This window comes from Streptomyces sp. NPDC052036, assembly GCF_040680495.1.
GTDB lineage: Bacteria > Actinomycetota > Actinomycetes > Streptomycetales > Streptomycetaceae > Streptomyces.
This window is the reverse complement of record NZ_JBFAWW010000043.1, coordinates 1-56,586: the sequence shown is the minus strand read 5'-3', so window position 1 is coordinate 56,586 and position 56,586 is coordinate 1. Positions and strand designations below refer to the sequence as shown.

Here is a 56,586-nt window from a genome sequence, read left to right as displayed (position 1 = left end):
GGATGGCAGGGCGGCCCGTCGGGCTCCCTCGGGCCGCAGTTCCACCTCGGCCACGGCCTCGGAAGCAAGGGCATGGCCGCCGACGCCCATGTCCAGGGCACCGAGGGCCAGAAGCCGTTCATGGCCGCGGGTGTGCACGCCCGCGTCGGGGTGCGGGCCACCCGCAAGCGCAAGAAGACCGTCCAGCGCTCGGGGACCGCCATCACCCGCGCCACCTACGGCGGCAACGAGCACGCGTTCCGCATGGACCCGGTGTTCGAGGTCACCTTCCAGCGCTGGAAGGGCAGCCGGCTCACCGAGACCACCCGCTACCTGCGGGTGCGTGATGCCCTGGAGACGCTCGTCCCCGAACGGCTGGTCCACGACCTGGCACTGGCCGAACTGGCCGGCCTGGCGCCGCGGCCGGCTGCGGGGCCGCCGAGCCACCACATCCACCCGGCGCTGCTGCCGGGCAGCGGCTACCCCGAACGGCTGCGCGCCGACAACGTCCTGCCCGCCATCACTGCGGAGCTGCGCGCCCGGGGAGTGCTGCGCACCGAGACCGAGCCCGACGCGGAGCGGGCCAACCTGCTGCTGCGCGAGCTGGAGAACTCCTTCTCCGGCGAGTCGCTGCGCAACCAGTACGCCCGGCTGACCGCCGAGTTCGGGGGAGTCGAGCGCTGGCTGCCGCTGCCGCGCGCGTTCGGCGCCACCACGTACCTGCGGGTCAAGGTCACCGCCCAGGTCCGGGAGGCCACGTCCGAGAGCCCGCGTCCGGACGTGCGGTTGACACTGCGCGTCCAGACCCAGGACCAGGACGGCGAGAAGCACACCCGCGGCGTCCACTACGGCGCCGATGTCGACGCCCACGTCCTGGGCGGCAAGGGCGACGGCGAGGGCGGCCTGGAGGGCGGCGCCGGGTACGAGGGCGCCGTGGAGCGCTCGGCCGAGGAGGCCGACCGGCGGCTGGAGATCTACCGGGCCAACCCGAGCGACGCGTCGCACGAGTTCGAGCACAGACTGGAGTTCACCGTCGAGATGGGGGTGAGCACCGAGCTGCCGGAAATACTGGAGATCCCGCTGCGCGGCGCCACGTCCCTCTTCCGGCGCGGCGCCGAACTGTTCGGGCGCGGCCGCGACGCGGCGGACTGGTGGTACGGCCACCGGCCGTTCGTCTGGTCGTCCGAGCGGCGGCTCGCCGGGGACGTGCGGATCCTCGTGTCCTCGCACCTGGTCGAGGACGGGCCGGGCCTCGACCCGGTGCCCGTCCCGGGCACCGGCGCCGCCTGGCACCGCCTCCCGATGCAGCCGGCCCTGGCGGCCGACCGGATCGGCGAGCCCCCGAACACGGCGTACGAGGTGCTGGCCGAGGCGCTGCACCCGTTCGCCGTCCCGGCGGCCGCCGCCGTGCACCGGTGGGCAGCGCTCGCCGCGGCGCCGTTCCGGCCGCCGGCCGACCTGTCGGTGGACGGGGCCTGGCGGGTGCCGGGCCTGGAGGACACCCTGGCCGGCGTCCGCTACCGGCACTTCGCTGGCGCCGCCATGCTGCTGCCCAACATCCTCGAACTGCTCACCCACACCTACCGGGTGCCGGTGGGAGACGACCACAAGGTCACCCGCGGGCTGGGCGGCGGAAAGCTGCCGGTCGGCGACCGGAGCGTGCTGGTCGGCGCGAACATCGTCCGCGCGGAGCGGGTCGGCCCGCGGAACGGCGCGCTGTTCAAGGCCCGGCACTACACCCAGGACGACAAGGAGGCCCTGGAGGAGGCCAAGAAGAGCGGCGGTTTCGTCTTCTCCATCGGCCCGCAGGCCGCGGGCGCCGACGGCGAGCGGGACATCTTCCTCGCCCTGTTGCCCGTCCAGTTCGGGTTCGAGGACGCCGCCGAGCAGTCCGGTCGGCTGGACGAGACGGAGGAGAACAACCGCCAGGGCACCAGCCGTTTCGGCTACTACGGCTTCGACCTGGAGCTGCAGTTCTCCGGACCGCGCGGCATCCTGCGGGTGAGCGCCCCCAGCGGCCTGTTCGGCATGCTGCCGCTGGAGAAGGAGCCCGACGCCACCGGGCGCTACCGGGCGGCCGGATCGCTGGAGGAGCTGCTGCCGGACGTCTTCGGCGCGGACATCGAGCGCGCCGCAGCCGCACGCCCCAGCCGACTCGCCGTCCCCGAACCGCGGCCGGCCGACCGTCCCGCCCCGCGGTTCGAGGACTCCCGCACCGCCCTGCCCACGTCGCCCGCCCCCGCGGTGCGCGCTCCCGTCACCGCGCCCGGGCGATCGGAGGGGGCGACCGCCCTTCCGGTATCCGGCGCCGAAGCCGGATCCCGCGCCGGGACGGTCGGGACGACCGAGGCGGTCGACGCGGCCGGATCCGGGCACCGGGAGGGCAACGCGCCGGAGCTGGTGGTACGGCGTGACGAGTCGTTCTCCTGGGACGACCTCTACGACCTCGACGACGCCGCCGAACCGGAGGGCCTCGACGGCGAGGAGCCGCGGCTGCCGCCCGAGAGCCGGGAGGACGCCGGGTCCGAGGCCGGGGATGACAGCTCCCTCACGACCTTCACGTCCATTTCGCCCCTGGCCCTCGGCAGCCTTGTCGTGGAGGGGCCGCTGCCTGCCTCCGCCGTCCCGACCGACACGGGCGACATCCGCCCGGCGCCGATCTGGTACACGGGTGGGCCGGTGTACCGGGCGGACAGCCGTGACCTGAGTGTCATCTTCGGCGAGGGGTTCCGTCCGCGCGGGAGCAACCTGGACCTGGAGGGGTACGTCCGGCTCGGAACCGGGGAGGGCACGCACCACGGCTTCGTGGGCGCCGCGCCCTCCAGCCAGGCCGCGGCCGACTCGCTCGGCGAGGGCTGGGTCGTCGAGATCGACGCCGCGGGCGGCATCGACGTGTCCGAGACCCTCGGCGCGTACGGCATCCCGTTCACAGAGGCGCAGGAGGTCGCCTACGCGGGCGGTGTCGCCTCCCGCCACCTCGTCGGCGCCTGGGCCATCGTGCCCGGTGGCACAGCCGGGAACACCCTCGGCGAGTGGCACCCCAACCCGAACTACCGCCCGAGCGGCCCGGCCGAAAGCGTGGCCGCCGGAACGGTGCGGATCACGGTCGGCGACCCGGAACTGGAGGCGGAGTACGGGATTGACCCGCTCGTCGTGTCCTTCGAGGACAACACGGTCGAACCGGGCAAGGAGGGGCACGACGAGCTGTACCCGTTCGCGAACAACCTGGCCATGGCCGTCCAGGACCGGCCGGAGGGCCGCGCGGCCCACTACGTGCACGACCTGCTGAAGAGCGTCGTAGACGCCGACACCGGCTTAGCCGCCGACGCGGTGTACCACATCACCGTGGACACCGCGGAGCCGGCCGCCGAGACCGGGACACGGCCCGCCGTGCTGGTGGACGCCCCCTTCGACGCCGAGTCCGATGCCTACTCCGACACCGGCACCGTCGTCCGCCTGCCTCGGGAGGACGCCGGCGAGGTGCCGGGGGAGCCGTGGGGCTTCGGGCCGCAACCGACCGCGGCCCGGGCGCCGTTCGTCGTCCCGCTGGCCGGCGACCTCGCGTCCGCGCTGTGGATCGGCGACCCGGAACCCGAGGCGCGGGCCGCGGCCGTCGCGGACCTCACCGGTGCGCACGCGGACGAGGGCGTGCTGACCCTGGCCCTGCGGCCCGGGGAGGACGGATTGCCCACGCACGAAGGGTTCCCGCTGCTGCCCGCCCAGATCGCCGAGCGGCTGGCGCTGGGATACGCGGACGGCACCTGGCATCCGTCGACCCCGCTGCGCTGGCGCGTCTACGGAGGGGAGGAGGGGCTTTCCGCCGGCTTCGTCTCCAAGGTGGTGGGGGACCTGTGGGACCTCGGGTTCCCCACCGCGCGGGCGGTGTCCACCGATCCGGCGTCCGGGCGGCAGCAGTGGTTCGGCGAACCGGACCACGCGGAGACGGCGGGGATCGAGCCGCCCGTCGCCGCGGCCGAGGGCGGCGACCAGGAGGTGGCCGCGCCGTCCGATGTGGAACTGCAATACCCGGCGCACGAGTTCTGGAACACGCCCTCCGGCTCGGCGGTGGGTGTGCCGCGCGGGATCGCGGAGGCGGTGAGGAGTGGTGTCGCCGGGCGGCTGGGCGATGAGTCCTGGTGGGCGTCGCGCGGTGGAGCGTTGCCGCAGCGGCGGGAGCACCGGTGGACGAACCCGGTGGCGCTGAGTAGGGACGCGCGGGGCGAGTTGGCGCCGACGACGGTGAACGCCGCCTTTGACGCGCGGCGGTTCCGGCACGGCGGGGAGACGTACACCGACCTGGAGGTACGGGTGGCGTTCCGCAACGCCGACTGGTTCGCCGGCCGGGCGGTGAACGACCTGTGGGAGCGGATGGGCTCGGGTGTCGAGGAGGTGTTCAATGCGCCCGGGCACCGTCTGCCCAACGGTGATCTGCTGCATGTGACACCGGTGCGGGTGCCGTTCGAGTCGCGGGCCGGGGCGCACTGGAAGGCGCGGTTGTTCGGCGAAGATTCGGGGGAGCGGGTCTCGCACCACCGGCTGCGGATCGACATGTCGGCGCTGACCGGTGCGCACGAGTTCGGCCACCAGTTGGGGTTGCCGGACGAGTCGCGCCGGTTGGACGAGCCGGACAGCGGTCAGTACGTGCCGGGCAGCCTGATGGGCGTCTTCACCAAGCCCGTCGACGCCGTGGCCGATGCCGAGCCGGAGCAGGAACTGGCCGGTGGCGGACTGTCTCGGGGCGGGCTGCGCGACCGGCACATGTGGCGGCTGGGGGGGATCATCGGAGATGTTCCGTTGACGGCCGGTCCGGTGGCGGTGCCGAGGGGCTCGACGGGAGTCCCCGCCAGCGGCATCGACCCCGCCGGGATCGCCTCCCGTTGGGTTGGCGGCGACCCGACGGCGCCCGAGGACTGGTACGGCGGGGACCCGATGGCCCCGGAGGAGGACCTTCGCGGGGGGGCGTCCGGTGGTGGGGTCGACCAGGCCGGCTCGGGCGAGTACGGCAACTCGGCCGTCGTGCTGGTGAAGTTGGCTGCCGCTGTGGCGGACAAGCGCGCTGCGGTGGTCGGACCCCCTCGGGACCCCGCCATTGTCGGCGAGTTCAACGAGGCCATCACGCAGGATCCGGCCATTGAGGGCGAGTTCTACGAGGCCATCACGGCATTCGGTCGGGCTTTGGCCGGTAGTGGGGACGGCGTTCATGGAGGTCCTGCCGGTGGGGAGGTTGCCCGCTATCTGAGCGCGGCCCTGACGTACTTCGTCGGCGAGGGGAACCTGGATGTTCCGTCGTACGTAACGGTGACTTTGGGCGACGGTGGGGAGGTGCGTCTGGGCGAGTGGCTGTCCGGTGGCCTCGACGCGGACCAGGTCTGGGTCAAGCCGGTCCTGGCGGCGCTGGATCCGGGGTGGGGGGTGGCCGGAACGCTGGCTGAAGGTGAGGCGGGTGCGGCCGTTTCCGCGGGGGGGCTGGTGACGTCGGGTGGTGAGGGCGGCCAAGTCGGCTCCGGTGAGGACAGTGATCTGGCGGCCGCGGTGCCAGAGCCGGCTGCTGCCTTCGGTGCGGACGTGGCAGCCGGTTCCCCAGGACAGCACGTGGCCGTCACCGGCGATGTCTCACAGAACGGCAGCGCGCGGATGGGCACCATCGGCGGGCAGGGCGGCTCTACGGAGGGGCTGGCGGAGAAGTTGGGGACGTGGGCGGAAGCGGTGGCCGGGGCCTACGGCGGGGACCGCTGGAGCGGGGAGGCCCGCGGTGCTTTTGAGCGGCTCGAGCGGGGGCTGGGCGGTGTCCTGGCCGGTCTTTCCGGCAATGTTCCCCGCTATCTGCGCGCGGCCCTGAAGTTCTACCTCGAGAACGGGCATGTGAACGCCCCACAGCGTAAACCAGTGGTCCTGGCCGACGGCCCCGTACAGCTGGGCGGGTGGCTGAGCGGCCTTCGCCGCGGCGAGGGTGCGGGTCGGGGCTTGGTGGAGCCGTTCCTGACGGCGCTGGGCTGGGGCGACGAGGAAGCGGTTCGGGCTGCGCGGGAGCGGCTGGCGGAGTGGTGGGGGTCGCTGGCGAAAGCGGTGGACGATGCCTACGTCCGGGACCCGAACAGTAACGAGACGCACCATGCTGTCGAGGCATTCAAGGGGGAACTGGGCATTGATCGGGGCCGCCGTACCAACCAGGTTGCTGGCCACCTGCGTGCATCTTTGGCGCACTACCTCGAGAACAACGGGGATGTGAACGCCCCAAAGCTTACGAAGCTGGGCGTGTGGCAGGCCGACCTTCGCAGCAGTCCCACCCCGCACCGGGACTTGGCGAGGCCGTCCATGACGGCGTTGCGCATGCGCCGGGAGAGGATCCGAGGTGTGGGCATGGGCAGGCCATGGCCGGATGCGCGCGTACTGCCTGGGGAGGGCGCGGGCCCGGCCGCTTCGGTGGAGCAGCCTGCGATGTTCGGCGGGGAGGGCGGCTCTACGGAGGGGCTGGCGGAGAGGTTGGGGACGTGGGCGGAAGCGGTGGCCGGGGCCTACGGCGGGGAGCGCTGGAGCGGGGAGGCCCGCGGTGCTTTTGAGCGGCTCGAGCGGGAGCTGGGCGGTGGCCTGGCCGGCCTTTCCGACACTGTTCCCGGCTATCTGCGCGCGGCCCTGAAGTTCTACCTCGAGAACGGGCATGTGAACGCCCCACAGCGTAAACCAGTGGTCCTGGCCGACGGCCCCGTACAGCTGGGCGACTGGCTGTACAACCTTCGCCGCGACCAGGGTGCGGGTCGGGGCTTGGTGGAGCCGTTCCTGACGGCGCTGGGCTGGGGCGACGAGGAAGCGGTTCGGGCTGCGCGGGAGCGGCTGGCGGAGTGGTGGGGGTCGCTGGCGAAAGCGGTGGCCGACGCCTACGTCCGGAACCCGAACAGTAACGAGACGCACCGTGCTGTCGAGGCATTCGCGGGGGATCTGGACATTGGCTGGGACGGCCCTTCCGGCCAGGTTGCTGGCCACCTGCGCGCGGCTTTGGCGCATTACCTCGAGAACGACGGGGATGTGAACGCCCCAGTGCGTACGAAGCTGGGCCATTGGCAGGACAACCTTCGCAGCAGACCCGGCCTGCACCGGGACTTGGCGTGGCGGTCCATGACGGCGCTGGGCATGCGCCGGGAGAAGTTCCGAGATCTGGACATGGGCATGCCATGGCCGGATGCGCGCGTACTGCCTGGGGAGGGCGCGGGCCCGGCCGCTTCCGTGGAGCAGCCTGCGATGTCCGGCGGGGAGGGCGGTGATGCTGACCCGGGTTACGTGATACATCCAGGGGCTGCAATGCCGGAGTCGGCTGGTGGCACTGGAGCGGACGAGGCGGGTGGCTATTTCGGGCCGTATGTGCCTGTGGGCGACGACTTCCCTGGTGAGGTGCGGCCGCTGGAGCCCATGGACGTGGACTCGCCCGGCGGAAACGGGATCGAGTCTGCGGAATTGCCGGGACCGGACACGGACAACCCGAGTGCGTACCTTGACATCCGGGACGACCTTGACATCTTTGACGACCTTGACGACCTGGCCTTCCTGCATGGCATGGGAGTTCTGGATGACACGGGAGTGGGGATTCATGGGGAAGGCGGCCAGCAATACCCTTCCCGTGAGGCTGACCTCGCGCTCCAGGGGGAAGACGCACGCCGTTCGCAACACGGTGACGCGATGTCCGGCGGGGAGGGCGGCGATGCTGACCCGGGTTACGTGATACATCCTGGGGCCTCAGCGCTGGAGTCGGCTGGTGGCACTGGAGCGGACGAGGCGGGTGGCTATTTCGGGCCGTACATGCCTGTGGGCGACGACTTCCCTGGTGAGGTGCGGTCCCTGGACGACGGCGTCTTCGACGGAGGCGTGGGCTCAGCGGTTCCGTTCGCTCCGTTCGCTCCGTTCTCTCAGAGCGAGGACTTGCTGGACTGGCTGTCCGGATCAGGTGGAGCGCAGGCCTCGGAGTTGGGTCTTGATCTGGATGCCGACTTGCCGGTTTTCGGTCAGGAGGTCCAGCCCGATCATGCGAGCGGGCCGTACGTCGTCGAGCAGGGCGTCGCACCGCCCGTTCCGGTGGACCGGACCGGCCTGGAATCCTTCGACGACACGACCGCGCACCAGCCCATGGACGTGGACGTGGACGTGGACCCGCCCAGTGGAAACGGGGGTGAATCTTTCGTCGAGCGTGCGGAATCGCCGGGACCGGACGCGGGCAACCCGGGATCGTACCTTGACATCTTGGACGACTTGGTCGACTTGGATGACCAGGAAGGCCAGGACTTCCTGTTCGGCACGACCGTGCACCAGTTCATGGAATGGGATCCATCCCACCAGGACCAGCAGGGACACTTCGCTGAGCCGGCGGCGCCCCTGATATTGGAAACAGACAACCCGGGATTCGGGGTGCAGGGACCCCCGGTCGACGCGGTACACGGGAATCGGTTGGTTTGGCGGGGCGTCCAGCAGGACCTTCCTCCCGGCAGCGACCGCGCACCCCACGACCTCACACCGGGCCCACAGAACGACAGTACGGGGATCGACGCCGTCGGCGGGGAGGGCGGCGCTACGGAGGAGCTGGCGGAGAGGTTGGGGACGTGGGCGGAAGCGGTGGCCGGGGCCTACGGCGGGGAGCGCTGGAGCGGGGAGGCCCGCGGTGCTTTTGAGCGGCTCGAGCGGGGGCTGGGCGGTGTCCTGGCCGGTCTTTCCGGCAATGTTCCCCGCTATCTGCGCGCGGCCCTGAAGTTCTACCTCGAGAACGGGCATGTGAACGCCCCACAGCGTAAACCAGTGGTCCTGGACGACGGCCCCGTACACCTGGGCCTGTGGCTGAGCGGCCTTCGCCGCGACGAGGGTGCGGGTCGGGGCTTGGTGGAGCCGTTCCTGACGGCGCTGGGATGGGGCGACGAGGAAGCGGTTCGGGCTGCGCGGGAGCGGCTGTCGGAGTGGTGGGGGTCGCTGGCGAAAGCGGTGGACGATGCCTACGTCCGGGACCCGAACAGTAACGAGACGCACCATGCTGTCGAGGCATTCAAGAGGGATCTGGGCATTGATCGGGGCCGCCGTACTAACCAGGTTGCTGGCCACCTGCGTGCATCTTTGGCGCACTACCTCGAGAACAACGGGAATGTGAACGCCCCAAAGCTTACGACGCTGGGCGTGTGGCAGGCCGACCTTCGCAGCAGTCCCACCCCGCGCCGGGACTTGGCGGGGCCGTCCATGACGGCGCTGCGCATGCGCTGGGAGAGGATCCGAGGTGTGGGTATGGGCATGCCATGGCCGGATGAGGGCGGCGATGCTGACCTCAGGTCTGTGAGAGAAGCCAGGCTTGTGAGAGATCCGGGAGCGCCGGAAGGGGACCTGACGCATCCCGAGTGGGACCTCACCCAGCCAGAGTGGGATCTGATAAAGCGCCCCCTTGAGGAGGCCGTTCCTAAGGTCGCTCCTGGAGACGTGCGACGCTATTTCAACGCGGTGATGTACCGCGCCCGGAATGGCCTTGCCATGAATGCCGCGGTGCCGCGTGACCCTGATCGGTACCACGCTATATCAGCGGGCACCAAGCAGTTCTACACGTGGGCGCGGGCAGGGGCGTTGCGCAAGGTGTGGATTATTGTTAGCGACAGCCCAGAGGTGCATCACGTAGTGCGGGATGCGGTGAAAGCGGTGTTCGGCGTGGCGGAGGATTACCTGGACAGAGAAGGTCTTAAATCCATCCCTTCCGTGACCAGGGGCGCCGCGCAACCGCCGGCACAAGGAAATTCGGACGGCGACGAGGCGCGATGACAGGGTCGCGCCGCCCATCCGACGCGCGCCGGCCGAGCGTGTCGGCCGGACCCACCACGCCTCACCTCCACCACTGCGACGGAGGCCGGCTGCACCCCGCAACGGCTGGAGGTGCTGGGCGGCGACCGGACGCGGCAACCCGAGCTGACCGAGTGGTCTGCCCCGGTGCCGCTCGTGCTCGTCGACTGCTTCTACGCGCCGGTCACCGGGACGCCCGTCCCGGAGCCGGTACCGCCCGCCGAGATCCGGTGGCTGCGTACCCGTTCCGAGTGGGAGTACCTGCGGTCGCTGGCCGGGCTCGGTGTCATCGTGCTCGCCGAGCGGTCCGGGATGCGTCCGTAAGGGGGGGTGAGCCGGCCGCCGCGTCGGGGGCGCCGGCGCGCCGCGGGTCCGGCGCACGGTCGCCTCACCGGGCGCCCGGCAGGGCCGGTCCGGAAACCCGGGTGCGAGCGGTGCGCTCCGGCGCGGCCGGTGGCCGGGGCGTTCAGGGGCGCACGTCCGTGAGTGGCCTGCCGGTGAGAACGGCCTTCACCACCTCCGTGCGCGAGCGCAGCCCGGTCCGCGCGAACAGCCGCGTCAGGCGGTTGGCGACGGCGTCCTCGCTGAGTCCCAGCACGGTCGCGATGTGACGGTTGGTGAGTCCCTCGGCGAGCAGGGTGGCCAGTATCTGCTCGTTCTCCGAGGTGGCCTGCTTGCGGCCGGGCACCGTCCTCCCCGCCTCACGCATCGCAGAACGGGATCAGCGGGCTGGGGGCCGAGGTGCCATAGCCACAAGTCCTTCTCCGTGCCGCAGCCGTGCGGCATCCGCTCGACCTGCACTTGTAGGACGGTGCCGCGCACGATGGGCAAGGGCTTGTCCACGGGCCAGTCGCTCCACCAGCTGGATCGGCGGGTCAGCTGCTGGTGCAGGTTGCGCCAAGCCCGGATGGTGACCCTCCCGTAGCGGTCGCTGTCGAGGTGGACCTCGAGTATGCATCACGGCCTTTGCCTGATCGACTGTCAACTCGTGGCGAGAAGACACGATCACGCAGAGGCCGCCCTGCTGTCATAAGAACCGCGGAATCTGTCCTGCCCACGGCCAGCGCCTGTGACCCGGAGTGACCGGGAACTCAAAATGCAAGGAAGCCGAACGTGTTGCGGGCGACGAGCTTGATCACGCGGTTGATGCCTTCGCTCTTGGCGTTGCGTGTTCCACATCGTGGCGAACTGTTCGTCGGTGAGGTCCTCGCGGTTGCGCAACAGGCGCCGCCTGGCATTCCGTTCCGGGTCACTGGCGCGTCCGCGTCGGCCGCGCATCCCGGCGGTGGTGCGGCGCCGGACCATGGACAGTATCTTGTCGGCGAGCTGGACGACGTGGAGGTGGTCGTCTACGACGGTGGCCTGCGGGAGACCGGTGCGGACGGCGGCGCGGTAGGCGGTCGACATGTCGATGGCCATGTACTCGGTGCTCTTTCTCCAGGTCAGCGGGGTGGCGGTGAACCAGGCGAACGCATCGGCGACGGTTCGGCCCTCGACCTGGCCGAGCAGGCCGCCGGTTCCGAGCGCGTCGGCGAACCCCGTATGCCACCGATCGCGCCTCAGCCTCCACTTGCCGGTGGCGGGGTCCCGTTCCCAGCGCGGCCGTCCGCGCCGGGTCTCGTCGATGCCCAGCACCCGGCCCTCGGGAAGCGGTGCCCCGGTGACCTCGGGTGCGACGGCGCGGAAGGCGTCCATCACGGTCGGCCAGGACAGGTGCAGATCCCGGGCGGCCTGGATGACGGTGGAGGCAGCGTCGCGAATGCGCCGCCCGGCAGCACCGCGCAGTCGCATGGTGATCCGTGCCCCGGCCGGTATCTGCGGGATCCGCTCGGTGAAGGACCGGCGCGGGCAGCCGGGCTCCCGGCACCACCAGCGACGCTTGTGCCGGCGGAACTCCAGCCCGCTCTCGCCGTACGGCAGTTCGCGGGGCCGGGTCAGGGCCGAGCCCTTCACCCTGGTGGCGAACACCCCACAGGCCGGGCACGCCTGGGCCCTCTCATCGGCGGTGGCCAGATGGACCCGGCGTGTCCCGTCCCCAAGCCGCTCGACCCGGACGAGGGACACCCCGTCGAGGTCGAGCAGCCACGTCGTATCGTTGAGCAAGCCCGTGGCTCCTGCATGATCGTTCTGCGTAGAGAACAGAGATGATCACGCAGGACCACGGGCACCTTGCGTCCAGGGCCAAGCCGCCCGACCCAGCACGAAGCGTGACGTCGCGTCAGTAAGCCGAACCAGCACACCGCTCAACTTTGAAGACCCCCCTTGCCTCCCGGGGTTCCGTTCCGTCAGGGGCTGATGCGTGCTGCGTTCTCAGCCCGTCCCGTCGCCGAGGGGCCCTTCGTCCCTGACCGGGTACACTGCCTCGACTATTTCCTCCGGGGTGTACTGGATGCCGTCCTGGTCCACGAGAACATGACCGGGATCGCGGTAGTAGGCCGACATCAGACGACCGTTCCACGGCGTGAGAACCCGCCCCATCGGATAAACCGCGCAGGAGCTGAAATCCAGATCTGCCTTTCGTGCCAGGCCGTCCGCCGCAGTGAATATCCTGTGCTCCGACACGTCCTCGACGACGATGAGCAAGCGTTTTTCGCCCGCTTGTTGAGCGGCGCCCAGGTCAAGGTATTCCACAGCGTAGGAAGTATTTGCCACCTCCCGTAGGCTCGTCGGCATTTTGGACTGGGCAACCACGCGCCAGAACGGATTCGTCCCAGTTAGACAATCGACGGCCTCCGCCGGCTCGATCCGACCTCCGTGAGCAATTTTCGAGTGGATCAGTGGCACCAGATCGGCCAAGAAGTCGCTGACATGGATATGCGGCGTGTGCACTTCATTGGCCGCCAAATACCTCCTCAGATATGCCTCGATGGCACCGCCCTGTAGCTCGTGCCGCCCGTCCACCAGGCCCATCCAGTGCTCCAGCGCCTCCCTGGTGAGTGTTCCCTGCGCGTACAGGTCGAAGAGTTGGAGGTAGTACTGCACGCGGGGCACCTGGACCACCATGTCGACGGGGATCCCGGTCGGCAGGACCGATGCCAGTGCGGCCGCCATGCGGGCGACCATGGTGCCCACCTGCACCTCGTACAGGTTCGGGCGGGGATCGCTGCGGATCTCGTGGATGACGTGACGCGGGTCGGGCCGCACATCGAGCACGGGCGCGTCGAGTCGGCTGCCGTTTTCGAGGTGGGCACGTACGGAGCGCGCACTGAACAGGCATGAACCGAGGACAAATGTCACGCGATCGTATTCGGAGACTTTCTTCAACAGCTTCTTGGTACGCCGCAGCAGGGCGAAGTCGGTCGTCCCGCCGACGTTGACCTGCGGCAGGAACACCACGGAGTCGTCGCCGCGTGTCTCACGGACAGCGACTCCCCCTGGGTTCAAGTCGGTCGTCTGCAAGAATTCGGCGAACCAGTGTATTCGGTCGCGGCCTCGCCTGAGGGCCCGGACGTCCTGCTTGGGCGGCGGGGTCAGGCCGTGCGCCGCGTTGGAACTTTTGACCGACTCGTCGAACTGAGGCAGGCTGACCACCGTGAGGTTCTCGGCTATTTCCAGGGGCCGGTCTCCTCGATCAGCATCCAGTTCCTGCCAGGAGAACCTTACCTCGCCCCCTTCCTCATGTGTAACCGAGGTTGCCTGCTCGTCAAATATCGCAAGCTTCAGCGGCATCTCATCGCCCTTCGCGATTCGGGTTCATATTCCAATTCGATAGCGAGGTTGCATGGCAGCGTATTCACGCTTTTCCAGCAGCCCTATTTCGCCCTTTTATCGATCATGAATGTCCTGCGATCAATTACCTGGTGAATTCGCGGTATAAGGGTTGTCCCGTGAATGATCTTCGAGTCGCTTCTGGCGTGCCTGATCGCGTCGGCCAGTTCCCCACGCCGCACCTCGCGCGCGGTGACGGGTCGATCCCGCCACTTGTAAAACCACGACTCCGACACACCCAGCACACGGCACGAGAGGTTGTGCGGAATGTTCTGCCCGGCCTTGCAGTCGCTGATCATCCTGGCCACCTGGACCGGGTCCGGGGCAGCTGCTTCACCCGGATAAGCACGGGCAGTTCCTCCCATCGTCGGTGGACAGCGCTGCGCCCCGCCGAGGTCGTGCTGGTGTCGGCGGGGCGCAGCGGGTGGTGCGGCTGGGGAATGCGGCGAGGCCATGGGCCGTGCGCGTGAAACCGGCTTGGTCGTTCCCGAAACGGCGGCGGGCGAAGCCGTCTCGGGGTCGGGTTCGGCCGCGGTTCGCGGGCAGTCGGTGATCGTCATGGGGGCCTCCGGAATGGGTCGTTCAGGGCGTGCGCGAAACGGCGGGGGCTGCTCCCGAAACGCGGCGGTGCGTTCCCGAAGCGGCGGTCGGTGCGGACTGTTGATCACGAAACCGGCACCGGCTCTACCCGCTCCGGGCGCACGAAAAGGCCGACGGCCCGGGGGATGGGCAGCCGGTCTCGCGAAGCATCACGGGGCGGGCGCGAAACTGGGTACATCTCCCGCCGGCGGGCGCGAAGTCAGCTCTCGGGGAACTGCGCGCCGTGCCGGTACCGGCCGATCAGCGGCCGGCGCCTTCGGCGAGCTACTCGGGCGAGCCGACACCGAACAGGTTCTGCGTGGCGAACAACTCGTTGAGCGCGGTCGCGGTGCGGACCGCGTGCTGCTCGAAGCGGCCCTCGCCCGCCCACTCCTCCGCGATGACGTGGAGGGCGGTGCGCCAGCTGCCGCTGTAGTCCTCCGGCCCGATCGGCGGGATGTCGCTGCCGAAGATCGCGAAAGCGGCGGCCTGGGCGGCGGCTTCCGTGCCGCGCTGGAGCGGGGTCATCGTCGTGGCCATGTGGCCTCCCTCGACTGTCGGTCCGGGCTGTCCGGCTCCCCTTCACCGCCCGTCCCGGCCGGCCGCGGTGCAGCGGTCGGTGCGGGCGGATTAGGCAGCCGCCAGAATGGATCAGGCGGAGCGGCGGCGGGCGGCGCGGCGCTTCATCGCGCGGCGTTCGTCCTCGGACAGGCCACCCCAGACGCCGGAGTCCTGACCGGACTCCAGCACCCACTGGAGGCACTGCTCGATGACCGGGCAGCGACGACAGACAGATTTGGCTTCCTCGATCTGGACCTTCCCGACGGGGAAGAAGAGCTCGGGGTCTTCCTCGCCGCATACCGCGTTGTGACGCCAGTCCATCAGCGCGCCCCCCCAACAGTGACGGTCGCAGTGGCCTTGCCCTCACGGACCAGGTAGTCGGACGTCGTCCATACGGAACCGATCGCGACCAGCTCCGCACGCGGCCTCAGCACGTCCTTCACGATCAGCGCCCATTGCGCGCCGTGACGCTTCAACAGCTCGCGCGTCCCCTTGGGGTCGCGGACGAGCGCGATCACCTCGAATGCGCCGTCCGCGTTCTGATGGATGGCGCCCGGCTGCCGCGGACCGATCTGATCGTCGATGACCCGGCGCAGCGCCTCGCTCATCATCGGGTCGATGTCCGGAACGGCGGACCGCTGCGGGTGCGGCCGGCCGCCGGCGGGCATGGGCTGTCGCCCGTCCCGCTCGTGCGGCGTCGGCCGAACCGGCAGCGGGGGCCGCTGTGTGGTGGCAACGGCAGATGTCATGCCGGGCATGCGGGTCGTCCTTTCGCGGAAGGTGACCTGCGACAAGAACCCCCAAGGGCCCAATCCCTGGGGGTTCGTCGCGTACGGGCCCCGCACAGCCGCGGGGCAGTGCACCCTGCGCACTCCCACACGACCGCCGGGCGTTGAAACGCGGCGGCCGCATAAGGCAGCGTAGGCTGCGACCTCACAGGCGTTAAGTCCCGGTTCTGATGATGCGGTGTCGCCTGTTCGTGGGTGATGGGACGGTTCCGCCCCCGCGTCACGTCGTGTGCATGACGAGGTCGCGGGCATGGAACGGATGCCGTACGCGACCGACTTGTCCGACGAGCAGTGGGCGTTGATCGAGCCGCCGGTCACCGCGTGGAAGCAGGAGCGGGTGGCGCGGTCGGCGACCGGGGACCCGGGCTCCTTCGACCTGCGCGAGGTCGTGAACGCGCTGCTCTACCAGAACCGGACAGGCTGTCAGTGGCGGCTCCTGCCGCACGACTTCCGGGCCTGGTCGGCGGTGTTCTACTACTTCAGCCTGTGGCGCGAGGACGGCCTTGGCCAACGGATCCAGGAGAGGGTCTGGCAAACGAACGATTTACCGGGACTCTTGCAGAAAGCCCCGGCGTTCACGCCAGGGATGAATGCATCTCAAGGCTGCCCTGACACCCCCCCTCCACCTGCCCCAACACTGGCGCTGACAGCACGACTTCACCGACCTGCGGACGGCGACCGGACGGCGCATGGTCACCTGACCCGCGCGATCGCCCTGCCTGCCCACGACCCGAAAGACCTCGGAGACCCCGCACCGAACGGCCCCCCGGCAACCACCGCTGCCCACACCCCGAACAAACACCCGAAACCCACCCGACACCCATGATCAGAATTCACGCGGTGGATCGAGACTGAAGGCATAGGAACGAGAGAAGCCAGGTCCGAAGATTTCCCAAAATAGAGCTCGAGGTGCGAGCAACGTAGTCCGGATCGCATTTCAGGCCCCACACGCCTTGAACACAGCCAACCGAAACCACTGCCGGAGATAACAAGAAACTATCCCACGACATGTCACGCGAGTCGGCGAGTGGCCCTAAACGGAGCCTCGTCGTTCTCTCGATGTGTCCAATTCATATCCGCAAGGTGACATTCTCCTCCTGTCTTGACGCTGGCACCCATACGGCCGGTTACCAACAAAGCATTGCAGCCCATCGGCTCGTGAGCGCCAGATGCAGGCGCGTAATCCGGCATGCGAGAGGAGGGCCGGGCGATCCGGCCCTCCTCAAGTCTTCGGATATAACACTTGAGAACGTCGATCCCAAGTACGCGAGGCAGCGGGTGAGTCGTTGCCAGGCGCGGGTACTCAGGCGACGTAGTAGCTAGCGCCGCTGGCCGTGTCGATGGCCGTCACCTTGACGTTCCGGCTGCCGTCGAGCTGGAAGGATCCGACGTACCACAGCCAAGTACCGGCGTGTGCGATTACGTTGACCTGACGGACGCCGGCCGGCGAGTTAAAGGTTTGGCAGTGTCCGGGGCTGACGAGGCCGGTCTCGTAGCCATCAGTCGTCCACTCCAGTTCGAAGGAGAACGAACCGTTGGCGCACAGCGTGACTGTCCCGGTCTGCGGGGCTGCCTGGGCCGTGGCAGGAAGAAGCGCGACCGTCGCGCCAGCGACGAATGGCAGCGCGAGCCCGGCAATCCAGCGACGCAAATTCATGAAATGTCTCCTAGCTATGCATGGAATCGTCGCTGCGAAACAGTCCGTTCCCAGCACACCGATGAGAAAAACCCTAAGAGGAGGACCCCGCTGCGTCAACGCCGATTATCTGTCACTCGGCTCTAAACCTTCGCCCATGTCTCCAACGTGTCCCTATAAAGGGACGACTGATATTGCATATTGGGGACGTAGTCGCCATAGCGCCAGCCAGTCGAGACGCACGAGCTGCCCGACGGGTAACTTCTGCGAAAACTGGCCGACGTATCACGTCGGCCACGCCCTGAAGGATCTGGGAGATCAAGCCGTGGCATCAGGTGAACGGTACGATCTGCGCGATCGTGCGGGTGTGGGACATAGTCATCGAAACCCTGTGGGAGTTGACCTTGGTCAAGGCTGCGTTCTTCGACAACCCGCCGCTGCGTCTGCTGCTTCTAATCACCGCCACGAGCCGCATCTTTTCTTCTCGCAAACCTGCAGCCGTCGCCCGTGACGAGGTCCTGGCGCTCCCGGAGGAACCATGTGCCGTTCACCCATTTGGCCTACTCCATCATGCGAATTTTGTGGCGACGACAAGTCTAAAAGGAGATATGTCTATCTACGTTTGGTGGGGATCCCGGATGGGCGTGCTGCAGCGATACTGAGCCCCCCCGCGCCGTCGTGCCCGCTGCTCTGGGTAAGTTGGCCGTGGGAGCAACGGCGTTTATCGTCGTGAAGAAGTGGAAACAGGCTGGCAAGCGTGAAGTGCCTGAGTGTGTAGCTAACCTCAACGTTTCGCTGCGCACTTACCTGGACGCAGGTCGCGCAGGAAGTCTTGACGCAAGTATTATCAGTAGGCTCATTTCCGATTTGGACACTGTGAAAGCGTACTCTGACAACAGTGGCGTCGCCGTCGACTTTTCGACCGGGCTGTGGGGAGCGCTGGTCAATCTCGTGGTCGATCACACGCGGCAGCTTGCCGAAGCATATTCCGTTGAATTGGAGGAGCTTCAGGGGAAGGTGACGGATTCCGGGAACGATAGCGTTATTGACCTGCGTCGCCATCTTGAAGTTCAGCGGCAAATCATTGCCGGGCAGCATAATCATTTCGTATCGTTGAGCAAGCCCGTGGCTCCTGCATGATCGTTCTGCGTAGAGAACAGAAATGATCACGCAGGACCACGGGTACCTTGCATCCAGGGCCAAGCCGCCCGACCCAGCACGAAGCGTGACGCCGCGTCAGTAAGCCGAATCAGCACACCGCTCAACTTTGAAGACCCGCTTTTCACGGCCGGCGTCCGCTTCAGAGCACGTCTTGCAGACGTGGTGCGCTTCTTCTTCTGCTGGGACCTGAGGTCCCGCATCCGCTTGCGCTGCCGGTTCAACCGGCGGCGCAGTGTCGCCGGCCGGTGCTGGTGGTAGCTATGTTGACCACGGCCAGGTCCACGCCCACAAACCCGACCGGATCGGTGTTCAGCGGGTCCTCGGTGAGCTCGCACGTGGCAAGCAGGTAGAACTGCCCGTCGCGGTGGACGAGGTCCGTCTCTCCTTTGCGGTGCTCGGCGAGAAGTGTCAGATGGTCAAGGTGCCCGGTAAACGGGACACCGCTGAGCCGGCCGGCAGTGGTCCAGATGGACACGGTCCGCTGGTCGTGCTGCCGGCTGAGCAGCCGGTCGTCGTACGGCTGCGCCGCATCCGGGCGGAACTCGACCGGCTTCGACTGCGCTTTCGCCCGCCGCTTGGACCCCGGCTTGCCCAGGTTCCCCGCCTTGACGCTGGCGTGCACAGTCGCGTACGCGTCGACGACCTTCTTGATGCTGCGGATCGCAGCTTGCGCACCCAAGCCCATCGCCTTCAGGTCGGCGTAGACGAGTTTCTGCGGGCCGGACTTGGAAAACTCACGTTTATCGAATGCGATCCGGGACGCGAGATCCGCGCCCTCGTTGCACGCGTGCAGCGTCGCCAGCAGCCGCGGCGCCTGCTCGGCGCTCGGCAGCAGCTTTACCTGCACGACGATCCGCATGCGGAAAACGCCAACGTCCCGCACCGACAACCGGGGCCGCCCCCAACGCAGTTGACTGCGTGCACTCCAAGTCGTCGGCGGCAATCACCTCAGCAGACAAGCCTCTGCGCGGCTCCCGGGCGGAGAGTGCCCGGCCGTTGCACGGCCGGGCGTCGAGGAGCCGATTCCCCCCGGGCTGAAGCCTGGGGCATCCTCGGCAGATAGAGGAGCACATGTGCAGCTGGAACGCGTCGGGCGAGGGGATGCCGCACATCGCGGAGGGAACGGTGGTGCCCTGACCGCGACCGCAGGCCCGGCCCGCAGGACCGGCCGGGGGCCGGGCCTGCGGGCCGGGGGCGGGGCGATCCGTCGGGCGGTGTCCGGATCAGGCCTGGGTCTCGGCGCGGTCGGTCGTGCCCCACAGCGTGTGGAAGCTGCCCTCGCGGTCGACCCGCCGGTAGGTGTGGGCGCCGAAGTAGTCGCGCTGGCCCTGGGTGAGCGCGGCGGGCAGGCGCTCGGCGCGCAGGGAGTCGTAGTACGACAGCGCCGCCGAGAACGCCGGCACCGGCACGCCCCGACGGGCCGCGGTGGCGATCACCTCGCGCCACGGCACCTGTGCCTCCGTGATCTCCGTCGCGAAGCCCTCGTCGGACAGCAGGCTGACCAGGCCCGGATCCGCGGCGTAGGCGGCGCGGATACGGTCCAGGAAGGCGGCCCGGATGATGCAGCCCCCGCGCCAGATCCTGGCGACCGCGCCGAGATCGATGCTCCAGCCGAACTCCTCGGCGGCATCCAGGATCATCTTCCAGCCCTGGTCGTAGGCGATCAGCTTCGACGCGTACAGGGCCTGCTCCACCTGCGCGGTGAAGCGCTCGGCCTCGTACGGGGTCAGCTCCGAGCCGGAGCCTCCGGGCAGTCCGCGGTAGGCGTCGCGCAGCGCGGACTGGCCGGAGGCGGCGCGGGCGAAGGTGGCCTGGGCGATGGCGGTCACCGGCGAGCCCAGCTCCAGCGCGGTCTGCACGGTCCAGCGCCCGGTGCCCTTCTGCCCGGCGGCGTCGGCGACCACGTCGACGAACGGCTCGCCGGTCGCCGCGTCCACATGGGACAGCACCTCGGCCGTGATCTCGATCAGATAGGAGTCCAGGCGCCCCTTGTTCCACTCGCGGAAGATCTCGGCGATCTCCGCGGGAGAGAATCCGGCGACCTGGCGCAGCAGGTCGTAGGCCTCGCCGATGAGCTGCATGTCGGCGTACTCGATCCCGTTGTGCACCATCTTCACGAAGTGCCCGGCGCCGTCCGTGCAGACATGCGTCGTGCACGGCTCGCCGTCGACCTGCGCGCTGATCTTCTCGAACATCGGACCGAGCGCGGCATACGACTCCGGTGAACCGCCGGGCATGATGCTCGGCCCGTTGAGCGCGCCCTCCTCGCCTCCGGAGACACCCGCGCCGACGAAGTGGATACCGCGGTCGCGCAGGGACCGCTCACGGCGCCGGGTGTCCGCGAAGTGCGCGTTGCCACCGTCGATGATCATGTCGCCGGGCTCCAGGAGCGGGGCGAACTCCTCGATCACCGCGTCGGTGGCCGCGCCCGCCTGCACCATGATCATCAGGCGGCGGGGGCGCTCCAGCGCCGCCACGAAGTCCTCGGCCGTCTCGACGGCCACGAACGCGCCCTCGTGCCCGAACTCCTCGACCAGCGCCTTGGTTCTGGTCGGGGTGCGGTTGTGCACGGCGACGGTGTACCCGTGCCGGGCGAAGTTCCGGGCCAGGTTGCGGCCCATCACCGCGAGTCCGGTGACGCCGATCTGGGCGGTCGCCTGCATGCTGTGCTCCTTGGGTCCGGATCCGCCCCGGCCCGCGTGTCCGGCGGGTGCGGCGGATGTCGCTCGGTACGGCTTGTGCCGCTGTACCGGTCAAGTACGGACGACGAGACACCGGTTGCTCATCGCAGGGAGCGGGATCTGCACGAAGGCCGCGCCGGCTGCGGGGCGGCGAACGCGGTGCTTCACGTCCCGACGACATGGAGGGAGGCCCACAGCGCGACCACCGCGCCCACCAGAGCGGTCGGTACCGTGATCACCGCGAGCCGGGTGAACTCCCTGAGGTCCACGCCATGGCTGTGCTGATGGACGATGCGCCGCCACAGCAGCGTGGCCAGGGATCCCGCGTAGGTCAGATTGGGGCCGATGTTCACCCCGAGCAACACGGCGAGCACCGCGCCGGGCCCGGACGGGGCGGTCAGCGGCAGCAGGACCAGGACCGCGGGCAGGTTGTTGATCACGTTGGCCAGCAGGGCGGCCAGCGCCGCGAGCCCCAGCAGGGCGGCCAGTCCCGTCCCGCCCGGGATCAGCCGGCCGAGGGCGTCCGAGAGGCCGTTGTCGACCACCGCGCGCACCACGACGCCCAGGGCCAGCACGAACGTCAGGAAGGACGGCGCCGCCGCCCGCACCACCGCGAGCGGGGTGGCCCGGCGCCGGACGAGCGCACGGCCGGCGAGGACCAGCGCTCCGCCCAGCGCCGACCACGCCGGGTCGATGCCGACCGCGGAGGCGACCACGAACCCGGCCAGCGTGCAGGCGACGGTCACCAGCGCGAACAGCGGCAGCTGCGGCGGTTCACCGGGCTCCTCGGCCGTGGCACCGGCCGCAAGGTCACGGCGGAAGAAGCGCCGGAAGACCACGTACTCGGCGCCGATCGCCACCAGCCACGGCAGGGCCATCAGGGCGGCGAAGCGGGTGAAGCTCAGCCCGGCCGCGCCGAACGCGAGCAGATTGGTGAGGTTGGAGACGGGCAGCAGCAGCGAGGCCGTGTTCGACAGATGTGTGCAGGCGTACAAATGCGGCTTCGCGCGCGCGCCCATCCGGGCCGCCGTCGCGAACACCACGGGGGTGAGCAGCACGATCGTGGCGTCCAGGCTGAGCACGGCGGTGATCACCGAGGCAAGCGCGAAGACGGCGGTCAGCAGCCGGCCGGGACGGCCCGCCGCCCAGCGCGCCATCCACGCGCCGCAGGCCCGGAACAGTCCCTCCGCGTCGCAGAAGTGCGCCACCACCAGAACGGCGGCCAGGAAACCGACTACCGGCCCGAGGCGTTCGGCCTCGGCCCGCGCGTGGTCCAGCGAGAGTGCGCCGGTCGCCACCACGATCCCGGCGGCGGGAACCGCCACGACCGCCTCCGGCAGCCCGAAGGGACGGATCACCGCGCCGGCCAGCACGGCGATGAGCAGGAGGACGGAGAGGGCCTCGGCGAGCGGGGTGTTCAGGGTGCGGTCCTTCCTTGAGCGGGGAGCGGGGCCTTGAGCCGGGTGGCTGCTGCCCTGCCATCACACCAGGCCGGCCAGCCGGTCCATCACACCAGGCTCGACGGCCGGCCACGGCACGCCGGACCGCACGGCCGACTGCGGCAGGCGGGGCCGGACGGCTGGTTCCCGCACGCAGGCTGGTCAGCGCGCCTCGGCGTGCGGTGCCGCGGGCACCTGTGTCACCCGCCCCCGTCAGCGTCCCCCGAGCTCCCGCAGCCGCCACCCGTGGTCCACCGGCCCGATGCCGGCACCCAGTGCGAAGCCCGCCGCGATGGCCGCCGTGACGTACTCCTTGGCCCTGCGGACCGCCTCGGGCACCGGGAGGCCCTGGGCGAGCCCGACCGCGACGGCCGAGGCGAGCGTGCAGCCGGTGCCGTGGGTGTGCCGGTTGTCGTGGCGCTCGGCGCGCAGCCAGTGCTCCGCTCGGCCGTCCGTGAGCAGGTCCACGGCCGCCCCGGGCAGATGACCGCCCTTGACCAGGACCCATCGGGGCCCGTACGACAGCAGGCGTTCGGCCGCGCGCCGCATCCCGGGCTCGTCGGTCACCCGGAGGCCGGTCAGCTCCGCGACCTCGTCCAGATTGGGCGTGGTGACCGTGGCGAGCGGCAGCAGCCGGGTGCGTACGGCGTCCAGCGCGTCGTCGGCGAGCAGCCGGTCCCCGTGCTTGGAGACGCTGACCGGGTCCACGACGACCGGGGCCGCCACGTCGGTGAGCAGGTCGGCCACCGTCGTGACCAGGGTGGGCGAGGCGAGCATGCCGGTCTTGACCGCCTGGACGCCGATGTCGTCGACGACGCTGCGGTACTGCGCGCGGACCGCCTCCGCGGGCAGCTCCCAGGCGCCCTGCACCCCGACGGAGTTCTGCGCCGTGACCGCGGTGATCACACTCATGCCATGGGCGCCGAGCGCCAGCATCGTCTTGAGGTCGGCCTGGATCCCGGCACCGCCGCCGGAGTCGGATCCGGCGATCGTGAGCACACGGGGTGGCGCGGTCATGCGCGACCCTCCTCTCGGGTCTCTGTGGTTCCTCGGGTTTCGCGGGGCTGTCGGGCGCGCAGGGGTGCGTACACCGCGAGCGCCACCACGAACGCCACGTAGTACGAGATGTCGGCGCCGTGCAGCGCGTGGGCGACCGGGCCCACGTACAGGCCGGTGTCCATGAACGGCACCGCCGCGGCGAAGGCGACGGCGAACGCCAGTACCGGGGGCCAGGCCTGCCGGGGCCGGGCCGCCTCGGCCGCGAGATCGATGCGGGTGCCGCGCCGGGCGAGCCAGTCCACGACCACGATCGCCACGAACCCGGGGATCCAGTAGCTCACGAACAGCAGGACGTTCTGGAAGCGAGCCGTCGTGTCGGCCGCGTGCATCCACAGCACCAGCGGGAAGCCGAGCAGCACGGCGAGCGCGGCCGCCGCCGGGCGCGGTATGCGTACGCCCACGGTCTGCAGTGCCAGCGAGCCGCTGTAGTCGTTCATCGCGTTGCTGCACAGTGCCGCGAGCGCCACGGCCAGCAGCCCGAAGGCGCCCCCCGCGCCCCCGCCCAGCAGCGCGTCCACCCCGGTGGCCGTCTGGTCGGTCAGCGCGGACGCGCCCCACAGCCCGAGGGCCTGGACGGCCACGTAGGACACCACGAGCCCGAGCAGCGTGCACCAGAACATCCGGGGACGGGACGTGGCACGCGGCAGATAGCGGCTGAAGTCGCTGGCGTACGGGGCCCAGGACAGGGCCAGACTGAGCGCGATGGTGCTGGTCAGCACGAACGCGCCCGCCCGGTCGGCGCCGTGCGCGCTGCCTGTCGCGGCCACCTGGACGCTGCCGGACATCCGCAGGGCGATCAGCGCGAAAGCGGCCGCGAGCACGAAGGTCATGACGATCTGGAGGCGGTGGATGGCCTCGTAGCCGAGGACTCCCAGGGCCCCCTGCGCCAGCATGATGGCAAGGACCCCCAGCCAGAACGGCCAGCCGCACAGCCGCGCCAGCGCGTCCCCGCCGAAGAGCCCGATCAGCGCGTCCCAGGCGACCGACGACAGCCACTGCAGCACACCGGGCAGCGCGACCGCCCGCCCGAACGCGAGCCGGGCGAGCGGAAGCTGCCCGGCGCCGGTACGGCTGCCCCAGGTGCTCAGATAGGCGGTGGGCACCGCGCCGATCACCGTGCCGAGGACGACGGCGGCGAGCGCGGTGGTGAAGTCCAGGCCGAGCGCGATGCCTATGGTGCCGGTGAACACACCGGTCATGGTCAGATTGGGTGCGAACCACACCGTGAACAGTCGGCCCGCGCCGCCGTAGCGATGGGTCTCGGGGACCGGTTCGATGCCGTGCCCCTCGATCCGGAGATCGCCGGGAGCGCTGGGCATCCGGCCGTCGAAGACGGCTCGCCGGCTGTCGGCGGGCAGCCCGCCGGGAACATGCGCCACAGGCATGAAAGACATCCCTCCGCCAGTACGAACTGGTTCAGGTTCGACGGGTGTGATCTCAGCCCCTGGCGGGGCACCCCGTGTCCGGTACGGCGGCAAGATTAACCCGAGCTCCGGGATGTGCCACAAGGAAGGGCCGCCGCCGGATCCGGCAGCGGCCCTTCTCCCCCTACGACGTGCGGTGTCAGCGCTGGGTGTAGATGAAGCCGGTCTTGTCGACCTCGTCGCCGGAGCGGCCGTGGAATCCGGCGATCTGCCAGCCGCTGGGCGCCGTACGCGTCACGCAGTCGGACGTCGTGGTGCCGCCCGCCAGGCTGTTGCCGAGGTTGGTCGTGAACTTGGCGTAGAAGATCCTCGTGTGGCCGGCGTTCGTGCCCTCGCACAGCTGCGCGCTCGTCACGTACTCGCCGCTGCCCAGGGTGAGGGTCGACGCCGTGCCGCCGGTACCGCCGTGGGCGAGCGTGGTGCCGTTGCTCAGTGTCAGGCCGATACGGTCGACACGGGAGCCGCTGCGCAGGGTGATGCTCGTGGCGCGCGCGCCCGCCGGGACGCTGTCGATGTCGTTGTAGTAGTCCCCGTGCGGCCCGCCGAACTGGTCACTGAGCTGGAAGGCGGAGTTGCGCGTCCAGCCGAACGTCGCGGTGATCGGGTCGTGGTCGGAGAGCATGAGCCCGTCGTCGGTGAGGAACTTCGCGTGCTCGTTGTTGTACGAGGTGGCGTTCAGCGAGACGAGCTTGCTGCCCCGGTAGAGGATCTTGTCGACGACCTCGCAGCTGTTCGTGACCGCGTTCTCGTCGCAGACCAGTGCGTCGCTGCCCTTCGCGGGCGGGGTGCCGCCGCGCACGAGCTGGACCCAGGCGTCGGTGAGACCGGCCGCCGCGGCGAACTCCGCGATCGTGTCACCGGAGCGTGTGTAGCGGGTGTTGGTGTCGCCCATCACCACGACGGCGTTGCCCGCGGAGTGGGTGCGGACGAAGTCCGACAGCTGGCTGAGGTTGTCCGCGCGCGAGGCCAGGTCGCCGTCGTTCGTACCGGCGTTGGTGTGCAGGTCGTAGAAGTCGACGTACACGCCCTCGGCGAGCCGTTCCCGCATGAACGTGAAGCCCTTGGGGGTGAGACAGTCGCCCGAGTCGTACTGGCACGAGTTCCAGTGGACGCGCTCGAAGTCATCGGTGTCGTACGGCAGGCCGGACAGCGTGTTGAGGCCGCTGCCGATGCCGGCCCCGCCGCTGGTGGGCGTGCGGTAGGGGTGTGTGTCGGAGGCGTACAGGTAGGAGTGGTAGTTGAAGTCCTCCTGCACATGGACGATGTCGTACGGGCCGAGCCGCCCGCCGATCGTCGTCGTGCTCGACTGGCGGGGCGTCGGGGCGCTGGAGAGGCCTTCGGGGAGGCCCGCGACGTTGTAGGTGAGCACGCGGAACGTGCCCGAGCCGGCCGCCGTCGCGGCGGGCGCGGCGCTGGTGGGTCCACCGAACACGGCGGCCGTCGCCGCGAGGGTGGCGAGGAGTCTGCGCATGGGGGTACGGCTCCTGGGGTGACGGGAGAATGATGTTGCGCGCATGCCAAAACGTAACGGCCAACGTAGCGGCCGAAGCTGTGAGGGAATGCGCTTTCTGCCGCTTCGGAGAAGACTTCACCCACCGGTCGCCCCAGCGTCGACGACGACCCTATGCCGCGTGTTCCAGGACCTCCTGCGCCACGTTCTCGTCCAGGGCCGCGCGCACCAACGCGGCCGACAGCACCGCCGGTTCGGTGTCCCCGGCGAGCCGCACCAGCCGCTGCGGATCCTTGGGCAGGCCGAGCCGCTCCGCCCCGGACAGGGCCTTGGCGTCCAGATAGGGCCCCACCTCCGGCCAGACTCGCTGTACCTCCCGAAGGAAGATGTCGGCACCGGCCGGCCCCATCCCCGGTATCTCCTGAAGCAACCGGCGCAGCTCAGGAACGTCCCCGTGCGCCTCCTTCCGCATCCGCCGCAGATCGCCGCCCCAACGTTCCGTCAACAGCTCTGCGCCGTTGCCGAGTTGGGTGGCCGTGCGCTCGTCGTAGCGCCGGTAGCCGCCCCGCGCCAGCGCGTCCACGCGCTCCTGCCAGTCGGCCCCGGCCATGCGCCGCGGATCCCGCAGACCCGCGTCCTGCAGCGCCCGCACCGTCTCGAGGGCGATCGAGGTGCGGATGCGGGCGCTCAGCAGCAGGGCCATCAGCAGCAGCCGGTAGAGCGGCTGCGGGGTGTCCTTGAGCGGGATGCCGGCCTCCTCGGCGTAGGTGTGCCCGTGCTCGCCGACCAGTTCCGCGACGACGCGGTCCGCCGTGTCGCGGCGGGGCACGGCGGTCTCACCTCCCCGGCCGGAGCGGGTCATGGCCGATCGTCATCAACCGGTGGCGCCGCTCGTCGTCCACCGCCTCGGGCTCGCTCTCCAGGTCCTGCCGGCCGGTCACGGTGTCCACGACCTCGTACATCACCTGGACGTCGTCGTCGGTCAGATCCGTGCGCCGCTTCTGCAGGATCGCGAGGACGAGCCGCCCGGTCGGCGGGCCCGCCCGCTCGGGCAGCGGCTCGGTGTCCTCGCCCGCGTCACGGACCCGCAGCCAGGCCGCCAGTTCCTGGGACGTCATGTTCACCACGCGGTGGAACTCGGCCCACAGCGCGTCCATCTCCAGGGCGTCGGTCATGGCGTACTCCTCTCCGCCCTCGGCGGCCGGGCCCTGTCCGTCCTCGGCGGGCCCGGCCGCTCCGGTTCAGTCCTCCCGCGGCCAGTTCTCCGCGTCGAACATCCAGCGCTGCTTCTCCAACTCCGCGGTGAGGCCGATCAGCAGGTCCTGGGTGACCGGATCGGCCTTCTCCGTGGTGTCGATCCGTGTGCGCAGCCGTCCGATCGCCGTCTGAAGCGACTCCGCCATCAGCCGTACGACATCCGTGTCGCGCAGCCGGCCGTCCTTCACGCCCGGCAGGCCGAAGGCGGACGCGACGGTCTCCGGCCGGCCGTCCGGCGGGACGCCGAGCGCGGCGGCCCGCTCGGCCACCGTGTCGGCGTACGAGCGTGCCGTTGCCACCACCTCGTCCAACTGGAGGTGGATCGAACGGAACCTCGGTCCGACGATGTTCCAGTGAGCCTGCTTTCCGATGAGTGACAGCCCCAGCAGATCCACCAGGGTCTCCTGCAGGGCGTCCCCCGTGACCCGGCGTGCGGGTTCGGTCAGCGTGCCGTGCACCACGGTCATCGTGCGCTTCTCCTTGTCCTCGGCGTCCTTGGCGTCCGGTCTTTCGCGGTCCGGAGCAACTCGGCACGTTCCTGCTCGCCGGTGCCGCCCCAGACGCCCGCCGTCTGTCCGCTGCGCAGCGCCCAGTCCAGGCACTCGCCGATCACCGGGCAGCGGCGGCAGACGCGCTTGGCGGCGGCGGTCTCCTCCAGCGCGGGCCCTGTGGACCCCACCGGGAAGAACAGATCGGGGTCCTCGCCCAGGCATGCCGCGTGCCGCAACCACTCCATGGCCGCCCGGGTGCCCGGGGCGGATGGGGTGAAACCCGGCAGGAGCGCGCCCGGGAACAAGGTCTGGGAGCTTCCCGGCGGGGCGTCCGCGGTCTATAGTTCAAAACTAGCGGTGCTAATTAATGGTTGAGGTCGATCAGGAGTCCCGTCGTGCGTACCGTCCACTTCGCGGCAGCCCGCCGCACCCCCATCGGCAAGCTGCGCGGCGCCCTGTCCTCCGTACGGCCCGACGACCTCGCCGCAGCGGTGATCCGCGACCTGGTCGCACAGGTGCCCGGTCTCGACCCGGCCCGTATCGACGACGTCTACTGGGGCGCCGCCAACCAGGCCGGCGAGGACAACCGCAACGTGGCCCGGATGGCCGTCCTTCTCGCCGGGCTGCCCGCATCCGTCCCGGGCGCCACGGTCAACCGGCTGTGTGCCTCCGGCCTGGAGGCGGTGACGGCCGCCGCCCGCACGATCGCCGCGGGCGAGGCGGACATCGTGCTCGCGGGCGGCTCCGAGTCCATGAGCCGCGCCCCCTTCGTGCTGCCCCGCCCCGACGAAGTACTGCCGCACCGTATGGAGACCGCCGACACCCGTCTCGGCTGGCGCCTGGTCAACCCCGCGATGAAGGACCTCCATGGACTGCTGTCCATGGGGGAGACCGCCGAGGAGGTCGCGGAGCGGTACGGGATCGAACGCGCCCGCCAGGACGAGTTCGCGCTGCGCAGCCACCGCCGGGCCGCGGACGCCCGCAAGAACGGCTGGTTCGACAGCGAGTTGCTGCCCGTGACCAGGCCCGACGGGGTCGTGGTCGCCGCCGACGAAAGCGTCCGCGAGGACACCTCGTACGAGAAACTCGCTCGCCTCAGGCCGGTCTTCCGCGAGGACGGCACCGTCACCGCGGGCAACGCCTCACCGATGAACGACGGTGCCGCCGGACTCCTCCTCGTCAGCGAGGAAGCCCTCGACGAACTGGGCCTGGAGTCCCTCGGCCGCTACGTCGCGGGCGCCTCGGCCGGCGTCCACCCGGACGTGATGGGCATCGGTCCCGTCCCCGCCACCGAGAAGGCCCTCGCCCGGGTCGGCTGGACGATCGGCTCCGTCGAGGAGGCCGAGCTCAACGAGGCGTTCGCCGCCCAGACCCTCGCCTGCGTCGACCGTCTCGGCATCGACCCGGAGCTGGTCAACCCCGATGGCGGCGCCATCGCCCTCGGGCACCCGCTCGGCTGCTCGGGCGCACGCATCCTGACGACCCTGCTGCACCGGATGCGCCGCACCGGGGCCGCCCGCGGGCTCGCCACCATGTGCGTGGGCGTCGGGCAGGGCAGCACGGTGCTCGTGGAACGCCCGTAGCGCCTTGCCCCGCGCCCGGCACGGTGCCGGTGGGCCGGTGGACGGCGGAGAGCACGGCCCCCGGTCGGCGATCGTCGAGGCCATGATCTACTGCGACGACACGACGATCGACGAGAAGCCGAGGCGATGACCCGACACTGCTGTGCGGCGATGACGGAACAGGTGAACCGGCGCTGTGAACGGCACGACGACGCCTTCACCTGCCCGGACGCGCTGATCCTGTTCACCGCGAGGTTCCAGGAGTACGGGCTCGTCGTCCACGACGGCGGTACGGCGAGCATCGGTATCGACTTCTGTCCGTGGTGCGGGCAGCGGCTCCCCGAGTCCCAACGGGACCGGTGGTTCGAGGAGTTGGAGAGCCGCGCCATCGATCCGTGGAGCGACGGGATCCCCGCCGAGTTCCAGGACGACCGCTGGCTCGGCGCGTCGGACAGGAGCCTGTGATGCCCACCGCCGGGCGTACGGCCATCCCCGCGCCGCGAGCGGGAGTTCGGGCGGCGGCGGCCCTGCGGCCAGGGCCGGGCACCCCGGACCGGACCCTCCGGCGGGACGCATCCGACGCGGCCGGAGGATCGGCCCCCGCATGAACACGATGTCGCTCTGGAACATATCGGCCTGGGGGTTCGTCGCGCTGGCCGTCGCGGCGATGCTCGTCGGCTTCTCCAAGACCGCCGTGAGCGGCGCCAACACCATCAGCCTCGCGGTCTTCGCCGCGGTCCTGCCCGCCCGTGCCTCCACCGGTGTCCTGCTGCCCGTGCTGATCGTCGGCGATGTCCTCGCGGTCCTCACCTACCGGCGGCACGCCCACTGGCCCACCCTGTGGCGCCTGTTCCCGGCGGTCGCCGTGGGCGTCGTCCTGGGCACCCTGTTCCTGGTGTGGGCGGACGACGGGGTCGTACGGACGTCGATCGGCGCGATCCTGCTGCTGATGACGGCGGTCACGGTGTGGCGCCGTCGCACCGCCGACCGGGAGGAGGACCCGGACGCGGTGACCACCCGCGCCGGCCGGATCAAGGCCCGCTCCTACGGCGTCCTCGGCGGCTTCACCACGATGGTCGCGAACGCCGGCGGCCCGGTGATGTCGATGTACCTGCTGTCCGCGGGCTTCCGGAAGCTGGGCTTCCTTGGCACCTCGGCCTTCTTCTTCCTGATCGTCAACGTCTCCAAGCTGCCGTTCAGCGCGGGCCTCGGCCTGATCGACGGCCGCTCGCTGCTGCTGGACGCGGCGCTCGCGGTGTTCGTGGTGCCGGGGGCGTTCATCGGTCGGTGGGCGCTCGACCGGATCAACCAGCGTCTCTTCGAGCAACTGGTGATCGTGGCCACCGTGGTGGGCGCGGCCCAGTTGCTGCTGCGCTGAACGGGACCGCCGCGCCGGTCGCAGCACTAGCGCAGCAGCGAGGGAAGGTCCGTGAAGCAGTCGAGGACGTGGTCGGGCTCGCCGCTTGCGGCCCGGTAAGTCTCCGGCCGGTACTTGCCGGTCCGGACGAGGACCCCGGTGATCCCGGCACGCTGGGCCGCGAGGACGTCGTTCTCGATGTCGTCGCCGACCATGAGCGCCTGGCCCGCGCCGACCCCGAGGCGGGCCAGCGCCGCCTCGAAGAACGCGGGCGACGGCTTGCCCGTGACCTCGGCCACGACCCCCGCGGCCTGCTCCAGCCCGAGCAGGAACGCCCCCGAGTCCAGCTGCAACCCCTGGTCCGTGCGCCAGTACAGATTGCGGTGCATGGCGACCAGCCGCGCACCCCGCTGAAGATGGCCGAAGGCGCGGTTGAGCGCCGTGTAGTCGAACTCGGGTCCGGCCCCGCCGAGGAGCACGACGTCCGGGGCACTGACCTGGTCCGCCTCGTCGTCGACGACTGAGACCCCGACCAGGTCCGCCCGGATGTCACCGCTGTTGAGCAGCGAGCACCGCGCTCCCGGACAGTGGTCGGCGAGATACCGGGCGGTGACGGAGGGCGCGGTGAGGATGTCTTCCGCGGACACCGGGAAACCGGCACCCGAGAGGGTGTCGGCGACCGACGCGCGGGTGCGGGACGTCGTGTTGGTGACCAGGGCGACGGCCAGACCCGACGCGCGGATCTCCCGCAGCGCCTCCACCGCGCCCGGCAGCGGCTGCCACGAGACGGTGAGGACCCCGTCGATGTCGATGAGGACGGCGCGCACTGCATCCATGTCAGGACCCTAGCGAGCCGGGCGCCCATGCGCCGTGCGGTCGCGGTCGGAGGGCGTCCGGGCAGCCCGTACTCTCATGGCCATGTCCCTCCATGTCCTGGTCCTCGGCGGTACCACCGAGGCACGTGAACTGGCCGCCTCGCTCGCGGCCCGTTCCGGCGTGCGGGTGACCACGTCCCTGGCCGGGCTGGTGTCACGGCCGGGGACGCTCGACGGGGACGTACGCGTCGGCGGGTTCGGGGGTGCGGAGGGGCTGGCGGCGTGGCTTCGCGAACACCGCGTGGACGCGCTGGCCGACGCCACGCATCCGTTCGCCGCCAAGATCACCGCGAACGCCGCGGAGGCCGCCGCGGCCACCGGTGTCCCCGCCGTGGTGCTGCGCCGCCCCGGCTGGCGTGCGGGCCCCGGCGACCACTGGCACGAGGCGGCCTCGCTCGCCGACGCGGCCGCGCTGCTGCCGCGACTCGGCCGACGGGTGTTCCTCACCACCGGCCGGCTCGGCCTCGCAGCCTTCGCCCGGCTGACGGACCTCCACTTCGTCGTACGGTCGGTGGAGCCGCCCGGGCCGCCCCTGCCGCCGCACACCGACGTGCTGCTCGCCCGGGGGCCCTTCACGGTCGAGGACGAGACCGCGCTGCTGCGCGAGCACCGCATCGAGGTGCTCGTGACGAAGGACAGCGGGGGAGCGGCGACGGCGGCCAAGCTCACCGCGGCGCGGCAACAGGGGGTCCCGGTGGTCGTCGTACGGCGTCCGCCCCTGCCCACGGGCGTCACGGCCGTACCGGACGTGTCCGCGGCACTCGCCCGGCTGGGGCTCGCTCCTCGGTGACCGGCCGGTCCGGCTCAGTCCCGCGGATTCCTGCGCAGCAGATACGTGTCCATGATCCAGCCTTTGCGCTCCCTGGCCTCGGCCCGCAGCCGCTCGATGCGCTCCGCCGTCTCGGCCAGGGGACCGGAGACGAGGATCTCGTCCGGTGTGCCGATGTACGCGCCCCAGTAGATGTCGATGTCCTGGTCCGCGTACTGCCGGAAGGTCTGGTGGGCGTCGAGCATCACGACCACGTCGTCGACGCCTTCCGGCAAGCCCTCCGCCAGGCGGCGCCCCGTGGTGATCTGCACGGGCCGGGCCACCCGGTTGAGCCCCGTGCGGTGCTTCGCGACGAGTGCCGAGACGCTGCTGATCCCCGGGACGACGTCGTACGAGAACGTCACCGTGCCGCGCTCCAGGATCTCCTCCAGGATGCCGAGCGTGCTGTCGTAGAGCGCGGGGTCGCCCCAGACGAGGAAGGCGCCGGTGTCGTCCTCGCCCAGTTCCTCGGCGATGAGCCGCTCGTAGATGTCGGCGCGCGCCGAGCGCCAGTCACCGACGGCGGGGGAGTAGGCGCTGCCGCCCGCGGCCCGGTCACGCTCGGGATCGCACGCCTCGGCCAGCCGGTACGTCCCCTCGGGCAGATGCGCGTCGAGAATGTCACGGCGCAGCTGCACGAGGTCGGACTTCACCTCGCCCTTGTCGAGCACGAAGAACACGTCCGTGCTCTTCAGCGCCTTGACAGCCTGCAGGGTCAGCTGGTCGGGGTCGCCCGCTCCGATACCGATGACATGAATCGTTCGCACGCCCCCGAGTCTGCCGTACGGCACCGGGGACCCGCGCACACCCCCGCCTACCGCCGCTCCCCGAGCAGCCGGGGCGCCCACGCCTGTGCGTCCACCGCAGCCGCCTCGCGCTCCACGACCGACGCCGACTCCCTTGCCCAGGCGACCAGTCGGGCCACCTCCATGCCGTACGGCCGGTGCTCGCCGGTCTCGGCCGCCCACCCCTCGACCGCCGCGGCACCGCGTCGCAGCAGCCGGGCACCGCCCGTCGCGTTGCCCCGGGCCGCGTGGGTGAGGCCGACCGCCAGCTGGGCGAGCCCGCGCCACAGCGCACGCTCCTTGTCCGGCCCCGACTTCCAGGCGTCCTCGAAGACCTCGTGCGCATGGAACGGCTGTCCGGCGTCCAGCAGCGCCTGGGCCTCGCCGACGGTGTCCTGCGGGGTGCGCACGACACCCTCCGGCTGCCGCGCCACGCCCGGCGCCCCGTACGGCAGCGGCCGCCCCAGCCCGTCCCGTGGCCGAGCGTTGCGGGCCCGCCCCTCGGTGTCCCGGTCGCGCGCCCGGCCCGCGCCTGTCTCCGATGCGTCGTTCATACCCCGATTGTCCCCCCGCCGCCCGTCCCCGTCGGGGCAGCCCCCGACGTGAGGTAAAGTTCTGTCGGCGCGATCACGCGGAACACCGCGGACAGCGCACCGGGACGTGGCGCAGCTTGGTAGCGCACTTGACTGGGGGTCAAGGGGTCGCAGGTTCAAATCCTGTCGTCCCGACTGGAGACAGTCGCAGGTCAGGGCCGGTTTCGGAGGCATCCGAAACCGGCCCTTGATCATTCTTGGGGACCAGCTGGGGACCGGCGTCCTTGACCGGGGTCAGCGGGTCACGACGATCGGGCTCGGCAGCGAGCGTGGTGCGCGGAGCACGCTGAAGTGTGCGGAGAGCGCGGCCCCGGCGGCTGTGATCTTGTGTACGTCCGGGTGCAGGTAGCGCTGGGTGGTGGTCAGTGACCCGTGGCCGGCGATCCTGCGCAGGACGTGTACTTGGACTCCGGCGTCGGCGAACCAGGTCAGTCCGGTGTGCCGGAGGTCATGGCGGCGCAGGTGCTCGTAGCCCGGCTTGGTGACCACGTCGTCCCAGTGCGTGGCGTCGCGCAGGACGGCGGTGGAGATGCGTCCGCCACGCGGGCTGGTCGCGCCGCTCCTTACGCCGCACGCCGACAACGCCGACGCGCTCACGCGCTGGATCGCCCAGGTCCGAGCAGCCGACTTGCCTTAGGTACATGCTTTCACCCGGGGCCTGGACCGGGACCTCGACGCCATGATCGCCGGGCTCACGCTTCCGTACAGCAACGGCCCCATCGAGGGCGTCAACACCAAGACCAAGCGGATCGCGCGCCAAATGCACGGACGAGCAGGCTTCGCCCTGCTTCGGCACCACATCCTCCTCGGATAGCAGCACTCTGCGTCACCACCGAAAGTGAGACAGGGCCGTTCGTTTGACAGACCCGGACTCTCCCGCGTCAAGGTCGGCGACACGTCGCGAGCCTCTACGCGCCCTGAGTTGTGCCTGGCGGAGTCCGCAACCGGGCAGATCTATGCGACGGTTGCGTCCTGTGGCGACCAGGCCGTTTGGGCGGCCAGCTGCACGGACCACTCGATGGGATCTTCCTGCAGGGCGGCCTTGGCCAGGTGTATTCGCTGGAAGTCGCCGGTGCCGGCGGGCGGATGAGTGTGCTGGATGTCGCGCCACAGCCGCTCCATCGGATAGCCAGCGTCCAGGGCTTGGGCGCCGTGCAGTTCCATCGCGTCCCGCCCGGAGCGCCCGGCCCATTGGTGGCCGAGGTATTTGGAGTTGATGAGGTCGGTGTCGCAGGGCAGGTCGTGGTCGAGGAGATGAACAGCCTGGTAAGTGAGGATCCGGGCCGCCCGGAGCCGGGCTTCCATGTCCCCGATCCGGTCCCGGACGACGGCCAGGTCGGACAGGGCGCCGCTGTAGCGGGGGCGATGCTTGAGATACCGGCTGGTGGTCTGCACGATCGCCTCGTGCAGACCGAGGCTGACGGCGGCCAGGTTGGGTCTGCCGTACAGGATGCTGCTGGACTGGGCGACGTTCAGACCCTGGCCGACGTCACCGAGTACGTTCGCCACGGGGACGCGGACACGGGTCAGGTCGAGGCGGCCGCAGGAGAAACCGTGCAGGCCCAGGCCCGGCCGGTGTGGTCGGACAGTCAGGCCGCGGCGGTTGCGCTCGACGAGGAAGGCGGTCAGGGCCCGGGACGCAGGCACTTCGAGCGGGGCTGTGCGGGCGATGACGACGTGCACGCCGGCCAGGTGGCTGTTGCCGATGTGGACCTTACTGCCGGTGATCACCCAGGTATCGCCATCCCGTTCTGCGACGGCCTGCATGCCACCGATCTGCCCACCCATCGCCGGCTCCGTCACCGCGATCGAAGGCAGCACGGTGCCGTCGGCTACCTGGGGCAGCCACAGCCTCTTCTGCTCGTGGCTGCCCCAGTGCACCAGCGCGCCCACCGGTATCTGACTGGCTTGCAAGATTGCGGCCGCGGCCCCGGACACCGTGGCGATGCGGTGGATCAGCACCGTCTTGGCAACATGGCCCTTCGCCAACCCTCCGTAGGCCGCAGGCACGGTGATGGCGAACCAGCCGCGGGCGCCCATGAGCTCGGCCGTCTTCCGCTCGACTTTGCCCAGCATGGCTTCCATGTGCTTCACGCGCGGTGCGACATGCTCCGCAGCGAACGCGTCGGCCTCCTGCCACAGCCTCTCGTGGACGGGGGTGAGGTAGGGCCGGAGGGCGGTGGGCAGCGTGGTGGGCATGGTCGACTTCCTTATCCCTGTGTCAGTGTCAAGGCGTGTGCGGCCGGATCCGCAGCTGGTGCTCCCGGAGAGGAGGGTGAGCGGGCGGCCTTACCGGCTGGGCGCGTGGGCGGTGATGGCCTTCATGACCGTCTGCCGGGTGTCGTTGACGAGATCACGCAGGCGGACGGCCTCGGCAAGGGGGCGCGGTTCGGGGTCGATGACGCACACGGTTCCCACCGCGACACCGTCGTGGATGAGGGGCGCGCCGAAATAGGACTGGATGCCGATCGCGTCCACGACGCGGTTGCTGCTGAAGCGGTGGTATGCGTGGACGTTGGGCAGCGGCAGGGCCTTTTGGCGGTCGATGACTTCGGGGCACCAGCCGTGGTCGCGGCTCATGGTCCGGTCGACGGCGGGGTATCCGCTGGCGGCCGGGGGATTGTGCAGGCCGATGAATGTCTGCTCGTCCAGGAACAGATTGACCATCCCGTACAGGAAGCCGGTGCGGTCCGCCATGTGGGTCGCGACCTCGTCGAAGAAGTCGCTGGCCTCGGTGGGAATGCTCAGTCGCTGGATCATCTCCACGCGTGCCGCCTGCTGGACAGCCGCACGTGCTTGTTCACCACTGACCATGTCGCCGCTTGGGTGGATGGCGCCCGAGAGCGGGACGATCACGCTGCTCTCCGGATGGGCGGGCAGTAAGCGCATGGTCTGGCCCGTCAGCAGCGTGGACGACGGGGTGCGGGGCGCGTGGGGGCAGTCGGTCATCAGGCGTCCTGAAGTGTGGTGGGGCGGATGGACGGGGTCGGCAGGTAGGACAGGGCGTGGCGGACGAGGGTGAGCAGGACCCCGGCGGCCTGGGAGGGAACCCGGACGTCGCAGCACACCAGGGGGATCTCCGGGGCAAGGCCGAGGGCGACGCACACATCACCCGGGTCGTAGCGGTAGGCGCCGTCGAACTCGTTGAGGGCGACGATGAAGGGCAGACGGATCTGCTCGAAGAAGGAGACCGCGGTGAAGCTGTCCTCCAGGCGGCGGGTGTCGGCCAGGACGATCGCGCCGACCGCACCGCGGGACAGGTCGCGCCACAGGTCGACGAACCGGTTCTGGCCGGGTGTGCCGAAGAGGAACATCTCCAGCTCACCCAGAGGTTCCGGCACGTCCAAGGTGCGGCGGCCGAAGTCGAAGGCCACCGTGGTGGTCTCCTTCGCCTCCACCCCATGCAGGCTGTCGATGGGTGTGCTGGCTGTTGTCAGGTACTCCTCGGTGCTCAGCGGCTCGATCTCGCTGACGGAACCGACCATGGTGGTCTTGCCGACGCCGAACCCTCCCGCGATCACGATCTTGACGGCGGCGGCGCCACCGGCGCCCGGGGCCGGGTCAGCCAGCACGGGAGGAGGAGACGGCGTCGGGCCACTTGGCTTTGAGACCGGCACTCAATGCCTCCAACAGTTGTCGGGTCGGGTCAGGGGATTCGGTGTCGACGGCGGCGACGGGCACCCGCAGGACACGGGCGTCCAGTAGGTCAGAGATGAGGATGCGCACCACGCTCACCGGGCGCTGGAGGGTGCCGGCCAGCTCTGTGACCGAGCGGCGCCGCTGCTGGCACAGGACGAGAATCCGCCCGCACTCCTCGGGCAGGCTCGGGCCCGGCCTTCCGAGCCCGGCCTCCAATACCGTCTCCAGGCTGAGGCTGTGGCGCGGTTGGGTGCGGCCACCGGTCAGCAGGTAGTTACGCACCGCCGAGGACTCGTGGGACTCGGCATCCTCATCGGTCAACGGCATGTACCGGGGGTGCGGAATCATCGGACATCGCCGCTCGCATCAGGATGGCGCACAGGAATGGTCATGTAGGACGCAAACCGATGGATCAGGCGTTCCATCTCGTAGCCGACCGTGCCGACATCGGCGTCCGGGAGGGCGATCACACCGAGCACGGTGTCGACGTCCTCCCGCGCCCTACCGAGCTGGGCCTCAAAGACGAGGCTGGGGCCTGCGGTCTGGATGAAGAACAGTGCGTCGTCCCGCTCGAACATGAGCTGGCTCACCGGCCGCCGCTTGCTGTCGGGTCCCTCGATGTTCTTCGCCAGCGAGGCCAGGCCCGACAGCGCGGCGGCCGTGGTGTCCGCCCAGTTCTTGTTCATGCCGCTGTCCAGCAGCCTCAAGCCGTCCCGAGACAACAGCAGAGCATGAATGACGCCCGGGATCTGGCTGGCGAAATCCTTCAGCAGCCAGGCAATCTGATCCCTCGGATCGGTACTGGTGGGCGCATCGGCCGTATCAGACATGTCATAGGTGGTCATAAGGGGTCTGCTCCATGCGAAATGAGGCCCCCGGTTCCAGGAGGCCAGGGGTGGGGGGATTCAGGCGTGCGCAGGAGGCTGGCCACCGCGATCGTCAGCCGGCGGCGCCGAGGCCCGCGCGGCTTGCCTGCCCTTGTGGAACGCGGCAGCCATACCGGCCCGGGACGCCGACGGCGGGATTTGGGGCTGGGGCGCTGCATCGGAAAGAGGAATCCGCGTGGGCGTGCGCTGCGGCAGTGGCGGCGCGCCCGCAGATCCCCCGACACCCGGGACGGAAAGAGAGGAGTCCGCGGGGGCGGTGGCTGCGGATACGGGTGCGCTCCGATGCGCCTGCACGGGCCCGACGCCTGCGGGTGCGGGGGCCGACCGGGGAGGAGCGGGTGCGGGGCGCTCCCCTGAGGCTGGTGCGGCTGCGGGCTTCCGCAGCGCGACGAGATGTCGGGTCGGGACGACCACCATCGCAGTCACACCGCCCGTCACGTTCGGCGACAGCCTGACGGCCAGGCCATGCCGACGGGCTATCTTCGCAGCCGTGAGCAGCCCGATTTGCCCGTCCCTGATCTGGGCACTGACATCCACCGCGTCCGGATTGGCCAGCAGGTCGTTCACCCGAGCCCGCAGTTCGGGTGTCATCAGCATCGTGCGGTCCTCGACCTCGATGGCGAGTCCAGCCGCCACCCTCTCCGCCCGAACCTGAACCTTTTTGCTCGGGTCGGAGAACTCGAGCCCGTTCTCGATCAGCTCTGCCAGCACATGGGACACGTCCGGCCCCACGTGCCCAGGAAGGCCCAGCTCGACGCCTGCCGCGCCCTCGGACCGCTCAACACGCTCGTACGCCATGACCTCGGAGCACGCACCACGCAGCAGCGTTTCCACGTTCATCGGCTCGCGGATGCTGCGCAGTGACTCCCCACCCAGCACTGCCTTGCTCTCCACTAGGCGCCGCATCCGCGTCACCAGGTGATCAATGGTGAACATCTGATTCAGCATCATCGGGTCGTCGGTCAGTTTCTGCAGAGCATTCAGCTCACGCAGCGCTCGTTCTACGAGGGCATGCTCACGCCGCGACAAGTGCCGCACCATGCCCAGCAGCACCGCAGACTGCGACTCCTCATGCACGCGGACCAGCGCCGCTGCGGCCTGAGACTGCAACTCGCTCAGCTGCCCCACAATCTCGGACACCGCACCCGTATGCTCCGCCACTCGCGCACCGTCAGGTACCGGCGGCCGATTCCCCCGGCACAGCTCTTCAGCCGTCCAGATCACCGATTTCTCGACAGCGGCCACTGCGGTTGTGACCTGTTGCAATTCGGCTGCGTGTGTCGCGGCCTGGGCCCGGTGCACAGCTGTTGCCGCCGCCTGAGACCGGTATGCGCAAACGAGTACGGACACCGCCACTCCGGCCCCGAGCGCACCCATGAGCTGCCCAGTCGTGAGCGGCAGGACCCGCCAGGCGATGACGACCGAGCCCTGCCACACCAAGCTGACCAGGACAGAGACGGCTACGGCAACACGTATCTGTTCGAGTAGGAAGCGATCCACCAAGGGACTGCGCCGCTGGTCACGCCGGTGCGTGACCGGGCGAGTGGGGGACACACGGTCGGACATGAAATTCCTTCGCATACTTGAGCAATCAGGGACGGGGGCGGCGTGGTCGGGGGCGGAGTCGGCGGGCGTCACACGCTGGTGAGCAGCAGCCCGAGGAGGGTGGCGCACACCACCGGCCGTGCGGCGACCTGGCTGCGGGAAACCATGGGGCAACTCTCCCCGTGTGCTCGCCGCGTCCGGGGGGCGTCTGGGTGAGCAGACTCGGATACCTCGTCGGGGTCAGCAGAGCGCGACTGGACGTAGCCAAGTCGTGGACCTGGCGCGCGCCCGCCACGGTGCCCTGCGCAGGCTCCTCGGCCAGGACCTCCTTCGCGCGGCGCAAGACGACCTCCAAGAGACTGTCCTGTGCACCCTCGACGACCGGCCTCATCGCCCATACCTCAAGGAGCAGGAGCCGAACGGGCTCCTCGCTTTGGTCGCGCATCGACCTCGCTCCGTCGGCCGACGTGCGCACGAATGCTGCCTCGTAGACCTTCCTCACCTCGGTGACGTCGATCGTGCGCTGGGCGGCGACCGTCATGGCGTCCCCTCCTGCTTCGCCATCCTGTAACGGCCTTAGGCGACGAGCTGGGTCACCGTCGTCCTCGTCCCCAGCGCGCCCGGCCCGGCCATCGGCACCGCCCAGTACGACGCCGTACGGCCTCGGTGCCCCGACGAGGTCCGGACACGGTACGCCGAGGTCGGTCTCCTCGCCGAGGCACCCCGCGTCGGCGACATCCCAGTCACGAGCCGCTACCGGCTCGACGAGGACGTACACCCATCGACCGTTGTTGCAGCGGATGAAGGGCGCGCCATGCAGTGCCTCGGCCAGGTAGGTATCCACCTCGGTGGGGCCGATGGTGTCGGCAGCGGCCTCGACGATCAGCAGGGAGATGCTGATCGGGAAGAACTTCCCCGCGGGCCGCAGGAGGGTTATTCCCGTCTCATCCCACTCGGCCGATACCCGTTTCCGGTCCCACGCCGCGCAGCCGGGCAGCCACTTCGCGATCGGCAAGGCGGGGGAGTCCACGAGTTGGTGCGTCATCTCGGCGCCCCCGAGGCCGCGTTGGCGGCATCGGGCACATCCAGGCCAGCCCACATGCGTTTCGCCCACGGCCACGTCGTACAACCCCATGCCTTCGTCAGGCGTCCACCAGGACCAGCCCCCGCCTGCCGGTGTCCAACAGACAATGGCCCGGGGTAAGGGCAAACGCCAGCCCCTGGCGGTGATGCCCACCCGGACCGTCCCCAGCGACACACGGCGAACGGTGACCCGCACAATCGGTGTGTGTGCTCGATCATGTTGTGACCCAGCTCGGTCACGACCAGCGCGGGCTCGTCCTCGATCCCGGGTAGCCCCCAGTCCCTGAGCACACCGTGCACGAAGTGGCGGGCGGCCGGCGAGGACGCCGGCTCACGCGGCAGAACGAGCGACTCCGTCCCGGGGCATCGTGCGGGTTCCGTGCTTGATCCGGCCACCTGTGTGGTTCCTGCTCTGGCCACCGTCATGCCTCAGTTGGGGATGGGTGAGCAGACCCCGCCCGCGGGGGGATGAGGACGGGGTCGGCTGGCCGCACTGGCGGCAGTCACAGTGCACTGCACGAACGCGCCTGGCTCCAGGTCATGAAGCGGCCATCTACCGGCCATCCAGCGTCCCAGGATGGCCGGCCGACCGGTTTTTCCCGCTACCAACCGCATTACACGCCTGTTGGGCCCTACGGTGGGTGAGGTACTACGCGTCAGGGGGACCGGTGGCGAGGAAGCCAGGCAATGAGGCTCTGTTCGCGGCGCGCATCTCAAAAGGCTGGTTCAGCCAGGAGCGCGCCGCAGAGGAAGTCAGCTCCGTCGGGAGAGAAGCACTGCGAGACAGCGGCTTCATGGTCAGCCACCGCACCTACCGTCGGTGGGAATCCACGTCTCCCGGCTGGCCGCAGCCGCCCTACGCGACAGCTCTGCGGGCCGCGTTCGGCAAGGGCCCCGAATACCTGGGCTTCCAACCTCCGGCGACGCTGGGGGTTGACGCCCCCGCTGTCGAACAGGAGATCATCCAGCCCGTGAACCGACGCGAAGCTCTTGCTGCTGGGGCCGGTGCCGCCGTCGGCCTCCCCTGGCTCACCCCTTCCCCTGCCTCCGCCCGCCCCGGAAGTTCGGAAGTCAAAGTTGAAGAAGCCGACGTCCAGGTACTGAAGGAGACCGCCACCGATCTGGACGCCATCGATCAGCGCTTCGGCGGTGATCGACTGTGGCGCTCGGCACGCTCCCATCTGATGTGGGTCGAGCACCTGATCGGCGTGGGAATTTACTCCAAGGAGATCGGGCAGGAGCTGCACCAGATCGCCGGGCAGCTCACCACGTCACTGGGCTGGTTCTGCTACGACGCGGACAGGCAGCACGAGGCCCGCGTGTACTTTTCCGAGGCGCTGAACACGGCGCTCCTCGAAGGCGACGAACCGCTGGCGACCCGCACCCTGTCCAACATGGCCCGGCAATCCGTCGACCTGGACAAGCCCCGCGAGTCCGTACGGTTCGCACGGCTCGCCGAGCAGCACACTGCCGCCTGGTCCGCGCCGCCTCGGGTGACTGCGCTCGTGGCCATTCGCGCTGCCCAGGGCTACGCGCGGATGGGTGACGAGCTGAATGCCTCCACCGCCATCAAGCGCGCGTGGCGCGCGTTCGACCGGGGCGTCAGTGACCAAGATCCGGAATGGGCGCTGTTCCTCAACGAAGCGGAATTGGTCTGTCTGGAAGGGATGTGCCGCTCGGATCTCGGGCAGCACCGGCGTGCCGTCCGGCTCCTGGAGCGCTCCGCAACCCTCCAGGACATCGAGCACTCCCGCAACCGCGGCATGTGCCTGGCCCGCCTCGCTGGTGCAGCCGTCCAGAACCGGGACCTGGACCGCAGCGTCAGCGCCGCCCAGGAGTCTCTGCGCCTCATCGACGGCGGGATGGCCTCCACCCGCAACCGTCGACAACTCGTCGTCGTCCGAGACGGATTGAAGCCGTACAGCAAGGGAAACGGTCCGGCGCGTGACACGGTCGAGCTGCTGAAACTGCACACCGCCTGAGAGGAGCACGGCATGACCACCAGCGTCCCGCGCCTGTCCCTGCGTCGCCACACCCCCGGTGAGGCAAAGGAAATCGCGGACGAGCTGATCGCCGTATACGCCGACGTCTACAACGTCGCCCCGTACATCGGCGACCCCTTCTTCGCCGAGCCCACTTACATCAACCGCCTGTACGCCGCGTTCGACATGCCGGGTTTCGAAGTCGTCACCGCGCGCCTGGAGGACGGCACCCTCGCCGGATACGTTCACGGCGTCACCCTCGACCCCGAACGCGCCTGGTGGGTATCCCTCAGCGGCGCCCGGCCCACGGAGGTCGTTCAGGCAGCCGAGCGCGGAGAGGTGTTCTGGCTGCGGGAACTGATGACGCTCCCGCTGTACCAGAACATGGGCATCGGTCGGCGCCTGCACGACGAGATGGTGATCGGCCGCGCGGAGCCCTGGACGACGCTCACGTGCATCATCGACAACGAACCCGCCCGCTCCGCCTACCCCCGGTGGGGGTACGAGGAGATCGGCCGCGTCAGGCACGCCGCCGGGTCGCCGCTGTACGACGCCATGACCCTGCACCCGGAATCCGCAGGATGAGCCGCTCGGTGCTGATGTACCCGCTGCCCAGCGGCACCGCCGGGACCTCGATCGTGTTCTCAGTTCCGGCGGGGGCGGAGCGGGACACGACGTGGATCTGTCCCGCCGATACCGTCCCATCGGCTCCGTATGACGAGTACCAGGCGACGTACTTGGCAGACAGCACGACGTGAGCGAAGGGGGCCAGCGGCCCCATCACCGGCGTGACCGCACCGGTCGCCAGGTCCACCAGCGCCAATCGGTTCTCGGCGGTGCCGCGCGAAATACGTCGACAGGGACAGCTGAAGCACCTGGCGCGAGGACCGCGACAGGCGCGGCCGCAACCCCGGCTTCGGCACTCTCGACCACCGCCATCACGTCCTGGCCGCTGTCCTGAGCAGCCGCAACACCGTCACCCTGACGCTGGCGGGCCAACTGCTCCGCCGCCACCGCAACGTGCTGAGCTACCACGCCGGGCGGACCAAGCCCTTGCTGGCCTTCGCCGGTCCCGAGCTCACCACGGTACTCGTCACCCGGCGCACTCACCCACCGCGCTCGATCGAGGCCCTGCAACGAGTGATCGAGCAGCATGAGAACGAAGCCTCGCCGCCGCCGTACCCGGCGAGGCGGTCGGCTCCAGGCCGAGCTGCTTGGCGACGCAGGCGAGCACCATGGCAGGCACCTCTTCGGGGTTGTTCAGGAAGGTGCGCAGGTAGCGGATGGTGCCGAGCTGGACGGCCCAGCCAATCCGGCTCCGCGCGCCACGGGCAGCCATCGCACTGCGGCGCGCGGTCTTATCCAGCAGGAAAGATCCGGCGAGCTGCCCCTCGTCCGGGTCCTCGGTGAAGTGGCCGAAGCGCCTGCGCTGTTCCTCGCTCAGAAAGTTGGTGGGCACCGCCCGTTCCTTGATCGTCGGCGTGATTCGCGCGCGACCGTGGCAGGTGACCTGGCAGAGCATGAGGTAGTCAACGATTCCAGCACAGAGCATCACCCCGTGTGGTGGGTGGGCAGCCCGAGCACACCCGCCCGCCCCGACACCCTGTACGGGGTGTCGGGGCGGGCGGGCGCTTCGGCCGTGCCGGGCCGCACCCATGGTTACAGAGTGCGGGGCAGGCGGTCGGTGAGCAGCCGGGTGAAGCGGGCCGGGTTGGGCAGGTCGCCCCCTTCGGCGAGCAGCGCGCTGCCGTATATCAGCTCGGCGATCTCCGCCAGTGCGGCGTTGTCGGCGCCTGCGTCGTGTGCTGTGCGCAGGGCGGTGATCAGTGGGTGTGCGGGGTTGAGTTCCAGGATCCTCTTGACGGTGGGCAGTTGCTGTCCCATCGCCCGGTACATCTTCTCCAGGGTCGGCGTCACGTCGTGGGCGTCGCCGACGATGCATGCCGCCGAGGTCGTCAGGCGTGACGACAGGCGGACCTGTTTGACCTGCTCGGACAGGGTGGTGGTCAGCCACGGCAGCAGGGCGGCGAAGTCCTGCTCGCGCTGGTCCTTCTCCGGGTTGGTTTCCTGGTCGCCTTCGGCGGACTCGTCGAGGTCGACCTGGCCCTTGGCGATGGACTGCAGACGGTGGCCGTCGAAGGCCGGGACCCGGTCCACCCACACCTCGTCGATGGGGTCGGTGAGGATCAGGACCTCGTACCCCTTGGCGGCGAAGGCTTCCATGTGCGGGGAGTTCTCCACCATCGCGCGGGTCTCGCCGGTCAGGTAGTAGATGGTGTCCTGCCCGTCCTTCATGCGCTCGACGTACTCGCGCAGCGTGGTGGTTTTCTCCGGGTCGTGCGTGGAGGCGGCCGACACCAGCTCAAGCAGGGCCTCGGTGTTGTCCGTGTCCTCGACCAGGCCTTCCTTGAGCGCACGGCCGAACTGCGCCCACACCTTCGCGTAGCGCTCGGCGTCCTTGGACTGCATGTCCTTGATGGCGCCGAGGACCTTCTTGACCAGGCGCCGGCGCACGCCGCGGATCTGTCGGTCGTGCTGGAGGATCTCGCGGGAGACGTTCAAGGACAGGTCGTGGGCGTCCACGACACCCTTGACGAAGCGCAGGTAGTTGGGCATGAGCGCTTCGCAGTCGTCCATGATGAACACTCGCTTGACGTACAGCTGCACGCCGGGCTTGGTCTCGCGGGAGAACAGGTCGAAGGGCGCCTGCGAGGGGATGAACAGCAGTGCCTCGTACTCGAAGGTGCCTTCGGCGCGCATGTGGATCGTCTCGGCCGGGGGCAGCCAGTCGTGGCTGATCTGCTGGTAGAACTCGTTGTACTCGTCCTCGGTCACCTCGATGCGCGGCCGGGCCCACAGCGCCTTCATCGAGTTGAGCGTGTCGACGTCGTGGGTGGTCTCGCCCTCGGTGTCGGTGCGCTCGGTGGCCATCCGGATCGGCCAGCGGATGAAGTCCGAATACTGCTTGACGATCTGGCGGATCTTCGACTCGGACAGGTAGTCGGCGAGCCCGTCATCGCTGTCGGCGGGCTTGAGGTGCAGGGTGACCGAGGTGCCCACGGGCAGGCCGTCGACGGCCTGGATGGTGTAGGTGCCCTCACCGTCGGACTCCCACTGGGTGCCGGAGTCGGTGCCGGCTCGCCGGGTGCGCAGGGTGACCTTGTCGGCGACCATGAACGCCGAGTAGAAGCCGACGCCGAACTGCCCGATCAGACTCTCGGCGCTGGCGGCGTCCTTGGACTCCTTGATCTTCTCCAGCAGGCCGGCGGTGCCGGACTTGGCGATCGTGCCGATCAGCTCCACGAGATCGTCCCGGGTCATGCCGATGCCGTTGTCACGGACGGTCAGTGTGCGGGCGTCCTTGTCGACCTCCAACGAGATGTGCAGGTCGGTGGTGTCGATCTCGGCGAGGCTGGAGTCGGTCAGTGATTCCAGCCTCAACTTGTCCAGTGCGTCGGAGGCGTTCGAGATCAGCTCGCGTAGGAAGATGTCCTTGTTCGAGTAGATCGAGTGAATCACCAGTCGGAGCAACTGGCGAGTCTCGGCCTGAAATTCCAGCGTCTCGACACTGCTACCCATGTGGGTCTCTTTCTGTGGGAACGTCATGAACGGGTTGGACTCGGGCCGAGACGGATCGTTGCCGGCCGTCGGCGTGGTTCGGGGCGGGCCGGACTGCACCCGCATTTTGTGACTCTCTGTGGTGGGAGTCAGCCGTCGTCAGCCCCTGTCGTCGTGAGCCGGTCATCTAGGGCGTCCAGGCATTTGACGAGATCGGCGTGGTGGGCATCGAGGTAGGGGCGCATGCCGGTCAGGGGGGCAATGAGCTCGGCGGCGTCAGTGGCGCCGAGGGCGGCATGCAGGGCGGCCTGGGCTGAGCGCGCTTCGGGCGCGAGGTGGGCAAGCGCGGTGATCTGTCCGGCGAGGCGGCGCAGGTCGGCGGCGTTGGCGCGGGCCCAGGTAGCAGTGGCGCGTTCGGCGGCCCTGGCCTGGCGGGTGGCCGTCACGCGCTGCTCGCCGGTGGCGCCGATGGCGCCGGGGCGGCCACGCAGGTAGCGGCGTTCGGCGGCCTGACGGCTGGCGACGCCGAGGGGGTGGGCGAGGTCGGCCCAGCTGGCGCCCGCCTCGCGGGCGGTTTCGATCAGGCCGGTCTCCCATCCGGCGAGCTGCTCGCGCACCTGCCGCAGCAGCATCAGGGAGGCCAGTGCCTGCTCGGGACCGGGGCTGACGGCGTCGGGGGTCTCGTCCTGGGCATCGCGCAGGGCGTCGTCTATGGCGGCAAGGGCCGCAGCGGCGGCGAGAAAGGACGCCGGGCTGTGGGCGTCGGTGCTGGTCGGGGTCGGCTGGTCGGCCGGGGGCAACGGGCACACACCTCCCTCTGTCGTCATCACTTGGACGACACTATGTTTGTCGTCCAAGTGATGACATGTTACATCGGTTTCCGTGAGGCGCATTGGCATCAACTGCCCGAACCCTGGAGGTGTTTTCCGATGTTGATGCGCACTGACCCCTTCCGTGAGCTGGATCGGCTGGCCCGCAGCTGATGGGCCCGGGCACCTGGTCGAGGCCGTCCCCGATACCGATGGACGCCTACCGCGAGGGCGACTAGTTCGTGGTCGCCTTCGACATCCGCGGTGTCAGCGCGGACGCGATCGACATCGACGTCGAACGCAACATGTCGACCGTCGCGGCCGAGCGTCGGCCCGTGGCAAAGGCCGACGACGCACGGATGGATTTGTCGGAAGGGCCACTGGGCGTCTTCTCCCGCCAGCTCGTGCTCGCCGACACGCTGGACACCGAGCACATCCAGGCCGACTACGGCGCGGGCGTGCTCACCCTGCGCATCCCGATCGCCGAGCGCGCCAAGCCCCGCAAGATCGCCATCGGCGTCGGATCCGGCCGCAAGGAGATCTCTGGCTGAACCCGACCCGATGAGGGCCGAATAGCGGCGGAGGACGGGTATCTCATCTCCCCCTCGCCCGTCCTGCGCGCCCCGGCGAACCGAAGAAGGGGTGGCGGTCGACATGACGGTGCGACGCGAAGTGTTCCTCGACCAGGTGAAAGAACGCGGCGAATACGACACCCCGCAGGAAGCCGAACGCGCGGCCCGCGTGGTGCTCGCCCTACTGGGCGCACACCTGGCCGGCGAGGTACGCGCTCAGCTGGCAGCGCGTCTGCCGGAAGGATTCGCCCTGATCCTTCTCAACCCGCTGCAGAGCGCCGAACCGCTCCGGGGGGAGCGGTTCGTGCGCGACCGCGGTCTGGATCGAAGGGGCCACCGAACAGACCGCGGCCTGGGACGTCAGCGCCGTCCTCTCCGCGGCCGCCGACACCGCCGGCGACCTTCTCAAGGAGATCCTGCTCCAGCTCCCCGCAGGCTACGACCTCCGCTTCGGCCGCCCCCAGGCCGCCTGACCATCCACCCCAGGTGACCGCATCCGGCCATCACGACCCTGGTGACAGAAAGGCAACCACGCAGTGATGTCCGACCCGAGCGCACCACTCCGGCGCCGGAGTCCTAGCTCGGACACCGGCCGCAAAGTAGCGGTCAAGACTTTGTGACCACGGGCTTCTTCGGTTGACGGGGGACGGTCTTGGTCTTGTCGAGGTGCCCGTACACCGTCGGCCGGGGGACGCCGAACATGTCTGCGATCTGCTGGACGGTCCTCTCTCGCTCGTCGTAGAGCCGTTGGGCGAGCGCGGCCTGGTCCGCGGTGAGCTTGGGCCGGCGTCCGCCGATCCGGCCACGGGCTCGTGCGGAGGCGAGCCCGCCGTTGGTGTTCGCCACGATTAGCTCGCGCTGGAGTTCAGCCGGCACGGACAGCATCCCGAACATCGCCCGGCCCTCCATCGTGGAGGTGTCGATGCCCTGCTCGATGACGTGCAGCCCGACCCCGCGCTCGCGCAGGTCGGCGCCGAGGGTCACCAGGTGCAGGACAGAGCGGGAGAGCCGGTCGAGCCGGGTGGTCTTCAGTGTGTCGCGCTCGCGCAGCACCTGCATGACGAGGTCGAGCTTCGGGCTGGACGCCTTTGCGCCGCTCGCGGTGTCGACGTGGACGTGGTCGCGGTTGACGCCGGCCCCTAGTAGGGCGTCAATCGGATGATCAGGGTTCTGGTCGGCGGTCGAGACCGGCGCGTAGCCGATCAGCATGTGTGGGAATCTATCGGTCAGACCGTTCACCGACGTTGATTCTCGACGCGAGTTGTCGACACTGCCCACCTGCGGGTTCGTGATCACCGGTGCGAGTGTCGGCATACGGTCGTTTGTCGACACCAAACCGGCGAACGCTCCTCAGCCGGGGATGGACCGCGAGGCGTGGCTGCATCGCGTGACACTTCAGGCCCGGAGGGGCGTCAATGGCACGTCAAATCAAGGCGCGTGTGCGTTCGAAGTCTGTTAGGAGAGCCGGGCCGTGTTCCTGTCTGATGGTGTGATGCAGAGGTCAATAGGGCGCCCTCGGTGACTGTTCCGGCGGTGGCTGTCGGTTACTGTGAAGGGTGTGCATGTCGCCAGGGCAAGAGAACCTGAATCAGCCTGAGGTGCCGGGTCCTGCTGGCGGCTATCGGAATGCCCCCGTCTCGGCGTCGGCTCCGGTACTGCCACTGCCCGGCCTCCCTCCTGTGCCGGGCGACTCCGGGACGTTGATGGTCGACTTCTCCGCCTTGATGGCCGCGGTCAAGGCTGCCGAAGCTGCGGCTGGGGAGGCGCAGAGGGCCGCGGCGGACAGCCAGGACGCGACGGCCCGGTCCGGACCCACCCCCTGGGGTGACGACCCAGGGCTGGGGCAAGCATTCGGCGACGCTTTCGCCCAGCCCCGCGCCAGCCTTGTGAACATGGTGCAGGAGCTCCCGACGCTGTTCCAGCAGTTGGCGGACAACCTGGACGCGACGCGACGTGTTTTCGCCCGGGCTGAGGACAGCGCGGTTGAAGCCGCCACCGACCTCGCGCGACGTATCGCCGACCCGGGTGACGCATCGTCATGACCGATGCTCACCACGTGCCGCCGGAGCTGCAGAACCTGCTCATGGTGGTCGTCGGAAACAAATGGCCCACCGGCGATGAAGCAGCGCTGCGTGCCGAGGCGGCATCATGGCGGCATGTGGCCACCACGCTCCAAGCGTGTACCCAGGACGTCGCCGAGGTACGCAAGCACGTGGACACCGGCCTGGAGGGGGCGACGCGTGAGGCCATCGACCAGTTCCTGACGACCCTGCTCGGGCGGTCGGGAGACGATGACAGTGCCGTACTTCCGGCGATCGTCCGCTGCTGTGACGACGCCGCTGACGCGTTGGATGATCAGGCGAACGAGATCGAGACCCTGCGTATCGAGATCATCGGCGCTCTGATCGTGCTCGCGATACAGCTCATGGTGGATGCGACGGTGCTGTTCTTCTTCGGGGGTCTGGAGGCCGCTGCGGCCGAGATCACCGCAGCTCGCGTGCTGTGCTTGAGCTTTCTGCGCAAGGCCGTCACGCGGGCACTGACCCGGGTCGCTGAGGCGGTGGTGGCGCAGGAGGGGTTCGCCTTGCTGGCACAGGTCATTGAACTGGCCCAGCACCATCGCCGCTCGCTGGACGGTTCGCAGCTGGAGGTGGCCGCAGTCAACGGGGCGGTCGGTGGCGCCGTTGGGTTCGGCGCGGGCCTGCTCGGCGGAGCGCTCGGGCACGGTCTGGGGAAGGGAGTCCGTGCGGCGGGGCTCGGCGCTCTTGGGCGAGGAACTGCCGACCTGGTATGGCAGGGTGGGTACTCGGCTCTGGCCGGCATGGCAGAGGGAGCCGCCCAGGATGCCGCGTTCGGTTTGTCCGGCGACTACGTCTCCGGCGCCGCCAACGGATCGTTCAGCGGCGTCTGGGGCTCTCGTCACACCGCGATGAACCCCAAGAATCTCGGATCGATCTCCCCGGCCGATCACCTGGAAGGCAAACTGGACGGCATCTTGAACCCACCCGTGCAGGTAACGGGCGGCGGATCGTCGTCGTCCGGCCGCCCGCCCGTGGTGGACACCCCGCCGAACTCCCCAGTCCCCCTCCGCCGCGAGGCTACTGGTCTGGAGGGTCCCGAGGCGTGGCAGGACGTGGACGGCTCAGCCCATGAGCACGTGCCCGCGCTGATGGCATCGTTCGAACCGGGCGACAACCCTTGGGCCGACGATGCCCCGGACGAGGAGAACGGTGGCGCCTTGGTTCCTTCGGATCAGGGCTCCGAGGGCCTCTTCGACGTATATGACAACCCCTGGGCCGACAGCGAGCCGGGCGACGAGGGCTTTGGGACTGCGCATCCGCAGGCTTTGGGAGCGCGGCCCGGTCAGATGCCGCCAGGCTGGGAGGACCCCTGGAGTCTTACCGATACCGGGACGGCACCCGCGGCGGTAGTGCGCGACATCCCGTGAGTTCCCCTGAGCCCCGCTGAGTCCCTGGGCCTGTGGCCAGGTGGTTCTTCCTCCTTCGTGTGCTCTGCTGGCTTGTGACGTAACTTCGGGATTCTTGAAGCGCTTTCGACTTGTCCGACCGATTCGCAGTCGGGTCGAAGGCGAGGAGGCTCGGGTTGGCGGCGCTGGCAGTCGTACGAGACCTGCGTGAGCACTGGGCGCCCGTGTGGGCTGGGGAGCTGGAGCGGTTCGAGACCGATGTGCTGTCCGGGTTTGTCCTGGCACGGGCCTCAGCTGGGCTGGCGGACGGCACCATCCGCGGGAACGTCGGTCACCTGGATCAGATCAGGACCTGGTTCGGCCGGCCCTTGTGGGACATGGAGCCCGCTGACGCGGACGTGTACTTCGGGAAGGTGCTTCGGCACTCGCCCAGCGGCATCCGGCTGGGCCGGTCGCAGGCGTTGCTGCCGGCCGGGAAGACGTTGACCGTCCGGGCGGCGGCGGACGTGTTCCTCGACTCGCTCGGCAACCGAACACCGTCCGGAACTACGGGATCGGGGTAGGCAAGACCGCCGAACGGCTCGGCGAGGCCCGGCCGCTGGCGTCGGTCGCGGACGACGAGATCGGCGAGGCCCCTGGAACTGCTCTGGGGCACCGCAGCGGTGAACACGTGGAACTCCCGCCGGGCGGGAGTGCTGTCCTGGCTCGGCTGGTGCCGGGACCGCGGCTACAAGGGGCCGATGGTCCCGGCCTGGGCGAAGCGGCTGGCGGTGCCGGACTCCGAGACCCCAGCCCGCTCGAAGCTGGCGATCGGCCAGCTGATCGCCCGGCGCGAGGTGCACCTGCGGGAGAAGACGCTGTGGCGGATGCTCTACGAGACCGCCGCCCGCGCGGAGGAGATCCTTGGCGTCAACATCGAGGACCTGGACTTCGCCGGCCGCCGCTGTCCGGTCAAGGGCAAGGGCGCCCGCACCAAGGCCCGTCGCCGCGGCCAGGCGCGCGAGGACTACGTGCTGGAGACCGTCTACTGGGACGCCGGCACCGCCCGGCTCCTGCCGTGTCTACTGAAGGGCCGCACCCGTGGGCCGGTGCCAGCCTACGGACATCACATGAACCACCGTTGAAGCAACGGCGACGGAGAGCGACCACGCCGGTGTCCCCCACCAGAAAAGACCAGGACCCGCAGTTGACGAGAGTGCTGCGACTTCCCGCGATCGTCCTGTTCGGCCTTACCTGCATGTCCCCGGTGGCGGTTTTTACCACGTACGGGATCGTCGACCAGCAGACCGCGGGTCACCTCCCAGAGGCCTACACGCTGGCGCTCGTGGTCATGCTGCTGACAGCCCACAGTTACGGACGAATGGCGCGGGCCTTCCCCGAGGCCGGTTCGGCGTACAAGTACACGCAGCGGGCATTCGGCGGCCATCTCGGATTTCTCACCGGCTGGACCCTGATGCTCGACTATCTCTTTCTGGCTCTCCTGTCGCTTCCGTGGGTCGCTGACCAGGGCTGATGCAGAGAACACGCCGTACCGTTGTGCCGCGCCCACGGCACCGCCGCGACCGTGAGGCCATGCTCGGGGCAGGCCACCCGCGTCGTGGCTGGTCAGCGGTGTGATGGGGGTGGGTGTGGGTACGGGCGCGGCTGTCCTGATCATGGCGTGGTGTGACCCAAGATCAAATCGAGACGGCGGCTTTGGCCACGGTAGACCACGAGGGCCATGAGGCCGCGTTCGGGGGCCTGTTGGCCTTGCTGGCCGGCTGTTTCGCTCGTTCCGAGACGCGGGGGACGTTCGCGCGGATGACGCGGGGCATGCTGATGGAGTTCGAGGACGTGAACTGCTGGAGCCTGGCCGAGGCGATCGGTGAGCGGGGCCCGCACCGCCTGCACCATCTGCTGTCCCGCGCGGTGTGGGACGAGCAAGCGGTGCTCAAGCGGACGGCGCTGTGGGCGGTGGACCTGCGGGATGACGGTGACGGGGTCCTGATCGCGGACGAGACGGGGGACGCGAAGTCCTCGACGAACGCGGTGGCTGCTGCCCGCCAGTACTCGGGCTCGGTCGGTGGTGTGGATCTGTGCCAGGTCGCTGTGCACCTCACCTTCGCCACGTCCGCCGGGCACTGTCTGATCGACCGGCGTCTGTACTTCCCCGCTGGCAGCCGCAGGTACGCAAGCGCCGACAGCGCCAGGCCGCCACCACCGGCGGGATCACAGTGGAGACGAGGGCCCGGTTCGGCTACAAGCATGCTCGGCCTGACCGGCTACCCGCCCGGCACCCGCACCATCGTGCGCCGCGAGCGGCCGCGCCCCGGAGCCCAGCTGTCCCTGTTCGACCAGGACGAGGGCCAGCGCCATCAGGTGTTCCTCACCGACACCCCCTACTGCGGTGGTGGTTCCGCCCAGTTCCTCGAAGTCCGCCACCGTGGGCATGCCACGGTCGAGGACCGCATCCGGTGCGGCAAGGCCACCGGCTTCGGCCGCTTCCCCTCCCGCGACTTCGGTGTCAATGCCGTCTGGTTCGAACTCAGCCTCGCGGCGATCGACCTGCTGGCCTGGATGCGCGTCCTGCTGCTGGACGGGGAATTGGCCACCGCCGAGCCGAAGAAGCTCCGCTACCGGCTGCTGCACGTCGCGGCCCGCCTCACCCGCGGCGGTCGGCGTCTGCGCTTGCGGATATCGGCCACCTGGCCCTGGCGACACGAACTGGCCACGGCTTTCCACGGACTCGCCGCACTGCCCCGTCCCGCTGGCTGACCAGCAAACCCCTGACCGCCGCGACCCGAAAGACCTTGGAGAACCCGACCACCGCGCCGGGACTCCGCCATGCCCAAGCACCGAAATCACCCGGCCCACCCGACAGCGGACGAACAGCGACGTCTCACCACCCCAACCGAAACGGCGAGGCTAGTTGGCGGCCGAAGGCGTCGGCTCGCCGGTTTCGTCGGCTCCGGCTACCCATGGGGGATCTGACCGTCCGCGCAGGCCACGGGCCCGTGGGGGGAAAGAGGGTTGCCGGATGGCCGCCTCCCGTCGCCTGCCTGCCGCCGGTCCTCCGCCCGGCGGAGGCGGTCGAACGGGGCCTCGGTTCCGCCTGGGAGTTCTCCGATGTCAGCGGGTGCCGCGCCAGGCGAGGGCGCCGCCGTCGATCAGCCACTCGACGCCGTTGACGAACAGCGTCCGGTCGCTGGCAAGGAAGCAGACGAGTTCGGCGACCTCCTCGGGACGGCCGAGCCGGGGCACCAGGTGGGTGCCGGTCATCGCCTGCATCATCGCGGCGCTGTCCTCGGCGGCCGACATGTACCCGGCCACCATCTCGGTCTCCGTCAGACCGGGGGCGATGCTGTTGACCCGAATGCCCGACGACGCGAGTTCGAGGGCGAGGTTCTTGGTCAGCAGGCTCAGCCCGCCCTTGGCCGCGCCGTAGGCCACGCAGTTGGGGAAGGCGGTGAACGCACCGGTCGAGCCTGTGTTGATGATCGACGGGTTGCGCTTGCTGAGTCTGAGGTGGGGCAGGGCGTACTTGGCGCAGAGCCACGCGCCCCGCAGGTTCACGCCGAGCACCTGATCGAAGGTCTCGACGCTCATGTCCGCCAGGGACACCTGCGGGCTGATCGCCGTTTCGTTGACCCCGGCGTTGTTGTGCAGCACGTCGATGCCGCCGTAGGCGTCAACCGTGGCGGCCACGAGCGCGTCGACCTGGTCGGGGTCGCGGACGTTGCAGGCCACGAACGTGGCTTCGCCGCCGTTCGCGCGTATCTCGCCGGCGACCAGCTCACCCGCCGTCTCGCGGGTGCCGGCCACCACGACGTTGGCACCGTAACCGGCTGCCGCGCGCGCGGTGCTCGCGCCGATTCCCCGGGTGGCGCCGGTGATGAGAAACGTCATGTCATGGAAGTCGTACGACACTGTGGCTGCCTCCGCGACGTGGGCTGTGGGTGCCCAGAGGTTTACGTTGTCGGGATATTAGTTCGCCGTTTCGGTTGGGTGTGGCGGCTTTCGAGGGGGAAATGCGAAAGTGCCTTCCTGACCTGGGACGATGAACCTTACTGAGGGGTTCGGTCGGTCCAGGCGGAGGGCACTTTCTACGTGCAGGCTATCGGGTTGCGTCCCAAGGTTCATGTCAGTGCTGATGGTTCGGGGGTGGTCGGGCATGCCGGGGCACGGTTGCTGGCGGATCTGGCTGATGCCACCGGGCTGACCGCCGCGTACTCCACCGCGCTCAGGCCGCTTCGGCCTCTCGGGACCGGACATGATCCGGGACGCATCGCCACCGACCTGGCGGTGATGCTCGCCGACGGTGGCGAGGCCATCGCGGATCTGGCAGTGCTGCGGGACCAGGCCGAAGTGTTCGGCTCGGTCGCCTCGACACCGACGGCCTGGCGGCTGCTCGCCGACGTGGACGAGCGGGCACTGGCTTGTCTGCGCGCGGCCCGCGCTTCGGCTCGGGAGGTCGCCTGGGTCAGGCCGCCGAGACCGGTGAGGGCATACCCGCTGCCCGGGCCGCGGGACACATGCTGCCCGGTTTGGTCCTGGACCTCGACGCCACGCTGATCACCTGCCACTCCGAGAAGCAGCAGGCCGCACCCACCTATAAAGGCGGCTTCGGCTTCCACCCGCTGGTGTGCTTCCTGGCCAACACCGGCGAGGCGCTGTCCGGGCGGCTGCGGCCGGGGAACGCCGGCGCCAACACCCCGCCGCCGATCACATCACGGTGCTCGACCAGGCACTCGCCCAGATCCCCGACGCTGCGGTTCTCGGTCGGATACGCGGTCACCGAACCGGTCCGCCGCGCCATCCGGGCCGTGCCCGACCGCCTCTGGCATCCCGTCCTGGACCAGGACGGGACACTGCGTGACGGCGCCGAGGTCGCCGAGCTGACCGGCATGCTCGACCTGACCGGCTACCCGCCCGGCACCCGCACCATCGTGCGCCGCGAGCGGCCGCGCCCCGGAGCCCAGCTGTCCCTGTTCGACCAGGACGAGGGCCAGCGCCATCAGGTGTTCCTCCAGGACCGGCAGTCTGCGGTTCTCTTTCACACGGACCAGGACGTGAGCGCCCGTCCGCGTGATTGCCTCGGCCAGGGCCTGCACGGCGAAATT

At 69.5% G+C, this 56,586-nt stretch carries 46 protein-coding genes, 1 tRNA gene, 10 pseudogenes and 1 riboswitch (1 of these 58 only partly in view); of the genes and pseudogenes, 23 read left to right on the top strand and 34 right to left on the bottom strand.

From position 1 onward, the window contains the following. Together AB0L95_RS36035 and AB0L95_RS36030 are read left to right on the top strand one after the other, a co-directional pair. Positions 1-9,753, top strand: partial view of a protein-glutamine glutaminase family protein gene (locus tag AB0L95_RS36035; protein ID WP_365169517.1) — the 3' portion only. The gene continues 10,065 nt to the left of window position 1, outside the view; 9,753 of the gene's 19,818 nt are visible here — the last part of the coding sequence; its start codon lies off the left edge, out of view; the stop codon is at positions 9,751-9,753. Positions 9,754-9,864: 111 nt separating this feature from the next. After that, positions 9,865-10,095, top strand: a complete 231-nt coding sequence (locus tag AB0L95_RS36030; RefSeq protein ID WP_365169514.1) for a hypothetical protein — start codon at positions 9,865-9,867, stop codon at positions 10,093-10,095. A gap of 142 nt (positions 10,096-10,237) precedes the next feature. On the opposite strand, the gene AB0L95_RS36025 is transcribed toward AB0L95_RS36030, so the two are convergent. From AB0L95_RS36025 to AB0L95_RS35995, 7 genes are all read right to left on the bottom strand, one after another. Then, positions 10,238-10,480, bottom strand: coding sequence for a LuxR C-terminal-related transcriptional regulator (locus tag AB0L95_RS36025; RefSeq protein WP_365169511.1), 243 nt, complete (start codon positions 10,478-10,480; stop codon positions 10,238-10,240). A 296-nt stretch (positions 10,481-10,776) separates the two neighbouring features. After that, positions 10,777-11,874 (bottom strand): transposase, encoded by a 1,098-nt coding sequence (locus tag AB0L95_RS36020; RefSeq protein ID WP_365169508.1) that lies wholly within the window; start codon positions 11,872-11,874, stop codon positions 10,777-10,779. A 207-nt stretch (positions 11,875-12,081) separates the two neighbouring features. Then, the gene (locus AB0L95_RS36015; protein ID WP_365169505.1) at positions 12,082-13,440 is read right to left on the bottom strand and encodes a hypothetical protein; all 1,359 of its coding nucleotides are present in this window, start codon (positions 13,438-13,440) and stop codon (positions 12,082-12,084) included. An 83-nt stretch (positions 13,441-13,523) separates the two neighbouring features. Then, complete coding sequence (locus tag AB0L95_RS36010; protein ID WP_365169502.1) at positions 13,524-14,039, bottom strand: hypothetical protein; 516 nt, start codon at positions 14,037-14,039, stop codon at positions 13,524-13,526. Between the two features lie 304 nt (positions 14,040-14,343). After that, entirely contained in the window at positions 14,344-14,598 is a 255-nt protein-coding gene (locus AB0L95_RS36005; RefSeq protein ID WP_365169499.1) for a hypothetical protein, read from the bottom strand. Positions 14,599-14,709: 111 nt separating this feature from the next. Further along, positions 14,710-14,940: a WhiB family transcriptional regulator gene (locus AB0L95_RS36000; RefSeq protein WP_365169496.1), complete on the bottom strand. Its 231-nt coding sequence runs from the start codon at positions 14,938-14,940 to the stop codon at positions 14,710-14,712. Continuing rightward, positions 14,940-15,368, bottom strand: coding sequence for a hypothetical protein (locus AB0L95_RS35995; RefSeq protein ID WP_365169493.1), 429 nt, complete (start codon positions 15,366-15,368; stop codon positions 14,940-14,942). The genes AB0L95_RS36000 and AB0L95_RS35995 overlap by 1 nt, the downstream gene beginning before the upstream one ends. Positions 15,369-15,657: 289 nt before the next feature. On the opposite strand from AB0L95_RS35995, the pseudogene AB0L95_RS35990 reads away from it, so the two are divergent. Then, positions 15,658-15,927, top strand: a pseudogene (locus tag AB0L95_RS35990) (transposase); the annotation flags it as partial. 783 nt (positions 15,928-16,710) lie between these two features. Here AB0L95_RS35990 and AB0L95_RS35985 read toward each other — a convergent pair. Further along, positions 16,711-17,064: a hypothetical protein gene (locus AB0L95_RS35985; RefSeq protein WP_365169490.1), complete on the bottom strand. Its 354-nt coding sequence runs from the start codon at positions 17,062-17,064 to the stop codon at positions 16,711-16,713. A gap of 314 nt (positions 17,065-17,378) precedes the next feature. Between AB0L95_RS35985 and AB0L95_RS35980 the strand changes: the two genes are divergently transcribed. After that, on the top strand, positions 17,379-17,705 hold the full coding sequence (locus tag AB0L95_RS35980; protein ID WP_365169487.1) for a hypothetical protein: 327 nt from the start codon (positions 17,379-17,381) through the stop codon (positions 17,703-17,705). Positions 17,706-17,721: 16 nt separating this feature from the next. Then, positions 17,722-18,183: a hypothetical protein gene (locus AB0L95_RS35975; protein ID WP_365169484.1), complete on the top strand. Its 462-nt coding sequence runs from the start codon at positions 17,722-17,724 to the stop codon at positions 18,181-18,183. A gap of 238 nt (positions 18,184-18,421) precedes the next feature. On the opposite strand, the gene AB0L95_RS35970 is transcribed toward AB0L95_RS35975, so the two are convergent. From AB0L95_RS35970 to AB0L95_RS35925, 10 genes are all read right to left on the bottom strand, one after another. Beyond that, the gene (locus AB0L95_RS35970; RefSeq protein ID WP_365169481.1) at positions 18,422-19,063 is read right to left on the bottom strand and encodes a hypothetical protein; all 642 of its coding nucleotides are present in this window, start codon (positions 19,061-19,063) and stop codon (positions 18,422-18,424) included. A gap of 364 nt (positions 19,064-19,427) precedes the next feature. Continuing rightward, positions 19,428-20,867 carry an NADP-dependent phosphogluconate dehydrogenase gene (gene gndA, locus AB0L95_RS35965; protein WP_365169479.1) on the bottom strand — a complete coding sequence of 480 codons (1,440 nt, stop codon included), beginning with the start codon at positions 20,865-20,867 and terminating at the stop codon, positions 19,428-19,430. A gap of 182 nt (positions 20,868-21,049) precedes the next feature. Then, positions 21,050-22,306 carry an arsenic transporter gene (locus AB0L95_RS35960; RefSeq protein ID WP_365169523.1) on the bottom strand — a complete coding sequence of 419 codons (1,257 nt, stop codon included), beginning with the start codon at positions 22,304-22,306 and terminating at the stop codon, positions 21,050-21,052. Between the two features lie 231 nt (positions 22,307-22,537). Further along, positions 22,538-23,341 carry a bifunctional hydroxymethylpyrimidine kinase/phosphomethylpyrimidine kinase gene (thiD, locus tag AB0L95_RS35955; protein WP_365169476.1) on the bottom strand — a complete coding sequence of 268 codons (804 nt, stop codon included), beginning with the start codon at positions 23,339-23,341 and terminating at the stop codon, positions 22,538-22,540. Beyond that, positions 23,338-24,768, bottom strand: coding sequence for a cytosine permease (locus AB0L95_RS35950; RefSeq protein WP_365169473.1), 1,431 nt, complete (start codon positions 24,766-24,768; stop codon positions 23,338-23,340). Before AB0L95_RS35950 ends, thiD begins: the two co-directional genes overlap by 4 nt. Further along, a riboswitch (TPP riboswitch) is annotated at positions 24,760-24,853 on the bottom strand. Its footprint overlaps the gene before it by 9 nt. Positions 24,854-24,946: 93 nt before the next feature. Beyond that, on the bottom strand, positions 24,947-26,278 hold the full coding sequence (locus AB0L95_RS35945; RefSeq protein ID WP_365169471.1) for a jacalin-like lectin: 1,332 nt from the start codon (positions 26,276-26,278) through the stop codon (positions 24,947-24,949). Positions 26,279-26,429: 151 nt separating this feature from the next. Beyond that, positions 26,430-27,086 carry an endonuclease gene (locus tag AB0L95_RS35940; RefSeq protein WP_365169468.1) on the bottom strand — a complete coding sequence of 219 codons (657 nt, stop codon included), beginning with the start codon at positions 27,084-27,086 and terminating at the stop codon, positions 26,430-26,432. Between the two features lie 7 nt (positions 27,087-27,093). Beyond that, the gene (locus AB0L95_RS35935; protein WP_365169466.1) at positions 27,094-27,432 is read right to left on the bottom strand and encodes a DUF3140 domain-containing protein; all 339 of its coding nucleotides are present in this window, start codon (positions 27,430-27,432) and stop codon (positions 27,094-27,096) included. A 66-nt stretch (positions 27,433-27,498) separates the two neighbouring features. Next, positions 27,499-27,981, bottom strand: coding sequence for a DNA starvation/stationary phase protection protein (locus AB0L95_RS35930; protein WP_365169463.1), 483 nt, complete (start codon positions 27,979-27,981; stop codon positions 27,499-27,501). Further along, positions 27,978-28,250, bottom strand: a complete 273-nt coding sequence (locus AB0L95_RS35925; RefSeq protein ID WP_365169460.1) for a WhiB family transcriptional regulator — start codon at positions 28,248-28,250, stop codon at positions 27,978-27,980. The genes AB0L95_RS35930 and AB0L95_RS35925 overlap by 4 nt, the downstream gene beginning before the upstream one ends. A 150-nt stretch (positions 28,251-28,400) precedes the next feature. Here AB0L95_RS35925 and AB0L95_RS35920 point away from each other — a divergent pair, with 150 nt between their 5' ends. From AB0L95_RS35920 to AB0L95_RS35910, 3 genes are all read left to right on the top strand, one after another. Continuing rightward, entirely contained in the window at positions 28,401-29,588 is a 1,188-nt protein-coding gene (locus tag AB0L95_RS35920; RefSeq protein ID WP_365169457.1) for a thiolase family protein, read from the top strand. A 126-nt stretch (positions 29,589-29,714) separates the two neighbouring features. Next, positions 29,715-30,032: a hypothetical protein gene (locus AB0L95_RS35915; protein ID WP_365169455.1), complete on the top strand. Its 318-nt coding sequence runs from the start codon at positions 29,715-29,717 to the stop codon at positions 30,030-30,032. A 139-nt stretch (positions 30,033-30,171) separates the two neighbouring features. Then, complete coding sequence (locus tag AB0L95_RS35910) at positions 30,172-30,945, top strand: sulfite exporter TauE/SafE family protein (protein ID WP_365169452.1); 774 nt, start codon at positions 30,172-30,174, stop codon at positions 30,943-30,945. A gap of 26 nt (positions 30,946-30,971) precedes the next feature. On the opposite strand, the gene AB0L95_RS35905 is transcribed toward AB0L95_RS35910, so the two are convergent. Next, the gene (locus AB0L95_RS35905; RefSeq protein WP_365169449.1) at positions 30,972-31,760 is read right to left on the bottom strand and encodes an HAD-IIA family hydrolase; all 789 of its coding nucleotides are present in this window, start codon (positions 31,758-31,760) and stop codon (positions 30,972-30,974) included. 82 nt (positions 31,761-31,842) lie between these two features. Here AB0L95_RS35905 and AB0L95_RS35900 point away from each other — a divergent pair, with 82 nt between their 5' ends. Beyond that, entirely contained in the window at positions 31,843-32,589 is a 747-nt protein-coding gene (locus tag AB0L95_RS35900; protein WP_365169447.1) for a cobalt-precorrin-6A reductase, read from the top strand. Positions 32,590-32,603: 14 nt separating this feature from the next. Here the strand turns inward: AB0L95_RS35900 and cobF are convergent, their stop codons facing one another. After that, the gene (gene cobF / locus AB0L95_RS35895) at positions 32,604-33,374 is read right to left on the bottom strand and encodes a precorrin-6A synthase (deacetylating) (protein ID WP_365169444.1); all 771 of its coding nucleotides are present in this window, start codon (positions 33,372-33,374) and stop codon (positions 32,604-32,606) included. 47 nt (positions 33,375-33,421) lie between these two features. Then, the gene (locus tag AB0L95_RS35890; RefSeq protein ID WP_365169441.1) at positions 33,422-33,946 is read right to left on the bottom strand and encodes a DUF309 domain-containing protein; all 525 of its coding nucleotides are present in this window, start codon (positions 33,944-33,946) and stop codon (positions 33,422-33,424) included. 100 nt (positions 33,947-34,046) lie between these two features. Between AB0L95_RS35890 and AB0L95_RS35885 the strand changes: the two genes are divergently transcribed. After that, positions 34,047-34,120 (top strand) — tRNA-Pro (locus tag AB0L95_RS35885). Between the two features lie 99 nt (positions 34,121-34,219). Here AB0L95_RS35885 and AB0L95_RS35880 read toward each other — a convergent pair. Beyond that, a pseudogene (locus tag AB0L95_RS35880) lies at positions 34,220-34,531 on the bottom strand (tyrosine-type recombinase/integrase); the annotation flags it as partial. A gap of 7 nt (positions 34,532-34,538) precedes the next feature. On the opposite strand from AB0L95_RS35880, the pseudogene AB0L95_RS35875 reads away from it, so the two are divergent. Next, a pseudogene (locus tag AB0L95_RS35875) lies at positions 34,539-34,799 on the top strand (transposase); the annotation flags it as partial. A gap of 140 nt (positions 34,800-34,939) precedes the next feature. Here the strand turns inward: AB0L95_RS35875 and AB0L95_RS35870 are convergent. The 7 genes from AB0L95_RS35870 to AB0L95_RS35840 all read right to left on the bottom strand — a co-directional run bounded on the left by AB0L95_RS35870 (position 34,940) and on the right by AB0L95_RS35840 (position 41,071). Further along, positions 34,940-36,184: an acyl-CoA dehydrogenase gene (locus AB0L95_RS35870; protein ID WP_365169438.1), complete on the bottom strand. Its 1,245-nt coding sequence runs from the start codon at positions 36,182-36,184 to the stop codon at positions 34,940-34,942. A gap of 90 nt (positions 36,185-36,274) precedes the next feature. Then, positions 36,275-36,934 carry a GAF domain-containing protein gene (locus AB0L95_RS35865; protein WP_365169435.1) on the bottom strand — a complete coding sequence of 220 codons (660 nt, stop codon included), beginning with the start codon at positions 36,932-36,934 and terminating at the stop codon, positions 36,275-36,277. Next, the gene (locus AB0L95_RS35860; RefSeq protein WP_365169432.1) at positions 36,934-37,557 is read right to left on the bottom strand and encodes an ATP/GTP-binding protein; all 624 of its coding nucleotides are present in this window, start codon (positions 37,555-37,557) and stop codon (positions 36,934-36,936) included. Before AB0L95_RS35860 ends, AB0L95_RS35865 begins: the two co-directional genes overlap by 1 nt. Continuing rightward, positions 37,547-37,951, bottom strand: coding sequence for a DUF742 domain-containing protein (locus tag AB0L95_RS35855; RefSeq protein ID WP_365169429.1), 405 nt, complete (start codon positions 37,949-37,951; stop codon positions 37,547-37,549). The genes AB0L95_RS35860 and AB0L95_RS35855 overlap by 11 nt, the downstream gene beginning before the upstream one ends. A 17-nt stretch (positions 37,952-37,968) precedes the next feature. Beyond that, positions 37,969-38,469, bottom strand: coding sequence for a roadblock/LC7 domain-containing protein (locus AB0L95_RS35850; RefSeq protein ID WP_365169427.1), 501 nt, complete (start codon positions 38,467-38,469; stop codon positions 37,969-37,971). A 60-nt stretch (positions 38,470-38,529) separates the two neighbouring features. Then, positions 38,530-40,077 (bottom strand): ATP-binding protein, encoded by a 1,548-nt coding sequence (locus tag AB0L95_RS35845; RefSeq protein ID WP_365169425.1) that lies wholly within the window; start codon positions 40,075-40,077, stop codon positions 38,530-38,532. 25 nt (positions 40,078-40,102) lie between these two features. Beyond that, positions 40,103-41,071: a hypothetical protein gene (locus AB0L95_RS35840; protein WP_365169423.1), complete on the bottom strand. Its 969-nt coding sequence runs from the start codon at positions 41,069-41,071 to the stop codon at positions 40,103-40,105. 709 nt (positions 41,072-41,780) lie between these two features. Between AB0L95_RS35840 and AB0L95_RS35835 the strand changes: the two genes are divergently transcribed. After that, on the top strand, positions 41,781-43,121 hold the full coding sequence (locus AB0L95_RS35835) for a hypothetical protein (protein WP_365169421.1): 1,341 nt from the start codon (positions 41,781-41,783) through the stop codon (positions 43,119-43,121). 12 nt (positions 43,122-43,133) lie between these two features. Continuing rightward, positions 43,134-43,706: a GNAT family N-acetyltransferase gene (locus tag AB0L95_RS35830; protein WP_365169419.1), complete on the top strand. Its 573-nt coding sequence runs from the start codon at positions 43,134-43,136 to the stop codon at positions 43,704-43,706. Between the two features lie 508 nt (positions 43,707-44,214). On the opposite strand, the gene AB0L95_RS35825 is transcribed toward AB0L95_RS35830, so the two are convergent. The 3 genes from AB0L95_RS35825 to AB0L95_RS35815 all read right to left on the bottom strand — a co-directional run bounded on the left by AB0L95_RS35825 (position 44,215) and on the right by AB0L95_RS35815 (position 47,479). Beyond that, a complete protein-coding gene (locus AB0L95_RS35825; RefSeq protein ID WP_365169416.1) occupies positions 44,215-44,580 on the bottom strand; it encodes a DUF4158 domain-containing protein in 366 nt (121 codons plus the stop codon). 200 nt (positions 44,581-44,780) lie between these two features. After that, entirely contained in the window at positions 44,781-46,700 is a 1,920-nt protein-coding gene (htpG, locus tag AB0L95_RS35820; protein ID WP_365169414.1) for a molecular chaperone HtpG, read from the bottom strand. A gap of 128 nt (positions 46,701-46,828) precedes the next feature. Beyond that, positions 46,829-47,479, bottom strand: coding sequence for a type III effector protein (locus AB0L95_RS35815; protein WP_365169520.1), 651 nt, complete (start codon positions 47,477-47,479; stop codon positions 46,829-46,831). 129 nt (positions 47,480-47,608) lie between these two features. Between AB0L95_RS35815 and AB0L95_RS35810 the strand changes: the two are divergent. After that, positions 47,609-48,039, top strand: a pseudogene (locus tag AB0L95_RS35810) (Hsp20/alpha crystallin family protein). Positions 48,040-48,142: 103 nt separating this feature from the next. Then, positions 48,143-48,533, top strand: a pseudogene (locus AB0L95_RS35805) (DUF2267 domain-containing protein). Positions 48,534-48,666: 133 nt separating this feature from the next. Here the strand turns inward: AB0L95_RS35805 and AB0L95_RS35800 are convergent. Beyond that, a complete protein-coding gene (locus tag AB0L95_RS35800) occupies positions 48,667-49,269 on the bottom strand; it encodes a recombinase family protein (protein ID WP_365169411.1) in 603 nt (200 codons plus the stop codon). Between the two features lie 494 nt (positions 49,270-49,763). Here AB0L95_RS35800 and AB0L95_RS35795 point away from each other — a divergent pair, with 494 nt between their 5' ends. The 7 genes and pseudogenes from AB0L95_RS35795 to AB0L95_RS35765 form a co-directional block, all read left to right on the top strand. Beyond that, positions 49,764-50,102, top strand: coding sequence for a hypothetical protein (locus tag AB0L95_RS35795; RefSeq protein WP_365169408.1), 339 nt, complete (start codon positions 49,764-49,766; stop codon positions 50,100-50,102). After that, entirely contained in the window at positions 50,099-51,508 is a 1,410-nt protein-coding gene (locus AB0L95_RS35790; protein WP_365169405.1) for a hypothetical protein, read from the top strand. Before AB0L95_RS35795 ends, AB0L95_RS35790 begins: the two co-directional genes overlap by 4 nt. A 440-nt stretch (positions 51,509-51,948) precedes the next feature. After that, a pseudogene (locus AB0L95_RS35785) lies at positions 51,949-52,578 on the top strand (site-specific integrase); the annotation flags it as partial. 62 nt (positions 52,579-52,640) lie between these two features. Then, on the top strand, positions 52,641-53,000 hold the full coding sequence (locus AB0L95_RS35780; RefSeq protein WP_365169402.1) for a hypothetical protein: 360 nt from the start codon (positions 52,641-52,643) through the stop codon (positions 52,998-53,000). A 287-nt stretch (positions 53,001-53,287) separates the two neighbouring features. After that, positions 53,288-53,665 (top strand): annotated as a pseudogene (locus tag AB0L95_RS35775) (transposase); the annotation flags it as partial. Further along, positions 53,626-53,727 (top strand): annotated as a pseudogene (locus AB0L95_RS35770) (XRE family transcriptional regulator); the annotation flags it as partial. The pseudogenes AB0L95_RS35775 and AB0L95_RS35770, both read left to right, overlap by 40 nt. A 19-nt stretch (positions 53,728-53,746) precedes the next feature. Next, positions 53,747-54,241 (top strand): annotated as a pseudogene (locus AB0L95_RS35765) (transposase); the annotation flags it as partial. A 354-nt stretch (positions 54,242-54,595) separates the two neighbouring features. On the opposite strand, the gene AB0L95_RS35760 reads toward AB0L95_RS35765, so the two are convergent. Then, positions 54,596-55,372 carry an SDR family oxidoreductase gene (locus AB0L95_RS35760; protein WP_365169400.1) on the bottom strand — a complete coding sequence of 259 codons (777 nt, stop codon included), beginning with the start codon at positions 55,370-55,372 and terminating at the stop codon, positions 54,596-54,598. Positions 55,373-55,573: 201 nt separating this feature from the next. On the opposite strand from AB0L95_RS35760, the pseudogene AB0L95_RS35755 reads away from it, so the two are divergent. Next, positions 55,574-56,487 (top strand): annotated as a pseudogene (locus AB0L95_RS35755) (transposase); the annotation flags it as partial. Positions 56,488-56,586: the final 99 nt, after the last annotated feature.

Excerpts from the sequence above, each read along its gene's own strand:
- AB0L95_RS35970 (WP_365169481.1), bottom strand. The coding sequence starts at position 19,063 with ATGCGGATCGTCGTGCAGGTAAAGCTGCTGCCGAGCGCCGAGCAGGCG.
- AB0L95_RS36010 (WP_365169502.1), bottom strand. The coding sequence starts at position 14,039 with ATGACGATCACCGACTGCCCGCGAACCGCGGCCGAACCCGACCCCGAG.
- AB0L95_RS35900 (WP_365169447.1), top strand. The coding sequence starts at position 31,843 with ATGTCCCTCCATGTCCTGGTCCTCGGCGGTACCACCGAGGCACGTGAA.
- AB0L95_RS35945 (WP_365169471.1), bottom strand. The coding sequence starts at position 26,278 with ATGCGCAGACTCCTCGCCACCCTCGCGGCGACGGCCGCCGTGTTCGGT.
- AB0L95_RS35915 (WP_365169455.1), top strand. The coding sequence starts at position 29,715 with ATGACCCGACACTGCTGTGCGGCGATGACGGAACAGGTGAACCGGCGC.
- gndA (WP_365169479.1), bottom strand. The coding sequence starts at position 20,867 with ATGCAGGCGACCGCCCAGATCGGCGTCACCGGACTCGCGGTGATGGGC.
- AB0L95_RS35850 (WP_365169427.1), bottom strand. The coding sequence starts at position 38,469 with ATGACCACCTATGACATGTCTGATACGGCCGATGCGCCCACCAGTACC.
- AB0L95_RS35760 (WP_365169400.1), bottom strand. The coding sequence starts at position 55,372 with ATGACGTTTCTCATCACCGGCGCCACCCGGGGAATCGGCGCGAGCACC.
- AB0L95_RS35930 (WP_365169463.1), bottom strand. The coding sequence starts at position 27,981 with ATGACCGTGGTGCACGGCACGCTGACCGAACCCGCACGCCGGGTCACG.
- AB0L95_RS35905 (WP_365169449.1), bottom strand. The coding sequence starts at position 31,760 with ATGGATGCAGTGCGCGCCGTCCTCATCGACATCGACGGGGTCCTCACC.
- thiD (WP_365169476.1), bottom strand. The coding sequence starts at position 23,341 with ATGACCGCGCCACCCCGTGTGCTCACGATCGCCGGATCCGACTCCGGC.
- AB0L95_RS35870 (WP_365169438.1), bottom strand. The coding sequence starts at position 36,184 with ATGCCCACCACGCTGCCCACCGCCCTCCGGCCCTACCTCACCCCCGTC.
- AB0L95_RS35790 (WP_365169405.1), top strand. The coding sequence starts at position 50,099 with ATGACCGATGCTCACCACGTGCCGCCGGAGCTGCAGAACCTGCTCATG.
- AB0L95_RS35855 (WP_365169429.1), bottom strand. The coding sequence starts at position 37,951 with ATGCCGTTGACCGATGAGGATGCCGAGTCCCACGAGTCCTCGGCGGTG.
- htpG (WP_365169414.1), bottom strand. The coding sequence starts at position 46,700 with ATGGGTAGCAGTGTCGAGACGCTGGAATTTCAGGCCGAGACTCGCCAG.
- AB0L95_RS36015 (WP_365169505.1), bottom strand. The coding sequence starts at position 13,440 with ATGCCGCTGAAGCTTGCGATATTTGACGAGCAGGCAACCTCGGTTACA.
- AB0L95_RS35830 (WP_365169419.1), top strand. The coding sequence starts at position 43,134 with ATGACCACCAGCGTCCCGCGCCTGTCCCTGCGTCGCCACACCCCCGGT.
- AB0L95_RS35910 (WP_365169452.1), top strand. The coding sequence starts at position 30,172 with ATGAACACGATGTCGCTCTGGAACATATCGGCCTGGGGGTTCGTCGCG.
- AB0L95_RS36000 (WP_365169496.1), bottom strand. The coding sequence starts at position 14,940 with ATGGACTGGCGTCACAACGCGGTATGCGGCGAGGAAGACCCCGAGCTC.
- AB0L95_RS35995 (WP_365169493.1), bottom strand. The coding sequence starts at position 15,368 with ATGACATCTGCCGTTGCCACCACACAGCGGCCCCCGCTGCCGGTTCGG.
- AB0L95_RS35925 (WP_365169460.1), bottom strand. The coding sequence starts at position 28,250 with ATGGAGTGGTTGCGGCACGCGGCATGCCTGGGCGAGGACCCCGATCTG.
- AB0L95_RS35800 (WP_365169411.1), bottom strand. The coding sequence starts at position 49,269 with ATGCTGATCGGCTACGCGCCGGTCTCGACCGCCGACCAGAACCCTGAT.
- AB0L95_RS35950 (WP_365169473.1), bottom strand. The coding sequence starts at position 24,768 with ATGCCTGTGGCGCATGTTCCCGGCGGGCTGCCCGCCGACAGCCGGCGA.
- AB0L95_RS36005 (WP_365169499.1), bottom strand. The coding sequence starts at position 14,598 with ATGGCCACGACGATGACCCCGCTCCAGCGCGGCACGGAAGCCGCCGCC.
- AB0L95_RS35795 (WP_365169408.1), top strand. The coding sequence starts at position 49,764 with ATGGTCGACTTCTCCGCCTTGATGGCCGCGGTCAAGGCTGCCGAAGCT.
- AB0L95_RS35865 (WP_365169435.1), bottom strand. The coding sequence starts at position 36,934 with ATGACCGACTGCCCCCACGCGCCCCGCACCCCGTCGTCCACGCTGCTG.
- AB0L95_RS35845 (WP_365169425.1), bottom strand. The coding sequence starts at position 40,077 with ATGTCCGACCGTGTGTCCCCCACTCGCCCGGTCACGCACCGGCGTGAC.
- AB0L95_RS35890 (WP_365169441.1), bottom strand. The coding sequence starts at position 33,946 with ATGAACGACGCATCGGAGACAGGCGCGGGCCGGGCGCGCGACCGGGAC.
- AB0L95_RS35935 (WP_365169466.1), bottom strand. The coding sequence starts at position 27,432 with ATGACCGACGCCCTGGAGATGGACGCGCTGTGGGCCGAGTTCCACCGC.
- AB0L95_RS35985 (WP_365169490.1), bottom strand. The coding sequence starts at position 17,064 with ATGAATTTGCGTCGCTGGATTGCCGGGCTCGCGCTGCCATTCGTCGCT.
- AB0L95_RS36025 (WP_365169511.1), bottom strand. The coding sequence starts at position 10,480 with ATGCGTGAGGCGGGGAGGACGGTGCCCGGCCGCAAGCAGGCCACCTCG.